The following is a 56861-nucleotide window of genomic DNA, read 5'->3' as shown; positions in this document are numbered from 1 at the left end:
AGCGTATGAGCGGTCCGGCCGAACTCTTTCCCGAGCCCAAGCAGTGGCCTGCTATCAGCAAGCATGGGAGCAGGAACTCGCGGCCGGCCTGGCGAAGCAGAGCGACACGAGCCGGTGGATGACCGGTGGCTTCAAGTCCGGTGCAAAGGACCTGGCAGACCGGCGCGAGCTCGGTGAGCACCAGGTGCTCGACTACATCGACTACACCGAGCAGTCGGGAGAATCTATCTGGATCACCCCTGACGGGAAGCAGGCGATCGAGCTTGAATTCAACATCAAACTTGGCAATGTGCCAGTCCGGGGGTTCATCGACCAAGTTGTGACGACGCCCTATGGGCTGACAGTCCGCGACATCAAAACCGGCACCAAGATGCAGTCGTCAGCGCTCCAACTCGCACTTTACCGGCGAGCCGTCTGGGAGACCTACGCGGTTGACATCACCTGGGGCGACTTCTTCTCATGCGCACGAAAGGGGCGCTCGCCCAAACCAGGAGGGCCGACCGAACCCCACGATTTGACTCGAATCGATCAGCACTGGCTCGAAGCCCAATACGCCGCAATGGACGCTGCGGAGCGCAACAGTGTCTACCTCGCCAACCCCGGAGACCACTGCGTCACCTGTGGAGTCAGTCGCTTCTGCAAGGCGAAAGGAAACTAGGTGAACCATCCCGCCTTCACATGTACTTTCCGGCCGGCCCCCAATGTAGAGGTCGCCTTTCACGGCGAGACACCCATGACAGTCGGGCCGAACGTCGAAGCTTTTTCCATCGCGGCACCCCGATACGCCGACCTTCTCAACCAAGCCCAAGCCGCCTTCAACCTGGGTGAGCTTGGAGCCACCGTGATAGCGACCAGCAACCCCCGACAGTAAGGATTACTTTGCACGACGACACCAACGACTTTGCGCCGTCCGCACCGGTCGGCAAGACCTTCAAGTTCACCAACGTAGGCGACAACGTGAACGGCTACGTAGAAAACGTCTCCCAGCGGATCCCGCTCAACAAGTTCGGCACCGAACAGCAGGACACCGACCACAACGGCAATCCTCGGTGGCAGCGAATCATCACCCTGGCCACTCCCGAAGGCGGGGACACTGACGACGGCCTCCGCACGGTCTGGATGCCCGTAGGTTCTCAGATGGCTACCGCAATCGGGGACGCCATGAAGCGCGCAGGTGCGGCCACGGGTACCCCCGCCAGCGGTGCCTTTCTGAAACTCACCTTCGCGCGGACGCGCCCCTCGAAGTTCGGCAACCCAGCAAAGATCTACGTTGCCGAGTACACCCAGCCCACGAACGCGCAGAACAAGCCGCTGTCAGAGACCACGGCGAGCTCCTGGCCGACCAACGCCAATACGTGGGTGCCTCCGCAGGGCAACGCTCCAGCCGCTTGGCAGCAGTAGGGCCCTTCATTTTTCCCTAGTTTCTTAAGTGTGTACACGTGGGTGGGTGGCCAGTGCTGCATCTACGGCACTGGCCACCTGCCACGGGGAGGCCGCTCATACTCACGCTCTCGCAAGCACTCCATAAGCGGGGCTCGGCAGGCGAGCCCATCCCAACCACGCTCAAGGCCCTGCACGATCTAGGTGTCCACATCCGTCGCGGACAGCTCCACCTGATCGCAGCAGGTCCCGGCACCGGCAAGTCTGCCCTCGCTCTCAACGTCGCCATCAAGTCGGCAGTGCCAACGATGTACTTCAGTGCCGACAGCGATGCCTTCACGCAGTACGTCCGCAGTGCCGCGAACATCAGCGGCTGGACTACAGAGCAGGTCGAATCTGCCATTGAACAGGGGCGTACCGAGTCCTTCGATGCCGCCTTGGCCGGCCTCGATATTCGATGGTCTTTTGATGCCTCGCCCGACCTCGACGAGATCGAACAAAGCCTCATCGCCTACGCCATGATCTACGGCTGGCCCGCCCTCGTCATCATCGACAATGTCACCAACGTGGCCGCTCCTGAGATGGGAGAGGGGCACGCTGCACTAGATGAACTCTGCGCCTTCTTCCACGACTTGGCCCGCCGCATGGAGAGCGCGATCGTCCTCCTCCACCACGTCACCGGCCCCTACAACGACGGCGTCAACCCGATCCCGCTCAGCGGCATCAAGGGCCAGGTCGGCCGCGTGCCCGAAGTCATCCTCACCCTTCATCGGGGCGGCACGGAGTTCGAGGGCTACGACCTGCGGGTGTCCAACGTCAAGAACCGAGGCGGCAAGGCCGATGCCTCAGGCTTCACCTTCGCGCGCCTCCAGTGGCAGCCGGAAAGGATGCAAATCATTGGCTAACCCCAAACCCCGCAAGCTTACCCAGCCCAACGGGGCCGCAGTAAAAGCCAGAGGACGCAACTGGGAGAACGACCTCGTAAAAGTCTTCCGAAACCTCGGATATGAAGAGGCAAAGCGGAACGGAGCCATCTATGGATCTCACGACCGCGGCGACATTGGGAACGTTCCACTCACCGTACAGGCCAAGGCTGTCGACCGCGTCCAGCTCTGGAAGCACCTTGACGACTCACTCATGCAAGCGCAGAACAACGGCACGGGTGATGAAGCCTGCCTGATCTACAAGCGACACCTAGCCCCCGCCGAAGGAGCAGCGTGGGTATTCCCCGGAAGCTTCGCAACGCGACTCCTCAATGCCTACTACGCCGAGTGAAAAGCCCCCCATCGTCGCCGTATTGACGCACTACTTCCCCGACTGGGAGACGCCCCGACGGGACAACGGGACGTGGCAACCCTGCAAGTGCCCAACACCTGACCATGACGATTCCACCGCCAGCGCCTCAATCAACATCGACGAAAACGTCATCTACTGCCACGGCTGCGACTTCAGCCACGACAGTTGGAGCGTCATCATGGAAGAGGAAAGGCTTGACTTTTTCGCCGCCGTCGAAGCAGCGAATCGCCTATTTGGATCAGGCGGCAGCTACCTATCAAAACCAACTGGACGGCTCGCCCGCCGCCGAGTATTTGAAGAAGCGGGGCCTATCCCCGGACAGCGCTCGATCCTTTCGGCTCGGATACGTCGCAAACCCACTCTCGGGGCATGAACGCTACGCAGGCCTGCTAGCCATCCCCTACCTGAACCGGCAGGGCACTGTGGCCATCCGGTACAGGTGCATAGCTGATCACGACTGCAAGACCATCGAGAAGCACACCAAATACACCCGTGAACCCGGAGACGACGCCAAAGTCTTCAACATCCTCACCCTCACGCTCCCAGTGAACCGAATCGCCGTCTGTGAAGGGGAGATCGACACCATGACCGCATGGCAGGCCGGAATCCCGGCCATCGGCGTAGCGGGGGCACAGAACTGGAAACCCATCTTCAACCGGCTGATCCGTGGATACAGCGAGGTCGTTACTCTCGCAGACGGAGACGAAGCAGGCCTCAAGCTCGCTGACACAATCCGAGAGAAGAATGAGCACGCAACCACTCGACAAATGCCCACTGGGGCAGACGTGAATGACTACTACCGCGAAAGCGGTGCATCCGCACTACTTGAAATGGCGGGCTTCTGATCTTTGCACCAAGCAAGCGCTCGAAGCGAATCGTTCTCATATCGGACCTTCAGATGCCCCTTGAGAACAAGCGAGCCAACCGCAACCTCATCCGCTTCGTTCACGACTCGCAGCCGGACGAAGTCATCAACATCGGGGACATCAACGACTACACGGCGCCTGGCAGGTGGTCGGCCGGCCAGCGTGCTGAGTACGGCATGACCGTGCAGCAGGAAGCTGCATACACCCGCAGGCATCACATTGAGCCCCTGCGAGCCGGATACGACGGTCCGTACACCTTGCTCGGCTCTAACCACGGAGAACGCCCACAGAAGTACCTCGTCGACCGCGCACCCGCCCTGTACGACGAAGAGTCGTTCCGTGAGGACAAGCTCCTCCGCCTGGACGACTACGGCATGCGCTTCGAGCCCACGCGATACGACTTCGCACCCGGCTGGTCCGCCATCCACGGCCACGCGCGCGGCATCTCCCTTGCCCGCTACGCAGGCGGCACCGCCATCAACGCCGCTCGGAAGTACGGCCGTTCCATCGTCATGGGCCACACACACCGCGCAGGCATCATCTCCGAAACCACCGGCCCCGCAGGCACCAAGACCATTACCGGGGTCGAGCTCGGCCACCTCATGGACATCACCCAGGCCGCCTACCTCGGCCCCGAGCGACTCGCTAACTGGCAGAGCGCATTCGGCCTGTTCCACATCGACGGCACCACCGTCACACCCCACCTCATCCCCGTCAGCCGCACCGGCTCATTCCTCGTGGAGGGCGAACGCTACAAGTGACCCAGATCAACCCAGAGATCATCAACACCGCACGCAAGGCAGCTACACGCCTTGCCCGAGAAAACTCGTACTGCGAAGCCGACGACATCGAGCAGTACATCCTTCTCAAGTACTGGGAGAGCCGCAAGCGCTTCGAGGCATATGAGCCCCGGGCCCTCTACACCGTGTTCCAGAGCATCGGCGTCGAGCATTGCAAGGCCGAGCGCCTCCACTACACGTACAACACCGCTGAGTGGATCTACACCCCCAAGGAAGTCCGCAACGTCCTTCAGCACGCGTACTACTGCGAGGAGGCCCGCGAACTCATCCCCAACCGCAAGGAGGATCTCCTCCGAGTGCTCCACGACCCCAGCAGCATCGCCCTGAGCATCTGGGACATCGACGAAGCCATGAGCCGTCTGTCCGACGTGCACCAGGCGGCCATAGAACGGGCCTTCCTGCACGAAGAGAAGCCTCTGCACGGCAGCGCAGAGCAGAAGCAGCTCCAGCGGGCGATTGACCGCCTCACCGAGCGACTGAACAGCAAGACAGATCAGCGAGGCCGGGAAAGGGCCGCACACGGTTCGACCGGGCGGATGGGATCTGCCGCGGCGAGCGCAGCCGCGGACGCCACCTATCACGGTGCGGCCGGCGCCTCCATGGCCTATGTCATCAGCGAACGAATCGGAGCCTAACCACCATGTTCAACGTCATCCTCGCTACCTCCTGTGGAGCCGCGTTCGCGCTCACCGCTTGGACGTGCGGCTACATCACCCGCGTGCTCACTCACACCATCAGGAAGGACGACTGTGACTGCTGACTCTCTCGGGCCCATGCCCGACCCTGACGAGTTCGCCGCCTACCTGTTCGGCCTCGACGCCACGGGCCTTGCTGACACCCTCAAGGAAGAGGCGTTCAAGCGCGCAGCCGAGGGAGCTGAGACCGTCATCCGCTACGCCGAGATCGTGCGCCGGAGCGCCATTGACGCAGGGTTCACCATCCCTACCGCAGAGCGTATGGCTCTGGACTTCTGGGACGTAGCAAGCGGCCTCGGCGAAGAAGGGGCGTGAGCATGACTGAACAAACACTCGTGCCTGTTCCGGCCCACTACTGTCCCGGATGCATGACTTGGGGCAGCGAGGCTGAGGCAGTAGACACTACAACGCCAAATGGCAAGACAAGCATCTGTCGGCCCTGCCGCGAAGTTCTCGACAACCTCGGTTTTTCCGACTGACATTACTGATCTAATTCAAACCTACGTCTGGCCCGGGGTAACTAACGGTTGACTAAGGAAGAGTGGCTAGAACGCGAGCTAGCAAAGGCGCCTGAACGCGATGACACATGGCGCGCTCGGGTTATGAAGGTCTGGGGACTGAAGAAGACCTAACGCAAAGAGGCCCCCTCCCGATCGGGAGGGGGCCTCTTTGCGTGTTATTCAGCCCAGACAATCTCGATGAGATCCGGATCGAATCGCTTGCCGCGCCCTGCGGGATGAATGACGACAGCCCGGATGCTTTCCCTCAATCTCGTTCGCTTTTCTGACATAGTCAACTCGTCCCAGTCTGCAAGGGCATCTGTTGTCAGGAGATTCTGCCGCCTCTTACTTAGAGCTAGTTTGCTGCGGTGGGCAGTGAGGAGGCTTCTCTCCTTCTCCAGCTCCTCAATAGCATCGAGTGAGGCCGACATGCTAAGGCGACCTGCCTTGCGGCGCGCTGTAACTTCCGCAATCTCTTCGGCGATGCTCGTGAGTCGCGCATCGTGTACGGATTCGTCAACCTCATTATCCCTAGCCACGTCCTGGCCAAGGGACATCCGTGTTTCCTGAAGAAATGCTGTCTCCACGAGATCGTCGACCGGGGGGCCTACTCGCGAGACACCTCCGCAACCGCCGTGGTTCGACTGACATTGATAGCGGAACCCCCATTTTTCGTAGGCTCCGGTTCCCTTCGTATAGGGGTTACTCCACATCGGGGCCATGCACTTGCCGCACCGGGCGATGCCGGAGCACAGGTATTTGACGCTCGTGTCATGATCTATGCCGAGTTCATCGTGCTGGGCTTGTTTGCGGCGTCGTATCTCATCTACGGCGGGACGCCACTCGTCGGGACTGGCGACAGCTTGCCAGTCCCCTTTTACGGGGAGGCCGTCGACAATAACGAGAAAGTCGGGAAGCCACAGCCGTTTCTTTTGAAGGCGGCGCTCCGCCTCGGGCACGTAGAAGCGCAGCCCTGCAACTCTTGGGCTGATGAGCATGGCTTCAGCCGTGCTGTGTTCAACTTTCCGCGTGCCCTCACGGGATCGCTTGGTCTTGCGAGGCTCGTAACCGTATTCGCAGAGATCACGGCGGAAGTCCGCGACCCTGTACCCGCCGGGGATGGCGAGAAGCGCCTTGCGGATGAGTTGGGACTCTTCCGGATGGAGTGTGCGTCGATCCTCGTTCCAGCCGAAAGGACGGGGCCCACCATGCATTACGCCCTTCTGCGCAATCACTCGGTTCGTTCGCGTCACTCGGCGCTTGGTGTTGCCGATCTCAGCCGTTCCCATGGTCGCCTGCATAGCAAACATGGTGCGGCCCTCGACAGTGCTGAGGTCCACACCGCCCTCCACGCTGCGGCCTACGTAGTTGGGGTGCATCTCGAAGACGCGGTTGATGCGGGCGGCGTCATAGAGGAGGCGTGCGAGTCGGTCACTGTGCAGGAACAGCACGCCGTGGATGATCCCCGCTTCCATGTCGGACAGCAGAGCCTCGAAATCGTCGCGGACGACGAACGGATCGGATGCGACCGTGTTGTTGTCGCAGTAGTCGCGGACGATCTGGACGTTGCCCATCTCGGCCTCCATAACGCGTATGGCCCTGGCCTGCTCCTTGACTTGTTCCTCGACCTCGCGCCACGCCGACGGCCCCCTCTTGAGGGTCTTGTCTTCAGAGACTCGGCGGTACATGCCGACTGGAATCACGTGGTCCCCCTCTCAGCCTGCTCGTGCGGCCGTGCGGGCAGCATCGTTGCAGGTCACAGCCCTTCGACTGCCTTCAGGAGAGTCTACCGTGCACACTTAAGTAAGTCCCAAAAAAAGGGTTGCCAGGTGGTCTTCGGCCACGCGAAGACGATCTTCCACTTGCCCTCGTAGGTCTTGTGGTTGATCTGCTCGAACTCCTTGCCGCTCTCCAGCGACACGCAGGCGGTCAGGTCGAACTCGGGGAACTTGTCACCGACAGTGAGCACGCGCTCTCCTTGCGTTCGGGAAGGATCCCTTTTGGGGGCTTCCCTGGGGGTTGGACGGATTAGCGATGGTGTCACAGGAGGCATTGATCAGGGAAATAGCTAGACTCGGTCATCGTGATCGGAGGTGCTTATCAGTGGCTGGTAATAGGGGAGTGGCCGGAGAGGTCGGCAGTGGCGGAGCGGGTGGCAGTGGTGGAGCGGGGGGCCCGGTGAAGGCCGTGAGGCCGGTCGTGAAGCCCGTACGGCCCGTGAAGCAGCCGAGCCTGGCGCAGCTGCGGGCGTTCGCGGCCGTGGCTGAGCATCTGCACTTCCGGGACGCGGCGGCGGCGATCGGAATGAGCCAGCCCGCGCTGTCCGGGGCGGTCTCCGCGCTGGAGGAGGCGCTCGGGGTGCAGCTCCTGGAGCGCACCACGCGCCGGGTGCTCCTGTCGCCCGCCGGGGAACGGCTCGCGGTGCGGGCGAAGGCGGTGCTGGACGCGGTGGGGGCGCTGATCGAGGAGGCGGAGGCGGTACGGGCGCCGTTCACCGGGGTGCTGCGGCTCGGGGTGATTCCCACGGTGGCGCCGTATCTGCTGCCGACGGTGCTGCGCCTGGTGCACGAGCGGTATCCGGAGCTGGACCTCCAGGTCCACGAGGAGCAGACGTCCTCGCTCCTCGACGGCCTCGCGGCCGGGCGGCTCGACGTGCTGCTCCTCGCCGTCCCGCTGGGCGTCCCCGGCGTCCTCGAACTCCCGCTCTTCGACGAGGACTTCGTGCTCGTGATGCCGCGCGACCACTGGCTGGGCGGGCGGGAGGACGTGCCGCGCGAGGCCCTGCGCGAGCTGGACCTGCTGCTGCTCGACGAGGGCCACTGCCTGCGGGACCAGGCGCTGGACATCTGCCGGGAGGCGGGGCGGGAGGAGGGGGCGGCCGTGACCACGACTGCGGCGGGGCTGGCCACGCTGGTGCAGTTGGTGGCGGGTGGGTTGGGGGTGACGTTGCTGCCGCGAACGGCTGTACGGGTGGAGACGTCGCGCAACGACCGGCTGGTCACGGGGTACTTCGCGGAGCCCGCGCCTTCTCGGCGGGTGGCGTTGGTGGTGCGGGCGGGGGCTGCGCGGCAGGGGGAGTTCGAGGAGTTCGCGGGGGCGTTGCGGGGGGCGATGTCGGTGTTGCCCGTACGGGTGTGCCCCTCCCCGCCCCTTCCCTAAACCCTCCGGGGGCCCGGCCCGGGCGGGGCTGCGCTTTCGTCTGCGAGCCGGTGGCGGGCTGATCGCGCAGTTCCCCGCGCCCCTAAAAGCTCCGGGGCTGAGCTGCGTTCTCTGGCTGCCAGGGACTACCTAAGGGGCGCGGGGAACTGCGCGAGCAACCCACCACTCACCCGCAGACAAAGGCCGGGCACCTACTCCGTCCGCAGTCCGTCCGGCCGCATCAGCCTCCACAGCGGTGGCAAGGACAGGGCCGTCACCAGGACCACCACGCCCGCCCCGATCCCCACCATCGCCAGCACCGACGGCCAGTCGACGAGGATCGGATGGCCGACCATGCGGAGCAGGACCGCTCCGAGGCCGAGGCCGACCCCCGTGGCCAGGGTGAGGCCCAGGGTGACCGGGACCGCCGTCTGCCACAGGACCGACCAGCTCAGGGTCGTGCGGCGGGTGCCGAAGGCGACCAGGGACGACAGAAGGCGTTTGCGTTCGCGGAGTTGCTCCAGCATGGAGACCAGCAGGCTCGTGCCGATCAGCATCAGGACCGCCGCCGCGCCGATGTACAGCCCCCGCCGCACCCCCGCGAACCTCGACGCGGTCTTCTGGTCGTTGAGCACCCGCGCCCGCGTGAACGGGTCGTCCGCCCACGCCGTGTTGAGCACCCGGTCGGCCACCAGCGCGTCGCCCGGCCGCGTCGTCACGTACGTCGTGTAGGAGACACGGGCCTTGCCGAACGCGCGGATCGCGCCCGGCGTGGCCAGCAGGCCACCCCGCTTCGTGCCGAGCGGATCCACCCGCGCCGGCACCGTGCGCGCCGAAAGCGGCACCGTGTACGGCGTCTGGGCGCGGCGGTCGGAGCTGCCGGGCGTCTCGAAGAACAGCTTCGCGCCGGGCACCGCGCCGTCCCCGCCGTAGTCGCCCCCGGTGGTGACGAACACGTCGCCGTCCTTGCAGGAGGGCAGTTCGCCCACCTCGCGCAGCGCCCGGCAGTCGCCGACCGCCATCTCGACGTACTTCTCGTCGTCCGGGTTCCGCGCGTCGGTGCGCAGCCCGACGTTGCCGAGCGTCGTCGTGCCCGTCACCCCCGGCACCGCCTTCACGTTCTCCTCGCGGCGCCGCTGTTCGGCCTGGGACAGGTTCGTGGGCATCGGGACCACCATCTGGGCCCGGCCCGTGTCCTCGCCGCTGGCGGTCACATAGTCGCCCTCGATGCCGCTGAAGAGCATCTGGAGCGCGATCGCCCCGGCCACCGCCACCGCGATGCCGTTCACCAGCCGGGCCGCCGCGCCCGAGTTCACCTGGAGGCGGCGGACCGCCAGCTGCCAGCCCACCCCGCCCCCGCCGAGCCGCCGCACCACCGTCTCGATCAGCCACGGCAGCAGCGCCGTCACGCCGATGAGGAGCAGGACCGTACCGCCGATCACCTGGCCCTGGTTGTAGAAGCCCTGGTCGCGGCCCTTGTCGAACATCGGGACGAGCAGGCCGAGACCGACCACCGGCAGCAGCAGCCGCCACCACAGTCGCCTCGGGCGCGGCACCGACGTCCGTACGACACCCAGCGGTTCGATCACCACACCGCGCAGCGCGAACAGCGTCACCCCGACCGCCGCCGCCGGCACCGCCACGCCCACCAGCAGGGCCAGGCCCGGGCTGGGGTCGAGGTCGGCGGGGAAGACGTTGAGGCGGGCGATGGTGACCTCGCCGATGTACTGGCGGGCGATCAGGAAGAACACCGTGCCCAGTACGAGTCCCAGGACCGAGCCCGCCAGCGCCTCGCCCGCCGCGATCCAGCGGGTCATCCGGCTGTCCGCGCCCACCAGGCGCAGCGCCGCGAGCCGTTTGTCGCGCCGGTCGCCGCCGAACCGTACGGCCGCCGCGATGAAGACCGCGACCGGCAGCAGCAGCACCACGAAGATGATCACGATGAGCAGGGCGAGGATCGGGTCGATCGGCTCGGAGGGCTTCTTCTGAGGGAAGGACTTGAGCCGCTCGATGTCGACGCGCTCCGCGTTGAGCGCCTGCCGGCCCTTGAGCTGGTCGCTGCCCGCGTAGTAGACGAGCTCGTGCGGGCCCAGCAGACCGGCGTCGGCGACGGTACCGGTGATCTTGTACGGGACGCGCTCGCGCAGCAGTTTGCCCTTGGGCGAGTTCAGCAGGTCGCGCAGGTCGGGCGAGACCACCATCGTGCCGGGCGCGGGCGGGCCGGAGAGCCCCGGCGGCACCGGCGCTCGGTCGCCCTCCGGCTGGAGCAGCCGGCCGCGGATGTCCTCGCCGTCGAAGACCGTGTCGGTACGGGCGATCAGCAGGGTGTCGGCGGCCGCGGGTATCTGGTCCCCGGCGCCGTAGTCGTTGCGGGCGTTGTCGCGTGCGTCCCGCGCCGAGAGCGCGCCCGGCAGCGCGGTGGTGGCGAGCAGCAGGGCCACACCGAGGCCGACGCCGACCGCCGTCATCAGCGTGCGCGTCCACCCCTCACGGCCTCCGGTGAGCGCGAACCTGGCGCCCAGGGCGAGATCCCGCAGGCGGTTCATACGGAGTGCTCCAGCATCATGTCGCGGGACTTGCCGTCGCGTACGACGATCTCCCGGTCGGAGTAGGCGGCGACCCGGGCCTCGTGGGTGACCAGGACGACGGCCGCGTTGGCGGACCGGGCGGCCTCGGTGAGCAGCTGCATCACGCGCTCGCCGTTGAGCGAGTCGAGCGCGCCGGTCGGCTCGTCCGCGAAGACCACCCGCGGCGAGGTCACCAGCGAGCGGGCGACCGCCACGCGCTGGCCCTGGCCGCCGGAGACCTCGCCGGGCCGCTTGCCGCCCAGGTCGTCGACCTCCAGGCGCTCCATCCAGCTCAGCGCGGTGCGCTCGGCCTCCTTGCGCCGCACCCCGGTCAGCCGCAGCGGCAGCGCCACGTTCTCCACGCAGGTCAGCTCGGGCACCAGCTGGCCGAACTGGAAGACGAAGCCGAACTCGCTGCGGCGCAGCGCGCTGCGCTCCGCGTCCTTCATCGACGACAGCTCGCGGCCGTCGTAGACGATGGAGCCGGAGTCGGGCGTGACGATCCCGGCCAGGCAGTGCAGCAGCGTCGACTTGCCCGAGCCGGAGGGGCCCATGACGGCGACGACCTCGCCGGGGTGGATGGAGAACTCGGCGCCGTCGAGCGCGGGCGTGGGCCCGTACGACTTGCGCAGGTCCTTGGCGAACAGCAGGGAGCCGGCGGGCGTCATGCGCGTACCTCCGTGGCGAGCTGGTCGAGGCGGGCGGCGGTCAGCTCCAGCCAGCGCAGGTCCGCCTCCAGATGGAACAGGGCGTGGTCGCAGATCAGCTGGTCGGAGAGGTCGCCGCGGCGCTTGCGGTCGGTGAGGATGCGCATCAGCCGCAGATGCTCGGCGCGCTGGGTGTCGAGCAGGTCCCCGGCGCTGCGGCCGGTGAGCAGGGCGAGGACGACCTTGGTGTAGAGCGTCGACTGGAGGTACGGCTCGGGCTTCTCCGGCTGCTTGAGCCAGGCCTCGACATCGGTGATGCCGGCCTCGGTGATCGCGTACCGCTTGCGCTCGGGGCCGCCGCCGGCCTCCACGCCGTCGACCTCCACGAGGCCGTTCTTCAGCAGGCGCGACATGGTCGAGTAGACCTGCCCGTAGTGCAGCGGGCGGTCGTGCCCGAACTTCTCGTCGAAGGCGCGCTTGAGGTCGTACCCATGGCGCGGGCCCGACTCGAGGAGTCCGAGGAGAGTGTGGCCGATGGACATGCTCAGATGCCTTTCTGCGGTTACGTCGGCGGACGGGTGGATCACTCGGTACGGAGTCCGTCGGGGCGCATCAGGCGCCACAGCGGGGGCAGGCTGAGCAGCGTCACCACCAGGACGGCGACGGTACCGGTGCCCGCCAGCGGCAGGAAAAGCCACCAGTCGGTGACCCGCTTGCCGACCATGTCGAGCAGGGCCACGCCCAGCGCGGTGCCGCCCGCGACCGCGAGCACCACCCCGAGGACGACGGGCACGGCGGTCTGCCACAGCACGGACAGGGCCAGCGAGGAGCGCCGGGTGCCGAAGGCCACCAGGACCGACAGGAGCCGGCGGCGCTCGCGCAGCTGCTCGATCTGCGAGACGAGCAGGCTCAGCGCGATCAGCAGCATGGTGGCGATCGCCCCGGTCCGCAGCCCGCTCTGGACGCTGGCGTACTGCCTGTCTCGGTCGATGTTGTCGATGGTGCGCACGGTCATCGCCGGGTCGATGGCGGCGGCCGTGTTGCGTACGTACTCGGCGGCGTCCGGCACCTCGCGGTCCACCCGGACCATGGCCCTGGTCTCGGCCGAGGGCAGCCGGGCGACGTCGACGGCGCCCGGGGTGGCGAAGATGCCGTGCCGGTGCTCGCCCATCGGGTCGGGCCGCGAGACGGCCGGGCGGGCCGACTTCGGCAGCGTCCACAGATACGGCTTCACCGAGGGGTCGTAGTCGGAGGTGGTGTCGAGGTTGACCGCCTCGCCGGGCCGCGCTGTCCTGTCCACCCATCCGCTCAGCCGCTTGTCGCCCTCGGGGTGGACGACGAAGGTGTCCCCGTCGCGGCAGGAGGGGATACGGGCGAGCTCGCTGAGGGTGGCGCAGTCGCCCACGGTCAGCACGGTGGTGGGCCGGATCTCGCCCTCGGGGTAGTGGCCGGGCCGGGTGGCGTAGGTCTCGACCGTGCCGATGACCGCCTCGACGCCCTTCGTGGCGCGGAAGTCGTGGATCATCCGCTGGGCGCGCTCGCCGCTCGGGAAGTTCGCCACCACGTCGATCTGGGCGCGGCTGGGGTCCTGTTCGGTGGTGCGGACGAAGTCGGCGTGGATGCCGGTGGTCATCATCTGGAGGGAGATCGCGCCCGCCACCGCCACGGTGATGCCCGCGACGGCCCGCCCGGCGGTGCCGCCGCTGAGCTGGAGCCTGCGGACGGCCAGCTGCCAGGCGACCGGGCCGCCGCGCAGCCTGGCGACCGCCGCCTCCACCAGCCACGGCAGCAGCGTGGCCAGTCCGGTCAGGGTGAGGATCGCGCCGAGGGCCACCAGGTTGGGGTCGGTCACGCCTTGGTCCACGCCGGCCCTGGGGGACAGCGCGAGGACGCCGATCCCGGCGGCGGGCAGCAGCAGCCGCCACCACAGCCTGCGCCTGCGGGGCTTGACCGCCCGTACGACACCCAGCGGCTCCACGGCCACCGAGCGCATCGTGAACAGGGTCACCACCACGGCCGCCAGCGGCACGGCGAGCAGGACGAGCACGGCGAGCAGCGGGTCCGGGGTGAAGTCGGCCGGGAAGGCCGCGAAGCTCCAGAACCGTACGCCGCCGATGAGTTCACGGCCGAGGAGGAAGAACACCGCCCCCAGCAGCAGGCCGAGCGCCGAGCCCGCGAGCGCCTCCCCGGCCGCGATCCACCGGGTCATCGCGGTGTCCGCGCCGACCAGCCGCAGCGCCGCGAGCCGCCGGTCGCGGCGCTCGCCGCCGAACCGTACGGCGGTGGCGATGAAGATGACCACCGGCATCAGCAGGACGACGCAGGAGACGACCGTGAGCGCCACCAGCACCGGGTTGAGCGGCAGTTTCACCACCTCGCCGCCGAAGGCGTCGGTCCGGGTGGCGCCGGTGGCCGTGCTCAGCCTGTCGCTGCCCGCGTAGAAGAAGAGCTCGCGGGGGTCGAGGAGCCCGGCGTCGCCGATGCTCGCGGTCACCTTGAACGGCAGCCGCCGGCGCAGCAGTTCGCCCTTGGGGGAGTCGAGCAGCTCGCGCAGGGCGGGCGAGGCGGCCATCTCGCCGGGCCGGGGCACCGCGCGCAGGCCCGGCGGTACGGCGGGGTGCGCGCCCTCGGGGCGCAGCAGCAGGCCGCCGATGGACTCGCCGTGGTACTCGGTGCCCACCATGTCGAAGAGCAGCGAGGAGTCGGAGCGCTCGAACGCCTTCTTGCTGCCGGAGGCGGCCGGCACCCGGGCGTCCCCGCGGGCGCTGCTCGCCTGGTTGACGTGCGGGATGGAGGCGGCCGCGAAGAGCAGCGCGACCCCGAGCCCGACGCCGAGTGCGGTGAGCAGCGTACGGATCCAGCCCTCGCGGCCACCGGTGACGGCGAACTTGGCGCCCAGCGCCAGCTCGCGCGGACGGCGGGTCACCGGGCACCGGCCGGGGCGAGGGTGAGGTCGCGGGAGCGGCCGTCGCGGACGGTGATCTCGCGGTCCGAGTAGGCGGCGACCCGGGCCTCGTGGGTGACCAGGACCACGGCCGCGCCGGTCTCCCGGGCGGCCTCGGTGAGCAGCCGCATCACGAGCTCGCCGCTGAGCGAGTCGAGTGCGCCGGTCGGCTCGTCGGCGAAGACCACGCGGGGCGCGGTGACCAGGGCGCGGGCGACGGCGACGCGCTGGCCCTGGCCGCCGGATATCTGGTCGGGGCGGCGCCCGGCCACCGAGGCGACCTCCAGGCGCTCCAGCCACTCCCGGGCCGCGCGGTCGGCGTCCTTGCGGCGCACCCCGTCGAGGCGCAGCGGCAGCGCCACGTTCTCCAGGCAGGTGAGCTCCGGCACCAGCCGGCCGAACTGGAAGACGAACCCGAAGTCGCGGCGGCGCAGCGCCGAGCGTCCGGCGTCGTCCAGCGCGGTCAGCTCACGGCCTTCGTAGGTGATCGTCCCCGCGTCGGGCCGGACGATCCCGGCGAGGCAGTGCAGCAGCGTCGACTTCCCGGACCCGGACGGGCCCATGACGGCGACGACCTCGCCGGGGCACAGGGCGAAGTCCGCGCCGTCGAGGGCGGGCGTGGCGCCGAAGGCCTTGCGCAGCCCGCTCGCACGGAGCAGGGGCGCGGACGACGGGGAGGACGGGCCGAGTGACATGGGGAGGACTATACGCACTAGGTATACGCGGTGTGTATACGCCTGGTGCATAGCCCCTTGAGGAACATGACATTCCTAGGCAAAAAAGGGCAGGATCCTGCGCTCTGGCAACCCTCGGGGCCGTTTGTCAGTCGGTTCCCATGGGCTGGGTGCTGATTGTCACGTACGGAAAAGACGTGATGGGCTCCTCTTTGTCCACAGGTGCGGTGTTAGTTTTCTTAGCTGATCTGGCGAGTCAAGAAGGCGAGCGACTGAGGTTATGGGCCGAGCGGAAGAGCGGCGGGCCCGGCAGCGCGGTGCGCGCCGGACCAAGCAGACGAAGGGCGGCCGAATACGCAGGCTCTTCACCTGGAAGAAGATGCTCGGCACCTTCTTCGGGCTCGTCCTGCTCGGTATGGGCGGCTTCTACATCATCTATCTGATGACGCCGATCCCGGAGGCGAACGCCCAGGCGCAGATGGAGAGCAACGTCTACAAGCTCTCCAACGGAAAGATCATCGCCCGGACCGGTCAGCTCAACCGCGAGGTCGTCGGACTCGACAAGATCCCCGAGAAGGTCCAGCTGGACTTCGTCGCCGCCGAGAACATGTCCTTCTACAAGGACTCCGGCGTCGACTTCAAGGGCACCACCCGAGGCCTGGTCAACACCCTCTCCGGCAAGGGCAAGCAGGGTGGCTCGACCATCACCCAGCAGTACGTCAAGAACTTCTACCTGAGCCAGGACCAGACGGTCACCCGCAAGCTCAAGGAGCTGGTGATCTCCCTCAAGGTCGACCAGAAGTACTCCAAGAAGGAGATCCTGGCCGGCTACATCAACACCAGCTTCTACGGCCGCAACGCCTACGGCATCCAGGCCGCGGCACAGGCGTACTACGGAGTGGACTCCGCCAAGCTGACCGTCGAGCAGGGCGCCTATCTGGCGGCGCTGCTCCAGGCGCCCAGCCAGTACGACTGGGCGGTGGCCTCGGCGACGGGCAAGCGGCTGGTCACCAACCGCTGGAACTACGTCCTCGACAACATGGTCAAGATGAAGGAGCTGGACGCGGCCCAGCGGGCGGCGATGAAGTTCCCGGTGCCGATCGAGCCCAAGCCCGACCCGGGCATGGAGGGCCAGACCGGCTATCTGGTCCGGGCGGCCAAGGCCGAGATGGTGCACAACGGCATCAGCGAGGCGGACCTGGCCAAGGGCGGCTGGACCATCACCCTCAACATCGACCCCAGGAAGCAGCAGCTCCTGGAGGACTCGGTGAAGCAGGAGCTGACCAGCAAGCTGGACAAGAAGAAGCGCAAGGTCGACCAGGACATCCAGGCGGGCGCCGTCTCGGTGGACCCCAAGACCGGTTCGGTCGTCGCGCTGTACGGCGGCCAGGACTATATGAAGCACCAGATCAGCAACGCCACCACGGCCACCTACCAGCCCGCCTCGACCTTCAAGCCGCTGATCCTCGCCGCCGCGCTCAACGAGAAGTCCGAGACGCAGGACGGCAAGGAGATCCGGGCCAACACCATCTACAACGGTGACAACAAGCGCCCGGTGAAGGGCGAGGGCGGCAAGGGCTACGCGCCGCCCAACGAGGACGACGTGAGCTACGGCCCCATCACCGTCCAGACGGCCATGAACAAGTCCGTCAACAGCGTCTTCGCGCAGATGGGCGTGGACGTGGGGCTGTCGAAGCTGCGGGACACCGCCGTCGCGCTCGGCCTCAACCACATGAAGGGCGTCGGCGCCGAGCCCGCCATGACGCTGGGTTCCTACGGCGCCAGCCCGATGGAGATGGCCGGCGCGTACGCCACGCTGGACAACCACGGCAAGAAGGTCACGCCGTCCATCGTCAAGTCCGCCCAGCACAAGGCCGCCAAGTACAACAAGCCGGACCCGATCGGCGACCAGGTGATCAGCCGTGACGCGGCGGACGCCGTCACCTCGGTGCTCACCGGTGTGGTCGACGACGGTACGGCCAAGAAGTCGGTCCGGGACGCGGACAACCGCGACGGCCAGCCGGTGGCGGGCAAGACCGGTACCTCCGACGACAACAAGTCGGCCTGGTTCACCGGGTACACGCCGTCGCTGGTGACCTCCGTCGGCCTGTGGGGCGAGGCCGCCGAGCCGCGCCAGGTGGACGGCCACACGGTGCCCAAGGGCGGCCAGGTGAGCATCGCGGGCGCCACCGGCAACGAGGGCCCCGCCCACGGCCGTATCAACGGTGGCGCCATCCCGGCGAAGATCTGGGCCGCGTACACCTTCGACGCGGTCGGCAGCGACGACTCCGAGTTCGACCTGGACACCGACCAGGGCGCGGCCAAGCAGCCGGACGAGACGCCGTCCAGCACGCCGTCGGGGACCCCGTCCAACACGCCTTCGCACACGCCGTCGAAGACGCCGTCCAAGACGCCCTCGCACACGCCGACGAAGACGCCGCCGAAGCCGCCGACGACCGGGGGCCAGACGACCGGCGGTCAGACCACCGGGGGCCAGACGACGGGCGGCCAGACGACCGGCGGGCAGACCACCGGTGGCCAGACGACCGGCGGTCAGACCACGGGCGGTCAGACGACCGGCGGCCAGACGACCGGCGGGCAGACCACGGGTGGCCAGACGAGCGGGGGCACCATCACCGGCACGACCGACGGCGGCGCCACCCAGGGCGGCGGCGACACGCCGTAGCCCCGCCTTCGGACACGCGTCGGCCCCCCACCCGTCCGGGTGGGGGGCCGACGCCTCCGGGGGGTGGCCCGGCTCAGGGACGGGTCGCCAGCTCGAACCAGACCACCTTGCCGCCGGAGAGCCGGGTGGCGCCCCACCGCCTGGCCAATCGGTTCACCAGGAAGAGCCCGCGCCCGCCCTCGTCGGTGTCCCGCGCCCGCCGCTGGCGGGGCAGCTGCGGCGAGTCGTCGCCGACCTCGCAGCGCAGGACGTCCGTCTTGAGCAGCCGCAGGGTCACCGGGCGCTCCGCGTACCGCACGGCGTTCGTGACCACCTCGCTGACCAGCAGCTCCACCGAGTCCGTGAGCTCCTGAAGACCCCAGCGGTCCAGGGCGCGCCTCGCCAGCCGCCGGGCCCGGCCGGGGGCCGAGTCCTCCGGGTCCAGGAACCAGTACGCCACGTCGCTCGGCGCGATCCCGTCGAAGCGGGCCGCGAGCAGCGCGATGTCGTCGTCCCGGTCGCCGGGGCCCAGCATGTCCAGGACGTCGTCGCAGAGCGCCTCCAGCGGCGGCGGGTGGTCCGGGCCGGTCAGCTGGGCGGTGGCGGCGAGGCGCTCGCGCAGCTGCTCGATGCCGGTCCACACGTCGCGCAGCCGGGACTCCACCAGCCCGTCCGTGTACAGCAGCAGGGTGGCGCCCGCCGGGGCGTCCAGCTCGACCGCCTCGAAGTCCACCCCGCCCACGCCGATCGGCGCGCCCGGCGGCACCCGCAGCACCTCGGCGCGCCCGCCCAGGTGCAGCAGGACCGGCGGCGGATGGCCCGCGTTGGCGATGGTGATCCGGTGCGCGACCGGGTCGTACACCGCGTAGAGGCAGGTCGCCATCCGGTCGGTACCGAGGCGCTGGGCCTGCTCGTCGAGGTGGTGCAGCACTTCCTGGGGCGGCAGGTCGAGCCCGGCCAGGGTCTGCGCGGTGGTGCGCAGCTGGCCCATGATCGCGGCCGAGGTCATCGAGTGGCCCATGACGTCGCCGACGACCAGGGCGACCCGGCTGCCGGGCAGCGGGATCGCGTCGTACCAGTCGCCGCCGACCCGGGCGGTCTCGGCGGCCGGGAGATAGCGCGAGGCGAGCCGCACCCCGGTGGGCTGCGGAAGCGAGTCCGGCAGCATGGTCCGCTGGAGCTCGTCGGCGATGTACGCCTCGCGCCCGTACAGCACGGCCTTGTCGATGCCGAGCGCGGTGTGGGTGGCCAACTGGGCCGCCACCAGCAGGTCGTTCGCCTCGAAGGCGGGCCGCTCCAGGCCCCGTACGAAGACGGCGGCGCCGATCACGCGGCGCCGGCCCCGGAGCGGGGCGAGTATCGTGCGGTGGCCGCCGGGGACCGGGCGGTCCGGGCCGAGCAGCTCGGCCAGGGCGAGCCGGGCGGGCACGGAGTCGCCGAAGACCGGCCGCACCCCGCGCAGCACCTCGGCGAGGGCGCCGCCGGTGCGCACCTCGCAGAGCTCGGCGGCCGGGGTCAGGTCGGTCTGGGCGTTCAGCAGGGACAGGGCGTCGAGCGCCTCCGGCTCCTGGAGCGACTCGTCGACTAAACGCAAACGGTCGGTTCGGCGCAGCCGCAGCACAAAGGGGCTGGCGGGCCGCTCGTCCCCGACCGGCAGCGGGTCGCGCAGATGCACGAGTATCGCGTCCGAGAAGGTCGGCACGGTGGCCCTGCACAGCCCCAGGACGATCTCGTCGAGGTCTATGCCCCGGGCGATCCGGCGGGTCGCGGCGCCCACGAAGCGCAGCCGGTCGCCCTCGCGGCGGGCCACCGCCGCGCCGTCCCCGACGGGCACCTCGCCGCCGCCACCGCCGGCCCCGGCGGCCGGGGCGCCGGGCGGCGCCTCGGCGGAGGACTCCGAGGGACCCCGTCCGGGCGGCACCCCCATCGCGCTCGCGGTCGCCGCCGCACCCAGGTCGCGGGCGAGCTCGCGCGAGCCCGGCTCGGGCTGGCCGGGCACGGACGCGGTGGCCGCCCGGGCCTGGCCCCGCCGGGCGGCCGGAGCGGCGACCTGGGGAGCGGGCACGGCGGAGTGCGCGGCGGAGCCCGCACCCGGCTGGTCCGGGCGCGGACGCGCCGGCTCAGGAGGCCGGGCCAGCTGCTCCTGGTGCCGGCTCTCGTGCGAAGTGGGCTGGTGCTCCGTCACGCGTCGGGTTCCGTCCGTCCGGAGTGAGACATCCACCGTCCTGGAGGCAGGGCAAGGATGCGCGAAGCAGTCGCTTCGTGCGGTATACCCGCTCCACGGGCGGCCGCGACACCCCTCACGTCCCGACCCCCCTTGAGGTGACATACGGTCAATTTGCGCCCTGGGTTCCCTCGTTGTCGATGCGCAGCCTTGCGGAGGACGATCCTACGTTTGAACCCCGGGGGCGCATCAAGGGTCTCACGACGGCATATGCGCCGGGGTGCGATCCCAGTCCGCCGGGAGCGCCGGAACCGGCCACCGCGGATCGGGGCGCCACTCCTCCCACCCGTCCGAGAAAGGCCTGCCCCACGCGCGGATCACCTCGACCGCCGCCGCCCCGGCCGCCCGGACCCGCCGGGCCTGGGCCGCGTCCATCAGTCCCACCCGCTGGGCCTGCGCGAACTCGTCCTCGTCCCGCCACTGCCAGGTGCGGTCCGGGTAGACGGAGATGTCGAGGAAGTGGTCCTCGGAGTCGATCCCGCCCGACCACCGCGTGCGCGGCTCCTCCAGGTTCACGTACCAGCTCCGGAAGCGCCAGCCCCGCTCCCAGAACAGCCAGACCGACCAGGGCTCCCCGGGGCGCGCGAGCTTGAGCACCCCGGTGCCGAACCAGCGCGCGCGCTCCGTGGTGCGCGGGGCGGTGTAGCGGGTGGCCAGCGGCTCCTCGTGCACGGGGGTGCCGTCGGCGAGCACCGGCTTGACGCACTCGGTGCCCGGCGCCATCCACACCGCCAGCAGCTCGTCGGTGTCCTGGACGACGGTCACCGGGCGGCAGATGTGGACGCTGCTCCTCAGGGCGGGGGCATTGCCGCGGTAGCGCCAGAGGATCTGGTCCCCCGGCGCCCAGTGGTGCATGCCTCCGGTACCTGTCATGCGCAGATCCTAGGAGCACGGTCAAGACCGCGCTGCGACCCGCGTCACGGCCGCGGTCACCGCCCGGTCATCGCCCCAGGCCCCGCGGCTCAGGGCCGGGTCATCCGCAGGACGTCGAGGGCCTCGTCCAGCTGCGCCTCGGTGAGGTCGCCGCGCTCGACATAACCGCCCTCCAGGACCACCTCGCGGATGGTCTTCCGCTCGGCCAGCGACTTCTTGGCGACCTTCGCGGCCTCCTCGTACCCGATGTACTTGTTGAGCGGGGTGACCACCGAGGGCGAGGACTCCGCGTACTCCCGCGCCCGCTCCCGGTTGGCGGTGATGCCGTCGACGGTGCGGTCGGCCAGCAGCCGGGAGGCGTTGGCGAGCAGCCGCACCGACTCCAGCAGGTTCTTGGCGATCACCGGGAGCATCACGTTCAGCTCGAAGTTGCCGGCCGCGCCCGCCGCCGCCACCGTGGCGTCGTTGCCGGTCACCTGCGCGGCGACCATCAGCACGGCCTCCGGGATCACCGGGTTGACCTTGCCGGGCATGATCGAGGAGCCCGGCTGGAGGTCGGGCAGGTTGATCTCGGCGAGCCCGGTGCGCGGCCCGGACGCCATCCAGCGCAGATCGTTGGAGATCTTGGTGAGCGAGACGGCGATCGTGCGGAGCTGGCCGGACGTCTCCACCAGGCCGTCCCGGGCCCCCTGCGCCTCGAAGTGGTCGCGCGCCTCGGTGAGCGGCAGCCCGGTCGTGCGCGCCACCTCCGCGATGACGGCCGCCGAGAACCCGGGCGGGGTGTTGATGCCGGTGCCCACCGCGGTGCCGCCGAGCGGCAGCTCCGCGAGCCGGGGCAGCGAGGCCCGCAGCCGCTCCACGCCGTAGCGCACGGCCGCCGCGTAGCCGCCGAACTCCTGGCCGAGGGTGACGGGGGTGGCGTCCATCAGATGCGTACGACCGGACTTGACCACGTCCGCGAACTCGGCCGCCTTGCGCTCCAGCGCCTCGGCGAGGTGGTCCAGGGCCGGGATCAGATCGCCGGTGACGGCGGCCGTGGCGGCGATGTGGATGGAGGAGGGGAAGACGTCGTTGGACGACTGCGAGGCGTTGACGTGGTCGTTGGGGTGCACGTCCCGGCCCAGCCGCTCACCGGCCAGGGTCGCCACGACCTCGTTGGTGTTCATGTTGGACGAGGTGCCCGAACCGGTCTGGAAGACGTCGACCGGGAAGTGCTCGTCCCAGCGCCCCTCGGCGACCTCCGCGGCCGCCTCCGCGATCGCCTTCGCGATGTCCCCGTCCAGCACGCCGAGTTCGGCGTTGACCTTCGCCGCGGCCGCCTTGATCCTGGCCAGCGCCTCGATGTGGGCGCGCTCCAGCCGCTGTCCGGAGATCGGGAAGTTCTCCACCGCCCGCTGGGTCTGGGCCCGCCACTTGGCGTGCGCGGGGACCCGCACCTCGCCCATCGAGTCGTGCTCGACGCGGTACTCACTGTCGTTCATGTCCCTGAACCTCCTTGGAAAGTTGAGCACTTGTCTTGTTCTAGCTATTCCCCATCGGCCCTACTGGCCGGTAAATACCGGTGGTAACTCATCACCGGGGAGGCGCAATGAGGCGCACCAGGCACAGACTCCGCTGTACGTTCGCGGCCGCTGTGGCCGCGGCGGCCGCGTTCGGCGGCATGACGGCGACGGCCGCGGCCGCACCAGCGGCGACGGTACAGTCCACCCCCCTTCCGCCCGAGCTGGAGAAGATCCGCGCCGCCGAGGCGCTCAAGCTGTACGGGGATTCCGCCGAGCGGCCCATGGACCAGCGCAGGACCGGGCTGATCTCGCTCGGCGACAGCGAGATCTCCGGCGAGGGCGTCGGCAGCTACGAGGCCGGCACCAACGGCCCCGACAACTGGTGCCACCGGGCGCCCGACTCCGCGATCCACCGGACGGGCATCCCCGCCGACGAGACGTACAACGTGGCCTGTTCCGGCGCGTACACCGGCAACATCCGGATAGGCGGCTCGAAGCAGTACGCCGACGAGCTCGTCCAGAGCGACAGCCTGGCCATCAAGGCCCGCAACACCCGCATCAAGATGGTGCTGCTGGTGGCGGGGGCCAACGACGACCTCCAGTTCGGGCCGGTGATGACCGACTGCGTGGAGCGGTATCTGCTGCTCCAGGGCCCGTGCGAGTCGAAGTACGCACCGGGCTGGCAGGCGCGGGTCGACGGCCTGGTGCCGAAGGTCGAGGCGACCGTCGAGGACCTGAAGACCGTGATGCGCGACGCCGGGTACGCCGACGGCGACTACAAGCTGGTCGTGATGGGCTACCCGAGCCCGATCGGCCCCGACTTCCACGACAACCCGGGCTTCCCCGGCAAGCTGGTCTGCGGGGGCCTGGGCTACGACTCCGACACCGTCTGGGGCCGCAACACCGCCGTGCCCGCCTTCGAGCGCGGGATGCGCAAGGCCGCCGCCGCCACCGGTGCGGTCTACCTCGACAACTCGCGCCTGTTCAACGGCCACGAGGTGTGCATGGAGGACACCTGGGCGCGCGGCCTCTACATCGACCTCTCCAAGCCCGGCCTGCCGGACTCCAACTCGGTCCGCCAGTCCTTCCACCCCAACTACCGCGGCCACGGCGCCTTCGCGTCCTGCCTCACCCAGGTGTACGCCTCGGACCTGCGCGAGGCGAGCTGCGCGGACCCCGCCTCCACCGGCGCCCCGGTGCTCTACCCGCTCGCCTGGGACGACGCCTACCAGCCGCTCAAGAGCGCCTCGACGGGCAGCTGTCTGGACGTGAGCGGCGCTTCCAGCGCCAATGACACGGCCGTGATCGGCTGGGACTGCCACGGCGGCCGCAACCAGGGCTGGTGGTACGACGGCGCCCGCAGGTCGCTGCACACCCAGCTCACCCAGGACCGCTGTCTGGACGTGCCCGGCGCGAAGTACTCGGCCGGGGCCAGGCTGATCATCTGGAACTGCCACGGCGGCGCCAACCAGGAGTTCGTCCGGGACGGCTCCACCCTGCGCCCGGCGGCGGCCACCGGGCTCTGCGCCACGCTGGCGGCGGCGAAGGACCCGCTGACGCTGCGCCCGTGCGACGGCTCCCCGTCGCAGCGCTTCGCGTAGGAGCCTGTTTCCGAACCCCCGCCTCCGCATGACCGTCCCCTCCCTTAAGGTTAGGCTGTCCTAACTTACAGGGAGGGGATCGGGCGTGAGCGCCGAGGTCTATCGCGACAGCTGTGGCATCCCGCACCTGCGGGCGGCCGACGCCCGGGAGCTGGCGTACGCACAGGGCCGGGCCACCGCCGTGGACCGGGCCTGGCAGCTGGAGGTCGAACGGCACCGGGTGCAGGGCAGTACGGCCGCCTTCCTCGGCCCCGACGCGGTCGGCTGGGACGTCTTCGCCCGCCGCGCCCGCCTCGCCGACACAGCCCGCCGGTGCTTCGAGGCGCTGGACGCGGAGACGGCCCGGTGGGTCACGGCGTATGTGGCGGGCGTCAACGACGGGCTCGCCGAGGGGGCGGCCGCACACCCCGGCTTCGCCGGGACCGGCCTGGCCCCCGGCCGCTGGGAGCCCTGGACGCCGCTCGGCGTCTGGCTCTCCACCCACATCCTCTTCGCGGGCTTCCCCACCAAGCTCTGGCGCGAGCGGGCGGTCGCCGTGCTCGGCCCGGAGGCGGTGGAGCTGTTCGCCACCGACGGCCCCGGCACCGCCGGCTCCAACGGCTGGCTGGTCACCGGCGAGCACACCGCGAGCGGCGCCGCGATCATCGCGGGCGACCCGCACCGCTTCATCGAGGACCCCGGCGTCTACCAGCAGATCCGCCTCGCCTGCCCGGAGTTCGACGTCATCGGCCTCGCCGTCCCCGGCGTCCCCGGTATCGCCCACTTCGGCCACACCGGCTCGGTCGCCTGGGCCATCACCAACGCCATGGCCGACTACCAGGACCTCTACCGCGAACGCCTGCGCCGCGACGGTACGGAGGTCCGCGCGCTCGGCCCCGACGGCTGGGCCCCGGCCGCCGTCCACACGGAGACCGTGGAGGTGGCGGGGGCGGCCCCGGTGACGGTCGAGGTGATCGAGACGGACCGGGGCCCGGTGATCATCGGCGGCCCCGACGCGCCCGACGCCATCAGCCTGCGCCACCCGCCCCGCGTCACCGCCGCCCTCGGCTTCGCCGCGCTCCCGGGGCTGCTGCGCGCCCGTACCGCCGACGACGTCGACCGCGCCTTCGACACCTGGGTCGAACCGGTCAACGTGGTCCAGGCCGCCGACACCCGGGGCGGCACACTGCACCGGGTGGCCGGCCGCGTACCGCTGCGCCACGAGACCAACCGGGTACGGGTCGTCCCGGCGTGGGAGGCGGCCCACGCCTGGACCGGCTGGGCCCCGATGCCGCGCGCGGAGGTGGACGGGACGGCGGTGATGGCCAACCAGCGGGGTCTGGCGGCGCCGCTGGGAGTGGAGTTCGCGCCCCCGTACCGGGCGGACCGCATCGCGGCCCTGCTCTCGGCGTCGCACAACTGGACACCTCCGCAGATGTCCGCCATCCACATGGACACGGAACTGGCGTCGGCGCGCCCGCTGCTGGCGCTCCTGGCGTCGCTGGACGGCCTCTCCCCCCGGGCGGCGGGGCTTCGCGACCGCCTCACGCGCTGGAACCGGCGCATGGACGCGGACTCCGAGGACGCGACGGCGTACGCGACGGTACGGGAGCGGGTGGTACGGGCGCTGGCCGCCCACCCGTCCTTCGCGGACCTCGCCGAACTCCCGCCGCTGCCCGACCTGTTCCTGCCCTGGCTGGCGCTGACGCCGAGGATCGCGTTCGCGCTGGAGACGGTCCTGACGACGTCGCTGCTGCCGCAGGCCGACCGGGTGGAGCCGGTGCGGGCGGCGCTGGAGGAAGTGGCGTCCGAGGAGCGGGAGTTCGGCCCCTGGGGCGAGGCCCACCGGCTCGCCCCGTGGCAGGCGCTCCCGGCCGGGGAGGAGTGGCCGGGCCTGGCGGGCGACCACGACTGCGTCCTGTCGACGAGCAGCGTCCCCGGCCTCACCCACCGCAGCGCGCGTGGCCCGGCCGCGCGGTACGTCTGGGATCTGGCCGCCCGCGAGAACAGCCTCTGGGTGGTCCCGTTCGGCGCGTCGGGCGCCCCCGGGAGCCCGCACCACCGCGACCAGCTGGAGCGGTGGGTGGCGGGGGAGCTGGTGGGCGTGGAGACGGCGTGGGAGGACCTGAGCAGGGAGACGATGTACGAGTACGAGCAGTCCGGTGAGGTCTACGTCTACGTCTACGAGGAGAAGGTCCCGGACTTCGGAACGGTCCGCCTGCGCCGGCTGGACCCGGCCGGTGACGCGGACCTGGTCCATTCCTGGGTGACCCAGGACAGGGCGCGCTTCTGGGGGATGCGGGACGCGGACCGCGCGCATGTGGAGGAGACCTACGCGTACGTGGACTCCCTCCCCACGCACCACGCGTTCCTGCTCCTGCTGGACGACGAGCCGGTGGGGCTGTTCCAGACGTACGAGCCCGGGGCGGATCCGCTGGGGGAGTGCTACGAGGTGCGCCCGGGCGACGTCGGCATCCACATCCTGGTGGCCCCCGCGCCGGGCCCCGCGCGCCCCGGCTTCACGGGGGCCCTGATGAGGTCCCTGATCCGCTACGTCCTCTCGGACCCGGCGGTCCGGCGGATCGTGGTGGAGCCGGATGTGCGGAACGTGAAGTCCATCGAGCGGATGGTGCGGTCGGGGTTCGTGCTGGGGGAGGAGGTGGCGAAGCCGGAGAAGCGCGCGCGCCTGGCGTTCTTGGAGAGGCCCCCCACCCCGCCCCTTCCCTGAAGGCCTCGGGCGGACAGCCGGATACTTCGCCTGCGGACCGTGCCGGGCTGGTCGCGCAGTTCCCCGCGCCCCTGAAAGCCTGTGGCTGAGCTGGTTCCTCCGGCTGCGGCCTACTACCTCAGGGGCGCGGGGAACTGCGCGAGAAGCGGCCACGACCCGCAGACGAACGAGCCTTTAGGGGCGCGGGGAACTGCGCGAGCAACCGGCCACGGTCCGCACATAGCCGCAAAGCGGGGCGCAGGGGCCGCAGGCCCCGCAATAAGGGGCCCGGGGCCCGCGCCCCCACCTACCCCCGGAGGGTTGAGGGAAGGGGCGGGGTGGGGGCCCAAACCGGCTACGGCTGCGCCGCACCCCGCACCGGAATGTTCAAGAACGTCGGCGGCTCAGCCGGCGCCTGGAAGAAGTCGTTCCCCTTGTCGTCGACGACGACGAACGCCGGGAAGTCCTCCACCTCGATCCGCCACACCGCCTCCATCCCGAGCTCCTCGTACTCGACGACCTCGACCTTCTTGATGCAGTCCTGCGCGAGCCGCGCGGCGGGACCGCCGATGGAGCCGAGGTAGAACCCGCCGTGCGCGCCGCACGCGTCCGTGACCTGCTTGCTGCGGTTGCCCTTGGCCAGCATCACCTTCGACCCGCCCGCCGCCTGGAACTGCTCCACGTAGGAGTCCATCCGCCCGGCCGTCGTCGGCCCGAAGGACCCGGACGCGTACCCCTCGGGAGTCTTCGCCGGGCCCGCGTAGTACACCGGGTGGTCCTTGAGGTACTGCGGCATCTCCTCGCCCGCGTCCAGCCGCTCCTTGATCTTGGCGTGCGCGATGTCGCGCGCCACGACCAGCGGGCCGGTCAGCGAGAGGCGGGTCTTGACCGGGTGCTTGGTGAGCTCCGCGAGGATGTCGTCCATCGGCTGGTTCAGATCGATCCGCACCACGTCGGAGGACTCGTCGAGGTGCTCGTCCGTCGTCTCCGGCAGGAACCGCGCCGGGTCCTTCTCCAGCTCCTCCAGGAACACGCCCTCGGCCGTGATCTTCGCGACCGCCTGGCGGTCGGCGGAGCAGGACACCGCGATCGCGACCGGCAGCGAGGCGCCGTGCCGGGGCAGCCGCACCACGCGCACGTCGTGGCAGAAGTACTTGCCGCCGAACTGCGCCCCGATGCCGATCTTCTGCGTGAGCTCGAAGACCTTCTTCTCCAGCTCCTCGTCCCGGAAGCCGTGCCCGAGCTCGGAGCCCTCGGAGGGCAGCTCGTCGAGGTAGTGCGCCGAGGCGTACTTCGCGGTCTTCAGCGCGAACTCCGCGCTCGTGCCGCCGACCACGATCGCCAGGTGGTAGGGCGGGCAGGCCGCCGTACCGAGCGAACGGATCTTCTCCTCCAGGAACTTCATCATGGAGGCCTCGTTGAGGACCGCCTTCGTCTCCTGGTAGAGGAACGACTTGTTGGCCGAGCCGCCGCCCTTGGCCATGAAGAGGAACTTGTACGCGCCGCCGTCCGTCGCGTACAGCTCGATCTGCGCGGGCAGGTTCGAGCCGGTGTTCTTCTCCTCCCACATGGTGAGCGGGGCCATCTGCGAGTAACGCAGGTTGAGCTGGGTGTACGCGTCGTAGATGCCGCGCGAGAGGGCCGCCTCGTCGCCGCCCTCGGTCAGCACGTTCTGCCCGCGCTTGCCCATCACGATGGCCGTGCCGGTGTCCTGGCACATCGGCAGGACGCCCGCCGCCGCGATGTTCGCGTTCTTGAGCAGGTCCAGCGCCACGAACTTGTCGTTGCCGGACGCCTCGGGGTCGTCGATGATCCGGCGCAGCTGGGCCAGGTGGGCCGGGCGCAGATAGTGCTGGATGTCGTGGATCGCCTCGGCGGCCAGCTTGCGCAGCGCCTCCGGCTCGACCTTGAGGAACGTACGGCCGTCGGCCTCGAAGGTGGAGACACCCTCGGCGGTCACCAGGCGATACGGCGTGGTGTCCTCTCCCAGCGGGAGCAGATCGGAGTACGCAAACTCTGGCATTTCGGCCATTCCTCACTCGGCAGACAGCGGCTGACCTCCATTGGCACAGCACCCTCAAGCGTATGCGGCCCTCCCGGCGCCGTTCTTGTGAGGTAGGGCTCAGTTGCGCAAGGGGGCGCGAGGCGCGGTCCGAGCGCTGCCGCGCCGACTGTCGCGAACCCCTAGTCGCGATCTATCGCGTTTGGGTACGCTGACCCCGTGGACGAATCCGTGGACCTCGAAAAGCACGCCGGGCCGCAGCCCCTGGAGCCCGCCCCGCTGCGCGCCTCCGACGCCGACCGCGACCGGGTCGCCGACATCCTGCGCGAGGCGCTCGCGGAGGGCCGGCTGGACGCGGAGGAGCACGCCGAGCGCATCGACGGCGTCTACCGCGCCAAGACGGTGGGCGAGGTGGAGCCGCTCGTACGGGATCTGCCCGCGGCGGCCGACGGCGCACACCGTTTCGGCGCGCCCTCCACCACGTCGCCCACGCCCGCGTATGCGACCGCACACGCCGAGGACGAGGCCGCCGGGCCGGTCGCGGCCGAGAACCTGGTCGCCGTCTTCTCCAGCTCCACCCGCAAGGGCCGCTGGCGCATCGGCCGCCGCACCAACGCCTTCGCCCTCTTCGGCAGCGTCGAGATCGACCTCACCGAGGCCTATTTCGAACAGCGGCTTTCCGTCATCAACGCCACCTCCGTCTTCGGCAACATCGAGGTCCGCGTCCCCGAGAACCTCACCCTGCGGGGCAGCGGGACCGGCGTCTTCGGCAACTTCGAAGTGGACACCCTGGAGGCCGAGCACCCCGAGGCACCCGTGGTCGTCGTCAATGGATACTCGGTATTCGGCAACATCGAGGCCAAGCCCAAGCGCGGCAAGCGGATCGCCGACCTCCACGACCGCCTGCGCAAACGCCTCGACTCCTGACGCGTCGCGTCCGCACACTTTTGGTCAACGGCGCACGATCGCGATTTCGGACAACGGAACTCAGTGCATAGGCACGCGCACAGCGGGTAGGGACTGTCGCATCGTCGCTCGCTCGCGAAGCCGTCGTCAGCCGTCGTCAGGAGTTGGCCGTGCTGCATCCGCCGCATCAGTCCCTGCAGGTCGCCGTCGCAGTCCCGCCGCAGCGCGGCCCAGCTCGGGAGGACCAGGCGGGCCCGTGGCACACGGAGGCGGTCTGCCGCCGGGACGAGGCGGGGCTGTTCTTCGCGCCCTCCAAGGAGCCGACGGCCGCGCGCCTGTCGCGCGAGGAGGCCGCCAAGCGGGTCTGCGCCCGCTGCCCGGTCATGGTCGAGTGCCGCGAGCACGCCCTGCTGATGCCCGAGCCGTACGGGGTGTGGGGCGGTCTGACGGCGGCGGAGCGGCGTGTGGTGCTGGCCCGCCGGCGCCGGCGCGAGGTCGAGCTGAAGAAGGCCGCGTCCGCCGCCTGACGCGCGCGTACGTACGCGAAGGGGCGCCCCCGTCCGCACAACGGGGGCGCCCCTTCACGTACGTACCCGAGGGTGGGCGCTACTTCGCCCGGTCGAAGTCGATCTGGCTGTAGGCGCGCAGCTTCGACAGCCGGTGGGTGGAGTCGATCTGGCGGATCGTGCCCGACTTGGAGCGCATGACCAGCGACTGCGTGGTGGCGGTCTCGGCCCGGTAGCGCACCCCGCGCAGCAGCTCGCCGTCGGTGATGCCGGTGGCGACGAAGAAGACGTTGTCGCCCGAGACGAGGTCGTTGGTGGACAGCACCCGGTCGAGGTCGTGCCCGGCGTCCAGCGCGCGCTGGCGCTCGGCGTCGTCCTTGGGCCAGAGCTTGCCCTGGATGGTGCCGCCGAGGCACTTGATGGCGCAGGCGGAGATGATGCCCTCCGGCGTGCCGCCGATGCCCATCAGCAGGTCCACGCCGGTGCCCTCGCGCACGGCCATGATCGAACCGGCGACGTCGCCGTCGGAGATGAACTTGATGCGCGCCCCGGTCTCCCGGATCTCCTTGACGATGCCCTCGTGGCGGGGGCGGTCGAGGATGACGACGGTGACGTCCTCGGGCGAGGAGTTCTTGGCCTTGGCGACGCGCCGGATGTTCACCGACACGGGCGCGTTGATGTCGACGAAGTCGGCGGCCTCGGGCCCGGTGACGAGCTTGTCCATGTAGAAGACGGCCGACGGGTCGAACATGGTGCCCCGGTCGGCGGCGGCCAGCACCGCGATCGCGTTGGGCATGCCCTTGGCGTTGAGCGTCGTGCCGTCGATCGGGTCGACGGCGATGTCGACCTCGGGGCCGGTGCCGTCGCCGATGCGCTCCCCGTTGTAGAGCATCGGGGCCTCGTCCTTCTCGCCCTCTCCGATGACGACGACGCCGTTCATGGAGACGGTGGAGACGAGGGTGCGCATGGCGTTGACCGCGGCGCCGTCGGCGCCGATCTTGTCACCGCGCCCGACCCAGCGGCCCGCTGCCATGGCGGCGGCCTCGGTGACCCGCACCAGTTCCAGGGCGAGGTTGCGATCCGGAGCCTCGGGCGAGACCTCGAGTTGGGGCGGCAGGTTGTGCTCGGTCATCGGAGCGCACCTTTCTGTACGGCGACGGCCGGGAAAAGAGGGTGCTTGGACTCTATCGTTACGTCGACAAAATGAGCAGTGGGGGCCACGTATGAGCAGCGACATGACCTGAGACCATGGGTGTGTGGCAGGAACACGTGGCAAGCAGAGTGTGCGGAACATGCTGCAGTCGTTGGCGGTGATCGGTATCGCCGTGGCTGTGATCTACATGTTCGTCCCGCACGACGGCAAGAAGGACCCGGTCAAGGCGGTCGACTACCGTGTCGAGCTCCTGACGGTCCGGCGTGCCGCGCCGTACCCGGTGGCGGCGCCGGTCGGGCTCCCCGACCAGGACAAGTGGAAGGCGACCTCCGTCACGTACGACGGCCAGGCCGACAACGCCTGGCACCTGGGCTTCCTGGACCCGGACAAGGAGTACGTGGCGATCGAGCAGTCCTCGGCGCCCGACCGGGACAAGTTCATCAGGTCGGTGGCCAAGAAGGCGACGAAGACCGAGCACACCCAGCAGATCGCGGGCGCGACCTGGCGCCGCTGGGAGGGCCCCAAGTACGACGCGCTGGTCCGCGAGGACAAGGGCTCCACGACCGTGGTCACCGGCACGGCGGGCTTCGCCCAGCTGGAGCGGATGGCGGCGGCACTGGAGCTGAAGAAGGCCTGACGCCTGACGCCTGTGGGGCGTACGGGTCGGTTGCGGTTGCGGTACGGCGAAAGGCCGCCGCACCCCCGGGGCGGGGTGCGGCGGCCTTTCGCGTCTTCCGGCCGTGTCGGGTGACCCGGGGCTCAGACGGTGGTGACGACGTCCTCGTACGACAGGCGCGGGCTGCGCGGGTACGAGGCGTCCTCGCCCGGCTTGCCGATGTTGACGACCATCAGCGGGGTGTGGTCGCCGTCCAGGAACTCCTTCTGGATCCCGGCGGCGTCGAAGCCGGTCATCGGGCCCGCGGCGAGCCCGGCGGCGCGCACGCCCACGATGAAGTACGCGGCCTGGAGCGCGGCGTTCAGACCGGCGGCGTTCTCACGGGCCGGGCGCTCGCTGAAGAACACGTCCTTGGCCTGCGGGAAGGCCGGGAAGAGCGTCGGCAGCTCCTCGTGGAACTCGTTGTCGGCGGCGAGGATGGCGACCAGCGGGGCGGTGGCGGTCTTGGCCCGGTTGCCCTCGGCCATGTGCGCCACGAGCCGCTCGCGCGCCTCGGCCGAACGCACCAGCACGATCCGCAGCGGCGTCTGGTTGAACGCGGTCGGCCCGTACTTGACCAGGTCGTAGATCGCCTGCACCTGCTCCTCGCTCACCGGCTCGTCGGTGAACGTGTTGGCGGTACGGGCCTCACGGAAGAGGAGGTCCTGGGCGGCGGGGTCAAGGACGAGAGACATAACGAACCTTCCGGACTTACGGGGATTCCGCTTGCGGGGGATTCAAGCGGCGATCGCCACCGTACGCCGGAGTTAGGTTAAGTTTCAACTAACCGGGGGGTGTGGTGATCGGCCTCACAGGGGGGACGATTTCCAGCCATGTGGGAGCGCCCGGCCTTTGTCTGCGGGTGTGTGGTGGGTCGCTCGCGCAGTTCCCCGCGCCCCTGGGGAGGACGGCCCGCTCGGGCGGTTCTGCGCGCCGCTGAAACCCTCGTTCGTCTGCGGACCGTGGCCGGTTGCTCGCGCAGTTCCCCGCGCCCCTAAAAGCGTGTGGCTGAGCTGGGTTCTCCGGCAGCCCGCGCGTACCCCAAAGCCGGTGGCTGAGCTGAGCTTCCCGGCCAGGCGGACTACCTAAGGGGCGCGGGGAACTGCGCGAGCAACCGTCCACTCAGCCGCAGACGAGGACCGGGCCAAAAAGGGGCGCGGGGAACTGCGCGACCAGCCCACCACTCACCCGCAGACGAGGACCGGGCGCAAGAAGGGGCCCGGGGGTCCGGAGGGGAGACTCACCCCTCGGCTGAAAGCGCCGCGTCGAGCCGAGCCCGAGCCCCCTCCAACCACCGCCGGCACACCTTCGCCAGCACCTCCCCCCGCTCCCACAGTGCCAACGACTCCTCCAGCGTCGTCCCCCCGGCCTCCAGCCGCCGTACGACGTCGATCAGCTCGTCCCGAGCCTGCTCGTACCCGAGCGACTCGGACGACGCCGACGCCCCGGCGGGGGCCGCGCCGGCTCCCGCCGACGGCACGTCACCCTCACCCGTCACGCCCTCGTCGTCCCCGCCCGACTCCACCTTCACACCCATACCCGTCACCCTACGCATCCGTCCCGACGACAACCGTGAACTCCCCCTCGGCCACCCTGGCCCGCAACGACTCGCCCCCCGCGACCTCCCCCGGCGCCCGCACCACCGCCCCCGACTCCCGCTGAAGCACCGCGTACCCCCGCTCCAGCGTCGCCGCCGGGGACAGCGCGACCACGCGCGCGCGGGTGTGCGCGAGCTCGGAGTCGGCGCGGTCCAGCAGATGGCCGAGCACCCGGCGCGAGCGGTGCACCAGCGCGTCCACCTCGTCCGCCCGGTCCTCCACCATCCGGTGCGGCCGGTCCATCCAGGGGCGGCCCAGCACCCCGGCCAGCCCCCGCTCCTCCCCGTCGACGAGCCCGACGACATGGCGCCGCGCCCGGTCCCGCAGCATCCTGACCCGGTCCAGCTCCTCCCCGACGTCGGGGACGACCTTCTTCGCCGCGTCCGTCGGCGTGGACGCCCGCAGGTCCGCGACCAGGTCGAGCAGCGGCGCGTCCGGCTCGTGCCCGATCGCCGACACGACCGGCGTACGGCACTCGGCCACCGCCCGTACCAACTGCTCGTCGGAGAACGGCAGCAGGTCCTCCACACTGCCGCCACCGCGCGCGACGATGATCACGTCGACGTCCGGCAGCGCGTCCAGCTCCCGCACCGCCGCCACGACCTGCGGCACCGCGTGCACCCCCTGCACCGCCACGTTGCGCACCTCGAAGCGCACCGCGGGCCAGCGCCGCCGCGCGTTCTCCAGCACATCGCGCTCGGCCGCCGAGGCGCGGCCCACCACCAGCCCCACCAGCTGCGGCAGGAACGGCAGCGGCCGCTTGCGGTCGAGCGCGAACAGCCCCTCGGCCGCGAGCGACTTCTTCAACTGCTCGAGGCGCGCGAGCAGTTCCCCGATGCCCACCGGCCGTATCTCCGCGGCCCGCAGCGAGAGCTGACCGCGCGGCGCGTACCACTCCGGCTTCGCGTGCACCACGACCCGGGCGCCCTCGGCGACCACGTCCGCCACCGCGTCGAACACCTGCCGGTAGCAGGTCACCGACACCGAGATGTCGTGCGAGGGGTCGCGCAGGGTCAGGAACACCACCCCCGCGCCCGGGCGCCGCGAGAGCTGGGTGATCTGCCCCTCGACCCACACCGCCCCCAGCCGGTCGATCCAGCCGCCGATGAGCCGCGACACCTCACCGACCGGCAGCGGCGCCTGAGCACTCGTATTCAGACCCATGTACGCAGGCTAACGGCCCCCACTGACACCGCCGCCGAACGCGCCGCCACCGGCTGGCTACCCGACACGGCCGAACCGGTCCGCCCCCTGCACCATCAGCACCCCGGCCCCCAGCACCAGCCAGACCAGCCCGACCACCTGAGCCGTCCGGGTGGCCTCCCACATCACCGCCACGATCACCGCCGCCCCGAGCAGCGGAAGCACCACATGCGCCAGCCAATTGGGCGCGCCCGCGCGGCGCCGTACCGCGTACCAGCCGATCACCGAGGCGTGCAGCAGCAGGAACGCCGTCAGCGCGCCCATGTCGACCACCGAGACCAGGTGGTCCATGCCGTCGTCGCGCCGGGCCGCCCAGACCGCCGCGACCATCGTCACCACGGCCGCCACGAGCAGCGCCGCGCGCGGTACGCCCGAGTCGGTGCGCGCCAGCACCCTCGGCAGCCGCCGCTCGCGCGCCATCGCGAAGACCAGGCGCCCGGCCGCGGCCTGCCCGGCCAGCGCCGCGAACGCCGCCCCGATCGCCTTGCTCACCGCCACCAGGTCGTGCAGCCAGGTGCCCACGGCCGCCTCCACGGTGTCGTAGAAGGCCGAGCCCTGGCGCCCGGGGTCGGCCGCCAGTTCGGCCGACGGCGTCGGCTCCAGGAGCGCCGCCAGATACGTCTGCGCCACGAACAGCACACCCGCGAGCGCCAGACAGAACAGCACCGCGCGCGCCACCTTCCCCGACCCGCCGGTCACCTCCTCCGCGAAGGAGGCGATCGCGTCGAAGCCCAGATACGAGAGCACCGCCACCGAGACCGCGCTGAGCACCGCCGCGGTCGAGAACCCGGCGTCCCCGGCCAGCGGCGACAGCCAGTCGCGCCGCGCCCCGTCCCGTACGAGCACCACGGCCGCCGCGACCACGAACACCAGCAGGACGGCGATCTCCATCGCGAGCACCGCGAACCCGACCCGCGCCGCCGCCCGTACGCCCCAGAGGTTGAGCGCGGTCGTGATCACCACCGCCAGCGCCGTCCACACCCACCGGGACACCTCCGGCACCAGCGAGTGCATCGCGATCCCCGAGAACAGGTACGCGACGGCGGGGATCAGCAGATAGTCGAGCATCGCCATCCAGCCCGCGACGAATCCGGCCCCCTCGCCGAGCCCCGCGCGCGCGTAGGCGAAGACCGAGCCCGCCTGCGGGGCGACGCGCACCATCTGGGCGTAGCTGAATGCGGTGAACGCCATGGCGACGGTGGACACCACGTAGACCAGCGCCACCGCCCCGTGCGACTTCGCGTCGAGCGTCCCGAAGATGCCGACGGGCGCCATCGGGGCGATGAACAGCAGCCCGTACACCACGAGGTCACGGAACCCGAGGCTGCGCCGCAGCCCGCCGCCCCGGCGCCCCGGCGGGCCTTCCTCGCTCTCTTTGTCGTGCGCACTCATGCGGCCAGTCTCGTCGGCCGGGCGGTCCTCGGCCCGCCGGGCAGGGCAGGGGTGTCGGACCCCGGCCGTACCATGGAGCGCATGACTGCAACGCCTGCCCGCCGTGTCCTGCTCGCAGCACCCCGTGGCTACTGCGCGGGTGTGGACCGCGCCGTGATCGCCGTCGAGAAGGCCCTGGAGCAGTACGGGTCGCCGATCTACGTGCGCCACGAGATCGTCCACAACAAGTACGTCGTGCGGACCCTGGAGAAGAAGGGCGCGATCTTCGTCGACGAGACGGCGGAGGTCCCCGAGGGCTCGATCGTCATGTTCTCGGCGCACGGCGTGGCGCCGACCGTGCACGCGGAGGCGGCCGAGCGCAAGCTCGCCACCATCGACGCGACCTGCCCCCTGGTCACCAAGGTGCACAAGGAGGCCGTCCGCTTCGCCAAGGAGGACTACGACATCCTCCTGATCGGCCACGAGGGCCACGAGGAGGTCATCGGCACCTCCGGCGAGGCCCCCGACCACATCACGCTGGTCGACGGCCCGGGGGACGTGGCGAACGTCGAGGTCCGCGACGAGTCGAAGGTCGTCTGGCTCTCCCAGACGACGCTCTCGGTCGACGAGACCATGGAGACGGTGGACGCGCTCAAGCAGAAGTTCCCCCTGCTCCTCTCCCCGCCGAGCGACGACATCTGCTACGCGACGCAGAACCGCCAGATCGCGGTGAAGCAGATGGGCGAGGACGCGGACCTGGTCATCGTGGTCGGCTCCAAGAACTCCTCGAACTCGGTCCGCCTGGTCGAGGTCGCCCTCGGCGCGGGCGCGCGCGACGCCCACCTGGTGGACGGCGCCGACGAGATCGACGAGGCGTGGCTGGAGGGCGTGCGCACGGTCGGCCTCACCTCCGGCGCGTCCGTCCCCGAGATCCTGGTCGAGGGCGTACTGGAGTGGCTCGCCCAGCGCGGCTTCGAGGACGTCGAGATCGTCAAGGCGGCCGAGGAGTCGATCACGTTCTCGCTGCCGAAGGAGCTGCGCCGCGACCTGCGCGCCGAGGCGGCGGAGCTGTCCGGGAAGTAGCCCCTGGTCAGGGCGGTGGTGTGGGTGACTGTCAGTGCCCGCCCGTAACGTGGTGTCCATGAACGTGTTCGGAGTGGACATCGGCGGGTCCGGGATCAAGGGTGCTCCCGTGGACCTGGAGCGCGGCGACCTGACCCAGGAGCGGTTCAAGGTCCTCACACCGCACCCAGCGACGCCGGAGGCGGTGGCGGACGGCGTCGCGGAGGTGGTCGGCCAGTTCGGCTGGTCGGGCCCGGTCGGCATCACCTTCCCGGGTGTCGTCACGGGCAACACGATCCGCACCGCGGCCAACGTCGACGACGCCTGGATAGGCGTGGACGGGTCGCGCCTGCTCACCGACCGCCTCGGCGGCCTGCCGGTGACGGTGATGAACGACGCGGACGCGGCGGGCGTGGCCGAGATGAGCTTCGGCGCGGGCCGCGGCCGCAAGGGCACGGTAATCCTGCTGACGTTCGGCACGGGCATCGGCAGCGCCCTCTTCCTCGACGGCCGCCTGGTCCCCAACACCGAGCTGGGCCACCTGGAGCTGCACGGCCACGACGCGGAGAAGCGCGCCTCGACCAAGGCCAAGGAGGACGAGGACCTGAGCTGGTCCCACTGGGCCCACCGCGTCCAGAAGTACCTGGCCCACGTGGAGATGCTCTTCTCGCCGGAACTGTTCATCATCGGCGGCGGAGTGAGCCGCAAGGCGGACAAGTTCCTGCCCCTGATCGAGGGCATCCGAGCGGAGATGGTCCCGGCGGAGCTGCAGAACAACGCGGGGATCGTGGGGGCGGCGATGACGGCGGGGCGGGGGTAGGGCGGGGGACCCGGGCCGGTCCGGGGTGGCCGGAGGGGCGCGTCCGGGGCGGGCGGGTCCCGACGGCCATCGGTGGCCAGCGACGGCCGCCGACGGGCAGCGACGGGGACCTCGGCGGTCCCGGGGCCCAGCCGTGGCGAAAGGCCAGCCGTAGCGGAGGTCGCGGCCGTGGCAAAAGCCGCAGCCGTGGCGAAAGCCTGGCCCTCGCGAAAAAGCGCGGCCCTCCCGAAGAATGCCCTCCGAAGCCCGGCTCTCCGACGCCCGGCCTACCGCCTGGGGCTGCTCCCGGGGCCAGGCGGCGGGGGTCCGGCCGGGCGGGGCCCGCGTCGTCGCCCCATCAGCCGTACCTTCCGTACGCTCGCGATCACCCCGGCCACCAGCGTCCCGCCGTACAGCCAGCCGGCGTGCAGGGCGAGGGCGGTGACCACGGCCATGGCCTGGCCGCCGATGCCGCCGGAGCCGCCCGCGATGGGCACGATGCCGAAGGCGAAGGCGATCGGGACGCTGATGGGTGCGCTGACCAGGTCGGCGGGGCGTACCCAGAGCGCGGTGACAGCGCTCACCGGCAGGAACAGCACTCCGTAGACGGCCGGTGAGCCGTCGAAGAGCAGCCAGTCCAGGCAGCCGAGCAGGAACATCACAGCGGCGGCGAAGAGTCCGCCGCCGAGGCTGGTGAGGCGCGGCTGGGGGAGCCGGCGCAGGGCGAGGACGAACGGAGGGGCGGGCCGGGCCGCGACCCGGTACACGGCGGCCGCCTCCCCGGCGGGGACCGGGGGCCCGAGCGGCGCCCGCCCGGAGGTACGGCCGGGCGCGCGTCCGGCCGGTGCGTCGGCCGTACGTGCTCGCTGTCCGGGCTGCGGGGTGCGCGTCCTGTATTGCTCCACCGCACCAACGTAGGTCGCGAGAGGGGAGGAACCACCCATGGGACACGCCCTTTGGGTGAGCTTGGCGTTGCGTTCGACGCGAAACCGACCCCGGGGCCGGTAGGGACGGGCCGGGGCGCCGAGCCGGTGAGGGCCGTCGCCGACGCCACGGCACGCCCGTAAACTGGTGAGTCGGCCCCCATCCGCGGGGGCGTCGGCCCCCGGCCCGGGGGCGGACGGACCATCACCCTCGTACCGGGAAGTCGCCACGTGTCGCTCACGATCGGAATCGTCGGTCTGCCGAATGTCGGCAAGTCGACCCTGTTCAACGCCCTGACCAAGAACGACGTGCTGGCGGCCAACTACCCGTTCGCCACCATCGAGCCGAACGTCGGCGTCGTGGGCGTCCCGGACCCCCGCCTCGACAAGCTCGCCGAGGTCTTCTCCTCGCAGCGTGTGCTCCCCGCCACGGTCGACTTCGTCGACATCGCCGGCATCGTGCGCGGCGCCAGCGAGGGCGAGGGCCTGGGCAACAAGTTCCTGGCGAACATCCGCGAGTCGGACGCGATCTGCCAGGTCATCCGCGCCTTCAAGGACGAGAACGTCGTCCACGTCGACGGCAAGGTGTCTCCGAAGGACGACATCGAGACGATCAACACCGAGCTGATCCTGGCCGACCTCCAGACGATCGAGAAGGTCCTGCCGCGCCTCCAGAAGGAGTCCCGGATCAAGAAGGACGTCGCTCCGAAGGTGGCGGCGGTCGAGGCGGCGAAGGAGATCCTGGAGAAGGGCGACACGCTCTTCTCGGCCGGGATCCTCCAGGGCTCGGAGAAGGCGGAGCTCCTCCACGACCTCCACCTCCTCACCACGAAGCCGTTCCTCTACGTCTTCAACGTCGACGAGGACGAGCTCACCGACGACGCCTTCAAGGCCGAGCAGCGCGCGCTGGTGGCCCCGGCCGAGGCGATCTTCCTCAACGCCAAGCTGGAGCAGGACCTGGCCGAGCTCGACGAGGCGGACGCCCTGGAGCTCCTCCAGTCGGTCGGCGCCGAGGAGCCGGGCCTCGCCACCCTCGCCCGTGTCGGCTTCGACACCCTCGGCCTCCAGACGTACCTGACGGCCGGCCCCAAGGAAGCCCGCGCCTGGACCATCAAGAAGGGCGCCACGGCCCCCGAGGCGGCCGGTGTCATCCACACCGACTTCCAGAAGGGCTTCATCAAGGCGGAGGTCATCTCCTTCCACGACCTCATCGAAACCGGCTCGGTCGCCGAGGCCCGCGCGAAGGGGAAGGCGCGGATGGAGGGCAAGGAGTATGTGATGCAGGACGGGGACGTGGTGGAGTTCCGCTTCAACGTCTGAGCGGATGAAATAACACCACGTCGCTGACGTGGCAAGCAGGCAGGTCAGAAGGGGCCGGGCTCTTGAGAGCCCGGCCCCTTCGTCGACCCGTGCTGGATCGGTGCTGGATATTCTGACCTGGCGTCAGGAACGTTCAGGTGTCGTAGACGGTGGAGCGATGTCCGACGTGGACCACCCACACCACCAGCTCGCCGTTGTCGATCGTGTAGATCACGCGATAGTCGCCGACCCGTAGGCGCCGACGGTCGGGCTGGGAGACCAGGGCGGTGGTGTTGAACCCCAGCGGGTCGGTCTCCAGCTCGGTCAGCTTGGCCAGAATACGCAGAGCCATGTCTCGCGGGACCTTGCGGAGCTCGGCCTGAGCCTCGGGTCGAAAGACGGTGCGGTACTCACTCACTGCGCGCCAGCGTCTCCCTCATGATGTCCTCGATCGGGATGCCGGGTGCCGGGTTGGCCATGCGCTCGTCGATGATCCGGTTGATCTCGCGCTCTTCCCACTCCTGGTACTTGCGCAGGACTTCGATGGAGACGACGGCGGCGACCTGCTTGCCGCGGCGCGTGATCACCGTGGGTACGTCGTCGCGGTCCGCGCGCTCCACGACCTCCGCCAGATGGGCGCGCACATCGCGGATGGACTCTATGGGCAGGGGCTGAGTCATGCGCTCAAGCGTACCGAGTGTTCCATGTGTACACAATGTCGGCAGTCGGGCGGCCCACCCCAGCCCCGGCGCGGTGGTGTCAGTCTGTCGAGGTCCAGGGTGATCTCGAAGGGCACCGGGCGCTTGAGGGTGCCTCGGAAGATGTCGGCGGGGGCGTAGACGCTGGTCGGTTCGTCGAGTTCGTAGATGTGGACGACGGGTGTGCCGTCCTCGTCCTCGATGCACCAGTAGTGCGGGATGCCGGCCTCTGCGTACTTGCGGAGTTTGACCGTGCGGTCGCGGTGGGCGGACTCGGGGGAGACGACTTCCACGACGAGCTTCACGTCCTGCGGTGCGTACCAGGTGCGGTCGGGGTCGTACGGGAGGTTCGTCAGCAGGAGGTCCGGCTCGGGGCGGTTGCGGGCGTCGAGGCGGATCGTCATCTCGCGCTCGACTTCGAAGCCTGTCGGGGCTTGCGCCATGAGCGCCGTGGTCAGTCCGGTGACGAGGCGGCCGTGCCAGGACCGCCGGGGCGACACCATGAGGACGAGTGCTCCGTCGATGAGCTCGGTGTGCCGGGGCGCCTCGGGGAGGCTGTCCAGGTCCTCCGCGAACCAGCCTTCCGGGCGAGGCGGGCGCATCCAGACGGGCAACCCGGTCATGGCTTTACGGTAGCGGCCCACAGCTCAAGCGGGAGATCCAACGACGCATTTTGGCTTCTCGGGCCCCTGAACGATGGGAGAGCGCTCGGCGGAGCCTCATGGCTCCACCGAGGCGATCACATACGCTCGGCCTGCCTTTCCGCCTTCCTGGTCATCCAGGACTGGCAGGCCCATCGGGTGAGCCCGCCTGCGGCAAGGGACACGAGAACGGCTCCCCAGTCAATGACGTGAGGCAGCCCGGGGAGCAACGCGAACAAGGCGAGTGCGGCGGCGAGGCCTGCGAGGAACGCGGCGATCCCGGCTCGGCGCCGCAGCGTCTCCCACGCTGGACCCTGACGCTGTCCCTGTCCCTGCTCGGTCATGGAGCTCTCACTTCGTGATGTGGTGGCACTGGCTCACGCGCCGTACTCCGTTGACATGGAGGTGGGCGCACGCCTTGCCATAACGAGGCAGCGTCTGGGGAGAGTTGTTCCGCATCGGGTCGATTTTGCATTCGCTGTGTGTCCGGCCGCGTGAGGTGCGGTAGGTCCGGTTGTTGGTGTCGGCGTAGGTGAAATCGATGCGCCAGTTGCAGAACCCGCTGCTGAGCGCCCCGACGAAGGCGCAGTCCACGCCCGCGTTCTGGTAGGTGATCTTCCTGCCGCCGCCTCGGATGATGTGCGTGAACATGCAGCCCGTCGGGATCTTCATGGTCACACCGCCCACGCTGTAATCGAAGGTGCGCACGGGAGTCGACCCGATCGCTGTCGCGTGTGCGGCTGAAGGCACAGTGAGGATGAGGGCTCCCGCAGTGGCCAGTGCGGTGGTCAGGCGCGCGATATGAGCACGTAACAAGGTGATCCCTTTCTGGTATCTCCTGATAAGTACCTGGGACAACCGCGCCCCGTGGTGATCAGTTGCTGGATTCCGGTCGATTCACCGCCTTGAGTGATCAACAGGCGAGCTGGTTGACCAGCAGAAACGTTCAAAAGGGGCCGGAAGTGCACCGAAGGATGAGCGGAGTGGGGGCTGGCCTACTCGGCGGGCAGCTCCAGCATCGGCTTCGAACGAGGCGGCGTCCTCCTCGTCGGGGGCGTACGGGAGGAAGCCTTCGGGGACCGTGCGGGCTGGGGTGGTCAGGAGGCGGGTCAGGGCCTTCTGCTCGGTGGCCGGGGGGAGTCGGAGGGTGGTGAGGAGGCGGTCGCGGACCGTCGGGTGGTTCGGATGGTCGGCGCGGTAGTCCGCGTTGAGTGTCGGAGGGCGGAAGCCCGCCAGGGCGTCGTGCCACGACGGGAGGACGATCGCCAGCGTCAGCGCCTCGGCGGGGGACTCGGCGATCAGGGAAGCCCGGCCCTCGGAGTCGGTGTAGAGGACGGTACGGGGGCCGCCGGGCACGGCCGGGCCGCAGAAGTAGTAGGTGCCACTCGCGTTGCAGCCGGCGATGGGCTCCACCAGGAGGTCGTTGGGCGGGGCGATCAGTTCAGTTGGGTCGGTGCGTGCGAGGTCGAAATCCCGGCGTCGCCCGCCAGGTAGGAGGCGGCCTCGGGGTGTGCGGCCGGGTTGAGGGCCGTGGCGATCGCAGAAGTCAGGGGGTGCCCGGTGAGGACGTGGTGGATGGCGTCGAGGGGGAGGGGGCGTTCGTAGTAGTCCTCGAAGTGGGCCTGGGCTGCCTCGGGGGAGCGGTCGGCGAGGAGAGCGAAGAGGAGCCCGGAGCCATCCGGGTCGTCGCCGGAGGGGAACGCGATGGCGGAGCCCGTACGCCACGCCGTGTCGTCGGTCTCCCGCCACAGGCAGACGGTGACACGAAGGACGTCGATGCCCTCGTCACGGAAGGCAGGTTCCTCGAGGACCGGGCGCAGCGCGGCGGGTACTTCGTCGATGACACCGGGCCAGGCCTGCTCGTCGTCGGTCCCGTAAGGACTCATCTCCGACTCGTGGGCGAAGCCGCGTATGAGCACGCCGGCCGGGGTGAAGACGACGGAGAAGTCGTCCCCCGAGCCGTTCTCCATCAAGGCCGCCTCCTCGCCGGGGCCCCAGTCGGCGTCGAAGGTGTAGCGGTGGAACCGAGGCTCGTCCCCGATCGCGGCCTCCAGGACGGCGAGCCCGCGCAGGTGGACGCGGAGCTCTGCGGGGTCGGGGAGGCGGGCGGCGATCTCGTACACGGTGCTCATGACGCCATGGAAGCAGCCGCCACTGACAAACTGACAATCGGCCTGATCGGGCCATCGCAATCCTTCGCCGACGGGGGCGGGTCCGCAGCCGCACCCTGCCGTGATCGAATTCCGCCATGCCCCCCTTCGCCCTCCCCACCCACCCCCTCCGCATAGCCACAGCGCAAGCCCCCGTCGCCCCCGGAGACATCCCCGCCAACGCCGCCGCCGTCGCGCGGCTCGTCCGGGTCGCCGGGGGCGGTGGGGCTCGGGTTGTCGTGTTTGCTGAGAAGTTCCTCAGTGGGTACGAGCCTGAGCTCATTCGGGGTGAGCCCGAGCGGTGTGCCGTCGGCTGGCCACGGGACTCGCGGCTCGACGTGGTCGTGGATGCCTGCCGGGAGAGCGGCGTCGTCGCCGTCGTCGGGGCCGCCGTTCACGACGGTGGGGAGCTGTTCGTGTCCGCCCTCGTCGTCGACGGCGGCGGGGTGCGCGCCCGGTACGACAAGCAGACCCTCTTCCAGGCCGAGCGGGATCTCTATCGGCCCGGGGACGCGGGGCTCACCCTCGAAGTGGACTCCTGGCGGCTCGGGCTCGGGGTCTGTTACGACTCCGGTTTTCCCGAGCACGCGCGGGCCGCGGCGCTGGACGGGTGCCACGCGTACGTGGTGGGCGCGCTGTTCGGCGTGGGCAACGGGTATCACGAGTCGCGGATCTGGTTTCCCGCGCGCGCTCTCGACAACACGGTGTACGCCGTGCTCGCCAACCACGTCGGACGTACGGGGGCGTGGGACACCTGCGGGAGCAGCGCCGTATGGGGGCCCGACGGGCGCCTCGTCGCCGAGGCCGGGCCCCGTGGCGAGGAGATCGTCTGGGCCGATCTGGACCCGGCGGTCCTGAGCGCGGCCCGCGAGGCCGAGCCGATGCTCAGGGACTTGGGGGAGGGGGAGGGGGAGGAGGACGGGGTGGCCCGGCGTGTGGTGCGGGCGGGCGGCTGATCCCCGGCCCCGGCCCCGGCCCAGCCTCGCCGCCTCCCCCGCCGGCAACGGGAGGCCGAAGCCCAACCCCGCCCCCCCGGCCCCAACCCCCGGCCCCGCCCCCCTAACCCAACCCCGTCTTAACCCCCGCCCCACACAACGGCACCACCGCGTCCCCACCCCCCAGCACCTCCGGTGACGCGCTCGCCGCCGCCCAGCACGCCACGCCCGTCGACTCCACGTACAGGCCGCGGGCGGCCAGGTCGTGCTGGGCCGTGCGGAGTTGGTTTTCCGTCACCGTCAGGAACGTGCCGCCCGACTCGCGTACCGCGCGCAGGATCTGGCGGCCCCGGGGCGGGTTCGGGATCGCGATGCCCTCGGCCAGGGTGTCGGCGGCCGCCGCGTCCGCCGGGGCGTCGGCTCCCGCGTGGAACGCCCTCGCCAGCGGTGACACCGCCTCCGCCTGGACCGCGACCAGGGCCGGGCGCTCGGGGATGAGGCCGTGGGCGTACAGCTCGGCCGTGGCCAGGGCGGCGCCCAGCAGCAGCGTGCCGTTGCCGACCGGCACCACGATCGATCCGGGCAGCCGGCCGCCGAGGTCCTCCCACAGCTCGTACACGTACGTCTTGGTGCCGTGCAGGAAGTACGGGTTGAAGACGTGCGAGGCGTAGAACGTGCCGGGGGTGCCGGCCGCCGCCCGGGCGGCCCGGGCGGTGGCCTCGCGGTCGCCGGGGACGCGCTCGACCCGGGCCCCGTGCGCGCCGATCTGCTCGACCTTCTTCGGCGAGGTGGACTCCGGTACGTACACCGTGGTCGGCAGCCCGGCCCTGGCCATGTACGCGGCGACCGAGGTGCCCGCGTTGCCGCTGCTGTCGGCGATCACGCGCTCGGGCCCCAGGCGCCGGGCCAGCTCGGCGAGGACGACCGCGCCCCGGTCCTTGAACGACAGCGTCGGCATCAGGAAGTCCAGCTTCGCCGAGACCGTGTCGGTGAGCGGCACCAGCGGCGTACGCCCCTCGCCCAGCGTGATCGGCGGTGGGCCCTCAAGCGGCAGCGCCTCCGCGTAACGCCACAGCGAACCCGCCCGCCCCGCCAGGGACTTCGCTTCCACGGCCCCGGCGGCGAAGTCCAGGTCCCAGGGGCCTTGGCAGACCGGGCAGCACCAGGGCGCGGCGGCCTCGACGGGGGCCCGGGTGCCGTCCTCGGGGCAGCGGTACGCCCTGGGGGCGCTGCCGGACGGGTCGGGGTGCGGCGTGATCGTCTGTGTCATACCGCGACCCTAGAGCGTCGTCCGTGACGGCCAGTCAGGTGTGGGTCGCCAGCCCGCCCGCCCGCCAGCCCGCCCGCCAGCCCGCCCACCCTCCCGGCGAGCGGCGGAAGGATTCGGTCCGCTTGGCCGCCGGCCCCTTCCGGCCCCCGCGTACGATTCGCGCAGCAGTTCGTCTGACCCCGACGAGGAGCCCCACCCGTGGACATACCGCCGCCGCCCGTGCCCGAGCCGCCCGCGCAGCCGGGCCAGGGCCACGGCCCCGGCTGGCCGCCGCCCCACCCCGGACAGCCCCACCCCGGACAGCCCCACCCCGGGCCGCAGCAGCCCTGGTACCCGTATCCGCAGCCGTTCCCGGAGCCGGTCAGTACCAGCGGTCTGGCCGTCGCCTCGCTGGTCACCGGCATCGTCTGCTGTGTGCCGCCGCTCGGTCTGGTCCTCGGTGTGCTCGCCCTGCGGCGGATCAGGCGGCGGGGGCAGCGCGGCAAGGGCATGGCCGTCGCCGGTGTGGTGCTCTCCTCGATCGCCACCCTGCTGGCCGTCGTGTTCGTGGTGAGCGGTGGGGTGGGCGCGCTCTGGGACGGGTTCCGCGAGGGCATCGACGACGCCAGGGGCACGCGCAGCACCATGGACCTGCGCAAGGGCGACTGCTTCAACGTCCCCGGCGGCGAGCTGGAGCGCGAGGTCGTCGACGTGAGCGTCGTGCCCTGCACCAAGCCGCACGACGGCGAGGTCTCCGGCTCCTTCAAGCTGGAGGGCTCCTCCTTCCCCGGCGACAAGGCGATCACCGAGATCGCCGACCGCAGGTGCTGGGCCGTCGAGCAGGAGTACGCGATGGACAGCTGGGCGCTGCCGGTGGAGGCGGAGTCGTACTACTACACGCCCAGCAGCCGCAGCTGGCGACTCGGCGACCACGCCGTGACCTGCTCCTTCGCCACCACCAGCGGCAAGCTCAAGGGCTCGGTGCGCAATGACGCCCGCCGCCTCGACGCCGACCAGGTGACCTATCTGCGCTCCTCCAACGCCTATGACCGGGCGCTGGCGGCCGGGCCCGACAAGGACCGGGTCGAGGACGATCTGCCGGGCTTCAAGAAGTGGGCCGGGCAGGTCTCGCAGGTGCTGGGGCAGGAGAGCGTCCGGCTGCGCGGGCGCCAGTGGCCCGCCGCCGCGCAGGCGCAGGTGAGCGCCCGTGCCAAGGAGGCCGAACTGGCGGGCGGGGAGTGGGCGAAGGCGGCCGCGGCGGCCGACGTCGAGACCTTCTACACCCACTCGGCCGCCGCGGACCGCGCCCTGCGGCAGGCCACGGAGATCGCGGCCCGCCGCGCCCTCCGGCTGGCCACCACTCCGCCCAACACCGACTCCGGCGGCAGCACCGCCGGTACGGGCGGCGCCGACGGCGGTACGGACAGCGGGGGCACCGACAGCGGAGGCACCGGAGACGAGTCGGGCTCCGGTGGCGGGACGGGAATCGGTGGCGGGACGGGAATCGGTGGCGGGACGGGAACCGGAAGCAGCGGTTCCAAGGCGGTCTGAGAGGGGTATCGGTACTCGCGGTATCCGCTGGGCACGGGCCAGGTCATCACTTCGAGTGAAACCCTGGCCACGGCTTGCCGCGCGCAACCCACGGTTGCCACGCTGTTGCAGTCTGTCAACCTGATGGGAGTGGCCAGTGACTTTCGGTGAGCAGCCGGCTTATCTGCGTGTAGCCAGCGATCTCCGGCAGAAGATCGTCAGTGGTTCACTGCCACCGCATACCCGCCTGCCCTCACAGGCCCGCATCCGCGAGGAGTACGGCGTCTCCGACACGGTCGCCCTGGAGGCCCGCAAGGTCCTGATGGCCGAGGGTCTGGTCGAGGGCCGCTCCGGGTCCGGTACGTATGTGAGGGAGCGCCCGGTGCCGCGCCGCGTGGCCCGCTCCGGCTTCCGTCCGGCCAAGGGGGCCAGCCCGTTCCGCCAGGAGCAGGCCGAGGAGAACACCCGGGGCACCTGGGAGTCGAGCAGCGAGCAGGAGGAGGCGTCCGCCGAGATCGCCGAGCGGCTCGGCATCCGCCCCGGCGACCGGGTCATGCGCACCCGGTACGTGTACCGGGACGCGGGTGAGCAGATGATGCTCTCCACCTCCTGGGAGCCGCTCGCGGTGACCGGGCGCACCCCGGTGATGCTCCCCGAGGAGGGGCCGCTCGGCGGGTGCGGCGTCGTCGAGCGGATGGCCGCGATCGACGTGGTCGTGGACAACGTGGTCGAGGAGGTCGGCGCGCGCCCGGGGCTGGCGGAGGAGCTCATGGCGCTCGGCGGGGTCCCGGGCCATGTGGTGCTCGTCATCGAGCGGACGTACTACGCGTCGGGGCTCGCCGTGGAGACCGCCGACGTCGTGGTCCCCGCCGACCGCTACCGGATCGCGTACCACCTGCCGGTGAAGTAGCCGCCCGCCGGTCACTGCTCCGCCGCGTACCGCCTGGCGCGTACACCGCCTACCGCCTGCCGGTGAAGCGGGGGTGTCGGCGACGGGCTGACTCGGTGTCAACTTCCTTGACGGGGGCGCACTCCAAGGGGTGCGCCCCCGCTGTCTTGCCCTTGTGTGGCCGGATCCGTATCTCTTTGTGTAAACGCGGATCCGCTGAGTGAAGGTCAGGCGTAGGCTCGGGCATATGCGGAATGCGGTTTCCTGGGGATCTTCACCGACCTGCACGCCGACAGCGGGAGGGGCGCGATGAGCGACGGTGGCGTGGTGCTTTCCTGGCAGGTCATACGCCAGGACGACAACGGCAACCGCTACCGCGTCGGCAGGTACGCCACCCGGGCCGAGGCCCAGAAGATCATCGACAGCCTCGACGAGCTGGGACCCCACCGCCTCTACTGGGTCGAGCGGATCGCCCAGCCGGCGCAGTAGCCAGGCGTGCGGCGGTGCGGACGGGGAGGCGGGGCGGGGAGGGGAGGCGGCCCGCCGGACCGGACCTCGCCGGACGCGGGTTACGCTCCGGCGCATGGACGTGCGTGTGGTGGTGGCCGGAGCCGTGTTCGACCGGGGGAGGCTGCTCGCCGCGCGCCGCAGCGCCCCGCCCGAGCTGGCCGGGCGCTGGGAGCTGCCCGGCGGCAAGGTGGAGCCGGGCGAGCGCCCCGAGGACGCCCTGGTGCGCGAGCTGCGCGAGGAACTGGGCGTGGAGGCCGAGCCGCTGGAGCGGATCCCGGGGGAGTGGCCGCTGAAGCCCGGGCTCGTGCTGCGGGTGTGGACCGCCCGGCTGGCCTCGGGCGAGCCCCGGCCCCTGGAGGACCACGACGAGCTGCGCTGGCTCGGCCCCGACGAGACGGACACGGTGGACTGGCTGCCGCAGGACCGGCCCGCGGTGGCGCAGGCGGCGCGGCTGCTCGCGGCGGACATCCGGGCGGCGCGGGAGGGCGCGCCGGGCCGCTGAACGGCCCTTCCCTCCCGTACGCCCCTACGCCGTTCGTGCCACCATGCGCCCCACCAGGGGATAGCTGACGCCAAATATCGGGTATGTGGCTATTAATCCTTCTAAACCCCCCGAAGAGTCGGATGCGGGTGAGCGGCGTGATCGACACATCCGGCGGCTGCGCCGAATGGACCTTCCCGGCGGAGGCCAACGCCGTGCGCACCGCGCGCCACGCCGTCCGGGACACGCTGCGGGGCTGGGAGCTGGACGGCGGCGTGAGCGATGTGGCGGTGCTGCTGGTCAGCGAACTCGTGACCAATTCCCTGCGGTACGCGTCGGGCCCCATCGGCGTCCGGATGGTCCGGCACGACCCCGGCGCCCTGCTGGTGGAGGTCTCCGACCCACTGCCGGAGGAGCCCGTCGAACGGGACGCCGGACCGGACGACGAGGGGGGCCGGGGCCTTCAGTTGGTGGCTTGTTCTGCACGGCGCTGGGGGACGAGGCGCGGCAGGACGGGCAAGACCGTGTGGTTCGAGCTGGCTCTGCCGGGTTAGAAGGAGGGAGGGACGGACGATCACGACCCGTTCGGACGGCCAGGTCGGAAGACGGCCGGAAAAGAACGAGACCGGGATGTGATCGTGAACGCCGTGTCGGTGGGGGCCGTAGTACTGAATACTGCGGTCAAGGCCGGTCCGGTGCGGTGAGCTGGAGGGGACGGTCGCGTGAGCGAGATACCTGAGACGGCTGGCGGCGTCATGTGGCAGAGCAGCCCGCCTGGCTCGATCTATGACTACATCAGGGTCGCCTCGTTCTCGATCGGGCCCGACGGGCTGGTCGAGCAGTGGAGCCTGCGGGCCGAGGAGCAGTTCGGGCTGTCCGCCCGCGAGGTCGTGGGGACCGACCCGGTCGACGCCTTCATGCCGCCTGAGCTGCGCTCCCAGGGCCACCGCCGGGTCGCCGAGATCCTGGACGGCCGCGAGTGGACCGGGCTCGTCCCGTTCCGCACACCGGAGCGGGAGGGGCGGCACGGGCTCGCCGAGCTGTATGTGATGCCCAGTGAGACGGCGGCCGGGGAGCGCGGCGCGCTCTGTATCGTCGTCGACGTCCGGGCGCTGCGCGGCATAGAGACCGACCTCGCCGCCTCGCAGGCCATTTTCGGCCAATCTCCCTTCGGCTTCCTGCTGTTCGGTACGGACCTCACCGTCCTGCGCGCCAACCGGTGCTTCGCCACCGTCTTCGGCGGCGAGCCCGACGAGCACCGCGGCCGCACCGTCCACGACTATCTGAGCCGCCCCGAGGCCGACCGGATGGCCGCCGCCCTGCGGCGCGTCCTCGACACCGGCGAGGCCGTCACCGACCTCCAGCTCGTCGGCACCGCGCCCGGCGACCCGGCCCGCCGCCACTGGTCGATCAACCTCTACCGGGTGCACAGCGGGACCGGCCGGCCCATCGGCGTCGCCAGCCTCGGCATCGACGTGACCCGCCGCCACAACGCCGCCCGCGAGGCCGCCGACGCCCGCCGCAACCTGGCCCTGCTCAACGAGGCGGGCAACCGCATAGGCAACTCCCTGGACCTGGAGACCACCGCCCGCGAACTCCTCGACGTCGCCGTCCCCGGCTTCTGCGACCTCGCCTCCGTCGACCTCTACCAGGCGCTGCTCGCCGGGGACGACGCCATCCAGAACCGCGCCGACGGCAGCGCCGAACTGCGCCGGGTCGCCTTCGCCAGCGCCGTCTCGGACGCGCCGCCCACCCTCACCGGCGGCCCCGCCCCGACCGCGTCCGTCTCCGTGGGGGACGTCCACCGCTACTCCTTCCACTCGCCCTGCGCCGACGCCCTGCGCACCGGCCGGCTGCACGCCGTACCGGGCGACGAGGGGAGCCTGGTGCACACCACGCTCGCCGTCCCGATGGTCGCCCACGACACCGTCGTCGGCCTGGTCCAGTTCTCCCGCGCCAAGGGCAGCGAGCCCTTCGGCGAACGCGACCGCGCCCTCGCCACCGAACTCGCCTCCCGCGCCGCCGTCTGCATCGACAACGCCCGCCTCTACCGGAGGGAGCACGAACGCGCGCTGATACTCCAGCGCTCCCTCCTCCCACCCGGCGACCCCGAGGCCGCCGGCCTGGACATCGCCTGCCGCTATCTGCCCGGCAACGCCGCCACCGAGGTGGGCGGCGACTGGTTCGACGTCATCGAACTCCCCGGCCACCGCACCGCCCTGGTCGTCGGCGACGTGATGGGCCGCGGGCTGCGGGCCGCCGTCGCCATGGGCGAACTGCGCACCGCCGTACGGACCCTGGCCCTGCTCGACCTGGAGCCCGCCGAGGTGCTCTCGCACCTGGACGAGATCGCCCGCGGTCTGGGCGACCCCGGCGGCCCCGAGCGCGCGGCCGCCGGGAACCGGCGCGGCCGCCCCGGCGCGCGCACCGCGCACAAGTCCCGCGAGGCCGACCTCTCCGAGGTCTATCTGGCGACCTGTGTGTACGCGGTGTACGACCCGGTCACGCGGCGCTGCTCCATCGCCAACGCGGGCCATCTGCCACCGGTCCTGGTCGAGCCCGGTGAGCCCGCGCTCTTCCTGGACATGCCGCCGGGGCTGCCCCTGGGCGTGGGCGGGGAGCCGTTCGAGGAGATCGAGGTCGACCTGCCGGAGGGCGCTCTGCTCGCGCTCTACACCGACGGTCTGGTGGAGTCCCGCGACCACCCCCTGGAGGAGGGCCTGCGGGCCTTCCGCAAGGCCATCAGCGACCCGGTCGCGGGCCTGGAGGACGTCTGCGACCAGGTCCTCAACACCCTCGACACCCGCCATGGAGAGGACGACATCGCCCTGCTCATGGCCCGTATCCAGGGCCTGCCCACGGACGCCGTCGGCGACTGGCGGCTGCCGCGCTCACCGCGCTCGGTCGGCCGCGCCCGCGAACTCGCCCGCACCCAGCTGCTCGCCTGGGACCTGGACGACCTCGTCGACACCACCGAACTGCTGGTCAGCGAGCTCGTCACCAACGCCCTGCGGTACGGGGAGGGCGAGGTGCGGCTGCGGCTGCTGCGGGACCGCACGCTGGTCTGCGAGGTGTGGGACGCGGGTCTGGTCCAGCCGAGACGGCGGCGGGCGCGGGACACCGACGAGGGGGGCCGGGGCCTCCAGCTCGTCGGCCTGCTGAGCGCGGCGTGGGGCTCGCGCCGCACCCCGCGCGGCAAGACGGTCTGGTTCGAACTCGGCCTCCCGGACGGGGAGTCCGGGCCCGCCGTCGAGCTGACGGAGGAGCAGCTGCTCAGCATGTTCTGAGGCGGGGGAAGGCGCGGCCTGCGGAGGGCCGGACCCATCGGACCGGACCCATCGGACAGGCCCTAGGTCGTCGCCTTCAGGGCCGCCAGCCGTGCCTCCACCTCCGCCGTCTCGCCCGGGGCGTCCAGCTGCTCGAACTGGACGTCCAGCGGCGAGGCGGCCGGCTGTCCGGTGCCGCGTACCCGGGCCTCCTCGCGGCGCAGCTTGTCCTCGAAGCGGCGTATCTCGCCGGCCGGGTCGAGCAGGTCGACGCTCGCCGGCCCGTCCGGTGTCCCGTCGGCCTCCCGTGTCGCGGCGGCCCCGCCCCCGCCCGCCAACTCGCCCTGTTCCGCCCGCACCACGTCCAGCTGGGACTTCATCCTCGCCAGCCCGGACTTCAGCTTCTCCACCACCTCCGCGTACGCGGCGATCGTCGGCTCCGCCGCCCGGGCCTCGTTCTCCGAGCGCACCTGTCTGCCCAGCGCCACCTTGGCGAGGTGGTCGAACCGGTCGGCCTCCTTCGCCGAGCCGTCCGCGCGCAGTCCGTCGGCCCTGCGGCTGGCCGCGACCGCCTGGTCGCCCCACTCCTTGGCGGTGGCCAGGTCCTCGCGCCGGTCGTCGTCCATCAGGCGCAGCTCGCGCACGGTCGCGGCGAGGGTCCGCTCCGCCTCCGCGATGTTGTCCGTGTACTCCCGCAACAGCTGGTCCAGCATCTTCCGCGGGTCCCCGGCCTGGTCCAGGAGCGCGTTGACGTTGGCCTTCGCCAGCCGGCCGACCCGGCCCAGTACGGACTGCCTGTCGCTCATGGCTTCTCTCCTTGCCCCGGGAGGTCCCCGTCGTTGCGTACGTCCGCTTCCGCGAGGGCGAGCGCCTGCTGTGCCAGGGTGTCCGCCCGCCGTACCTCGGCGAGGGCGCCCGCCGGATCAGGTCCGGCCGCCTCCGCGGCGGCCTGGGCCAGATGGCGGCGGGCCTCCCAGAGCCGGGTGCGGGCCGGGCAGCCGACGGCGTCCCCTCGGGTGGCGATGAGGTCCTCCGCGGCCGCGGCGGTGGCGCGGGCGGTGAGGGTGACCCGCTCCAGGAGGGCGCGGAGGTGCTCCGGGCCCCCTTCGCGCGCGGGTGCGCCCAGCTCGGCCAAGGCTGCCTCGGCCTGCGCGACCCGGCGCAGGGCGTCGATCGGATCGTACGGTCCGCTCGCCCGGGCCCGGCCGACTCCGACCAGCACGGTCTCGGCCCGGGTCAGCGTTTCGTGCCCCGCGTCCGGGGAGGACTCCCGAGCCGGCGCCACGGCCGCCTGCGCGTCCGCCAGGGCGCCCGGCAACAGCTCCTCGGCCCGGGCGAGTTCGGCCGCCCGGCGGTCGACGGCGTTCAAGAACGCGGTGGCCCCGGCGAGGGTGGCCTCGGTGGTGCGCACATGTGTCGCTGCCTCGGCCGGGTCCTCGGCGTCCAGGGCCTGGTGGGCGGCGTTGAGCGAGGCCGTGGCCGCCACCAGGTGTTCCTTGGCGTCCTCGACGTGGTGCGCGACGGGTGCGAGCGCGGATTCCGCGTAGCGCTGGCGCAGGGCGGTCAGGGTGGAGTCCGCCGCCGCCGTGCGCCCGGTGAGCGTGCGAAAGGCCGTCTCGACGGTTTCCAGCGCGCGCGGGGTGTCGCGCTCCGGGGCGCGCGGCGCGTCGAACGCCTCCGCCTCGGCGTCGAGGCGCCGGCCGGCCGAGGCGCAGCGCGACAGGATCTCCCGCAGCATCCGCCGCCGCGCCGCCCCGCCCTCCTCGGGCAGCTCCGGCTCGTCGGGCGGGGCGGGGCCCTGCGGCAGGGCGAGCCCCTGCGGCGGCGGGTCGTCGTCGAGCTGCTGACGCAGTCTGAAGGCGGTGGCCAGTTCGGACCTGGCGTAGGCCAGGGCCCGTGCGAAGGGGCGGGTCGCCGCTTCCCCGAACCGCTCGACGGCGAAACCCAGTTCCTCGTCACTCGTTCGAATGGCGTCGTCGGTGGCGACCAGCGTCCGGTCCGCCTCGGCCTCCAGCGCGGCCGGCTCCCGCGGAACGCCCGCGTCCCGCTCCCAGCCCGCCGCCCCCGCGCCGGGCGCGCTCGCCGGTGTCGTCCTGGTGGCGGCCCGCCGCTTCCTTCGCGCGTACGCGTACAGCGCGACCGCGCCCGCGCCCACGAGCACCGCGACGGGCAGGACGTAGTCGCTCGCCGAGACGGATCCGTCGCGCCGGGCGGGTCCGGCCAGCGCGGTGTCGAGGTCCCGCGCCGCGCCGACGGCGGCCCCGGCCCAGTCGGCGCGCCGCAGCGCGGGCTCGACCGACTCGCGGGCCACCTCGCCCAGCACCTGGTCGCTGAGCCGGAAGCCCTGGTCGACCGAGAGCGCGTACAGCCGGGGCCCGGTGGCCACGGCCAGCAGGAGGTCGTCGCGGCCCAGCCCGTTCTGCTGCGCGGTGGTGTCGGCCCAGTCCTGGGCGGTACGGCCGGAGAAGTCGTCCACGTACACCGCGAAGAGCTGGACCGAGCGGTCCTCGTGGAGGCGGCCGAGCGCGGCGGCCACCTCGGGCGCGCGCCCGTCCAGCGCGTGCGCGCGGTCGGTGACCCACCCGCTCGCGGCGAGCGGCACCGGGTCCTGCGCCCGCGCGGGGGACGCGCCGGGCAGTGCGGTCCAGCACGTGGCGAGCAGCACGGCCACGAGGGCCCGGACGGCCCGGACGGCCGTGCGGGGCCCGGTGCGACTCACACGCGGCGTCACATTTGTGAGCGTATGGCGGTATCTGCCGCTCCGCGACCGGGCGGGAGCACCCGAAGCCGTCGCTCCGTGCCGCGCTCGTTGGGAAGCAGGCCACCGGGAGGTCATACTTCCACGGCACACTGACAGTCAGGGGTACTCGTGCGGACAGCAATATCGGCCGGAGTCGACGGCCTGCGCCGGTGGCTCCGGCGCCCGGCGCGGACGTGGGTGCGGCGTGCCGCGCTGGCGGCCGTGCTCCTGGTGATGGCGCCCATGGTGGTCGGCGCGGTGGCGCTGCGCAGCAGCTACGCGGGCGACCCCGGCGACGGCACCAGGACCCGCGGCCGGGACGCCATCTGGCTCGGCCACGCCTGGGTCGACGGCCGCAAGGGCGAGAGCGACCTGGACGCCTTCGCCGCGCGCGTACGGGAGACGGGGATACACGACCTGTACGTCCACGCCGGACCCCTGGAGCACGACGGGACGCTGCCCGCGGCCCGCTATCCCAAGGCGCGCTGGCTGGTCGACGGCGTGCACCGCAGGCTGCCGCGCGTGCGCGTGCAGGCGTGGCTGGGCGACAAGCTCGCCACCGAGGGCCCCAGGGGCCTGCGCCTGGAGCGCCCGGCCACCCGCTCCGCGATGGTGGAGTCGGCGCGCGGGGTGCTGGCCCGCGGCGGGTTCGACGGCGTGCACTTCGACCTGGAGCCGATGCCCTCGGGCAACCGCCACTTCCTCGAACTGCTCGACGCGGTACGGCCCGTCACACGCGCGCGTGGCGCGACGCTTTCGGTCGCCGCGCACCAGATCGACCCGGTGCCGAGGCTGCACTCCGCCGCCGGGAAGATCGCCGGGCACCCCAAGTGGTGGTCGCAGGCGTACTTCGGGCAGGTGGCCAAGCGCGTCGACCAGATCGCCGTCATGTCGTACGACACCTCGATGCCGCTGGAGAGCCTGTACGGCGGCTACGTCGCTCAGCAGGCCTCGCTGGCGCTGGAGGTGACGCCCAAGGACACCGACCTGCTGATGGGGCTGCCGTTCTTCCAGACGGAGAGCATGGGGCACCACGGCTCGGCCGAGACGGTCAAGGCGGCCGTGCGCGGTGTGCGCCTGGGCCTCGGCCGCACCGACCGGCACCGCGAGCACTTCGGGGTCGCGCTCTACGTCGACTTCACCGCGCGCGACCGTGACTGGGCCGCGTACGACAAGGACTGGAACTGAGGGACGGCGGTACGGCGGCGGGGCCCGGCATCCACGGATGCCGGGCCCC

At 70.8% G+C, this 56861-nt stretch carries 51 protein-coding genes and 2 pseudogenes (1 of these 53 running past the window's edge); 27 read left to right on the top strand and 26 right to left on the bottom strand.

The features are described from left to right. The 9 genes and pseudogenes from ABD236_RS02265 to ABD236_RS02230 all read left to right on the top strand — a co-directional run. On the top strand, positions 1-658 hold the 3' portion of the coding sequence (locus ABD236_RS02265) for a RecB family exonuclease (protein ID WP_344069310.1). 173 nt of this gene lie to the left of the window's left edge; only the last 658 of its 831 coding nucleotides appear in the window; its start codon lies off the left edge, out of view; it ends in the stop codon at positions 656-658. Between the two features lie 221 nt (positions 659-879). Then, positions 880-1401: a hypothetical protein gene (locus ABD236_RS02260; RefSeq protein WP_344069307.1), complete on the top strand. Its 522-nt coding sequence runs from the start codon at positions 880-882 to the stop codon at positions 1399-1401. Between the two features lie 53 nt (positions 1402-1454). After that, positions 1455-2285, top strand: coding sequence for an AAA family ATPase (locus tag ABD236_RS02255; RefSeq protein WP_344069304.1), 831 nt, complete (start codon positions 1455-1457; stop codon positions 2283-2285). Continuing rightward, the gene (locus ABD236_RS02250) at positions 2278-2655 is read left to right on the top strand and encodes a hypothetical protein (protein ID WP_344069301.1); all 378 of its coding nucleotides are present in this window, start codon (positions 2278-2280) and stop codon (positions 2653-2655) included. Before ABD236_RS02255 ends, ABD236_RS02250 begins: the two co-directional genes overlap by 8 nt. Continuing rightward, positions 2636-2845 (top strand): annotated as a pseudogene (locus ABD236_RS34975) (hypothetical protein); the annotation flags it as partial. The gene ABD236_RS02250 and the pseudogene ABD236_RS34975, both read left to right, overlap by 20 nt. Positions 2846-2870: 25 nt before the next feature. Beyond that, positions 2871-3521, top strand: coding sequence for a toprim domain-containing protein (locus ABD236_RS02245; RefSeq protein ID WP_344069298.1), 651 nt, complete (start codon positions 2871-2873; stop codon positions 3519-3521). Between the two features lie 53 nt (positions 3522-3574). Next, entirely contained in the window at positions 3575-4303 is a 729-nt protein-coding gene (locus ABD236_RS02240; protein ID WP_344069295.1) for a hypothetical protein, read from the top strand. Next, positions 4300-4977: a hypothetical protein gene (locus ABD236_RS02235; protein ID WP_344069292.1), complete on the top strand. Its 678-nt coding sequence runs from the start codon at positions 4300-4302 to the stop codon at positions 4975-4977. The genes ABD236_RS02240 and ABD236_RS02235 overlap by 4 nt, the downstream gene beginning before the upstream one ends. A 138-nt stretch (positions 4978-5115) precedes the next feature. Next, on the top strand, positions 5116-5352 hold the full coding sequence (locus ABD236_RS02230) for a hypothetical protein (RefSeq protein ID WP_344069289.1): 237 nt from the start codon (positions 5116-5118) through the stop codon (positions 5350-5352). Between the two features lie 361 nt (positions 5353-5713). Here the strand turns inward: ABD236_RS02230 and ABD236_RS02225 are convergent, their stop codons facing one another. Both ABD236_RS02225 and ABD236_RS02220 read right to left on the bottom strand, forming a co-directional pair. After that, positions 5714-7240, bottom strand: a complete 1527-nt coding sequence (locus tag ABD236_RS02225) for a recombinase family protein (RefSeq protein WP_344069286.1) — start codon at positions 7238-7240, stop codon at positions 5714-5716. A 131-nt stretch (positions 7241-7371) separates the two neighbouring features. Continuing rightward, positions 7372-7506 (bottom strand): annotated as a pseudogene (locus tag ABD236_RS02220) (peroxiredoxin); the annotation flags it as partial. A 209-nt stretch (positions 7507-7715) separates the two neighbouring features. Between ABD236_RS02220 and ABD236_RS02215 the strand changes: the two are divergent. Next, positions 7716-8696 carry a hydrogen peroxide-inducible genes activator gene (locus ABD236_RS02215; RefSeq protein WP_344069283.1) on the top strand — a complete coding sequence of 327 codons (981 nt, stop codon included), beginning with the start codon at positions 7716-7718 and terminating at the stop codon, positions 8694-8696. Between the two features lie 191 nt (positions 8697-8887). Here the strand turns inward: ABD236_RS02215 and ABD236_RS02210 are convergent, their stop codons facing one another. Genes ABD236_RS02210 through ABD236_RS02190 form a run of 5 tightly spaced genes read right to left on the bottom strand, consistent with a single transcriptional unit; the run spans position 8888 to position 15528 of the window. After that, entirely contained in the window at positions 8888-11221 is a 2334-nt protein-coding gene (locus tag ABD236_RS02210) for an ABC transporter permease (RefSeq protein WP_344069280.1), read from the bottom strand. Further along, positions 11218-11910, bottom strand: a complete 693-nt coding sequence (locus tag ABD236_RS02205; RefSeq protein WP_344069277.1) for an ABC transporter ATP-binding protein — start codon at positions 11908-11910, stop codon at positions 11218-11220. Before ABD236_RS02205 ends, ABD236_RS02210 begins: the two co-directional genes overlap by 4 nt. After that, on the bottom strand, positions 11907-12431 hold the full coding sequence (locus tag ABD236_RS02200) for a PadR family transcriptional regulator (protein ID WP_190089936.1): 525 nt from the start codon (positions 12429-12431) through the stop codon (positions 11907-11909). The genes ABD236_RS02205 and ABD236_RS02200 overlap by 4 nt, the downstream gene beginning before the upstream one ends. 41 nt (positions 12432-12472) lie before the next feature. Beyond that, positions 12473-14815, bottom strand: coding sequence for an FtsX-like permease family protein (locus ABD236_RS02195; protein ID WP_344069268.1), 2343 nt, complete (start codon positions 14813-14815; stop codon positions 12473-12475). Next, a complete protein-coding gene (locus ABD236_RS02190) occupies positions 14812-15528 on the bottom strand; it encodes an ABC transporter ATP-binding protein (RefSeq protein ID WP_344069265.1) in 717 nt (238 codons plus the stop codon). Before ABD236_RS02190 ends, ABD236_RS02195 begins: the two co-directional genes overlap by 4 nt. Before the next feature lie 259 nt (positions 15529-15787). Here ABD236_RS02190 and ABD236_RS02185 point away from each other — a divergent pair, with 259 nt between their 5' ends. After that, positions 15788-18193, top strand: coding sequence for a transglycosylase domain-containing protein (locus ABD236_RS02185; protein WP_344069262.1), 2406 nt, complete (start codon positions 15788-15790; stop codon positions 18191-18193). A gap of 73 nt (positions 18194-18266) precedes the next feature. Here the strand turns inward: ABD236_RS02185 and ABD236_RS02180 are convergent, their stop codons facing one another. The 3 genes from ABD236_RS02180 to ABD236_RS02170 all read right to left on the bottom strand — a co-directional run bounded on the left by ABD236_RS02180 (position 18267) and on the right by ABD236_RS02170 (position 22750). After that, on the bottom strand, positions 18267-20357 hold the full coding sequence (locus ABD236_RS02180; protein WP_344069259.1) for a SpoIIE family protein phosphatase: 2091 nt from the start codon (positions 20355-20357) through the stop codon (positions 18267-18269). Between the two features lie 237 nt (positions 20358-20594). Further along, on the bottom strand, positions 20595-21269 hold the full coding sequence (gene fomD / locus ABD236_RS02175; protein WP_344069256.1) for a cytidylyl-2-hydroxypropylphosphonate hydrolase: 675 nt from the start codon (positions 21267-21269) through the stop codon (positions 20595-20597). 89 nt (positions 21270-21358) lie between these two features. Then, the gene (locus ABD236_RS02170; protein ID WP_344069253.1) at positions 21359-22750 is read right to left on the bottom strand and encodes a class II fumarate hydratase; all 1392 of its coding nucleotides are present in this window, start codon (positions 22748-22750) and stop codon (positions 21359-21361) included. Between the two features lie 107 nt (positions 22751-22857). Between ABD236_RS02170 and ABD236_RS02165 the strand changes: the two genes are divergently transcribed. Together ABD236_RS02165 and ABD236_RS02160 are read left to right on the top strand one after the other, a co-directional pair. Further along, positions 22858-24372 (top strand): ricin-type beta-trefoil lectin domain protein, encoded by a 1515-nt coding sequence (locus tag ABD236_RS02165; RefSeq protein ID WP_344069250.1) that lies wholly within the window; start codon positions 22858-22860, stop codon positions 24370-24372. 85 nt (positions 24373-24457) lie between these two features. Beyond that, positions 24458-27079, top strand: a complete 2622-nt coding sequence (locus ABD236_RS02160; protein WP_344069247.1) for a GNAT family N-acetyltransferase — start codon at positions 24458-24460, stop codon at positions 27077-27079. Between the two features lie 334 nt (positions 27080-27413). On the opposite strand, the gene ABD236_RS02155 is transcribed toward ABD236_RS02160, so the two are convergent. Continuing rightward, the gene (locus ABD236_RS02155; protein WP_344069244.1) at positions 27414-29090 is read right to left on the bottom strand and encodes a fumarate hydratase; all 1677 of its coding nucleotides are present in this window, start codon (positions 29088-29090) and stop codon (positions 27414-27416) included. Positions 29091-29291: 201 nt separating this feature from the next. On the opposite strand from ABD236_RS02155, the gene ABD236_RS02150 reads away from it, so the two are divergent. Continuing rightward, complete coding sequence (locus ABD236_RS02150; protein WP_344069724.1) at positions 29292-29987, top strand: DUF1707 SHOCT-like domain-containing protein; 696 nt, start codon at positions 29292-29294, stop codon at positions 29985-29987. 149 nt (positions 29988-30136) lie between these two features. Beyond that, the gene (locus tag ABD236_RS02145; protein WP_067163559.1) at positions 30137-30493 is read left to right on the top strand and encodes a WhiB family transcriptional regulator; all 357 of its coding nucleotides are present in this window, start codon (positions 30137-30139) and stop codon (positions 30491-30493) included. 79 nt (positions 30494-30572) lie between these two features. Here the strand turns inward: ABD236_RS02145 and glpX are convergent, their stop codons facing one another. Further along, positions 30573-31604, bottom strand: coding sequence for a class II fructose-bisphosphatase (gene glpX, locus ABD236_RS02140; protein ID WP_067163561.1), 1032 nt, complete (start codon positions 31602-31604; stop codon positions 30573-30575). Between the two features lie 124 nt (positions 31605-31728). Here glpX and ABD236_RS02135 point away from each other — a divergent pair, with 124 nt between their 5' ends. Beyond that, positions 31729-32262, top strand: a complete 534-nt coding sequence (locus ABD236_RS02135; RefSeq protein ID WP_344069237.1) for a DUF4245 domain-containing protein — start codon at positions 31729-31731, stop codon at positions 32260-32262. Between the two features lie 122 nt (positions 32263-32384). Here the strand turns inward: ABD236_RS02135 and ABD236_RS02130 are convergent, their stop codons facing one another. From ABD236_RS02130 to ABD236_RS02115, 4 genes are all read right to left on the bottom strand, one after another. Continuing rightward, complete coding sequence (locus ABD236_RS02130) at positions 32385-32975, bottom strand: malonic semialdehyde reductase (RefSeq protein WP_344069234.1); 591 nt, start codon at positions 32973-32975, stop codon at positions 32385-32387. A gap of 545 nt (positions 32976-33520) precedes the next feature. Further along, positions 33521-33817, bottom strand: a complete 297-nt coding sequence (locus ABD236_RS02125; protein WP_425543802.1) for an exodeoxyribonuclease VII small subunit — start codon at positions 33815-33817, stop codon at positions 33521-33523. A 10-nt stretch (positions 33818-33827) separates the two neighbouring features. Then, positions 33828-35042 carry an exodeoxyribonuclease VII large subunit gene (xseA, locus tag ABD236_RS02120; protein ID WP_344069231.1) on the bottom strand — a complete coding sequence of 405 codons (1215 nt, stop codon included), beginning with the start codon at positions 35040-35042 and terminating at the stop codon, positions 33828-33830. Between the two features lie 57 nt (positions 35043-35099). Next, positions 35100-36473, bottom strand: a complete 1374-nt coding sequence (locus tag ABD236_RS02115) for an APC family permease (RefSeq protein ID WP_344069228.1) — start codon at positions 36471-36473, stop codon at positions 35100-35102. A gap of 72 nt (positions 36474-36545) precedes the next feature. Here ABD236_RS02115 and ABD236_RS02110 point away from each other — a divergent pair, with 72 nt between their 5' ends. Then, positions 36546-37535 (top strand): 4-hydroxy-3-methylbut-2-enyl diphosphate reductase, encoded by a 990-nt coding sequence (locus tag ABD236_RS02110; RefSeq protein ID WP_344069225.1) that lies wholly within the window; start codon positions 36546-36548, stop codon positions 37533-37535. Positions 37536-37593: 58 nt separating this feature from the next. Next, complete coding sequence (gene ppgK, locus ABD236_RS02105; protein WP_344069222.1) at positions 37594-38334, top strand: polyphosphate--glucose phosphotransferase; 741 nt, start codon at positions 37594-37596, stop codon at positions 38332-38334. Positions 38335-38600: 266 nt separating this feature from the next. On the opposite strand, the gene ABD236_RS02100 is transcribed toward ppgK, so the two are convergent. Then, positions 38601-39218, bottom strand: coding sequence for a DUF6542 domain-containing protein (locus ABD236_RS02100; RefSeq protein WP_344069219.1), 618 nt, complete (start codon positions 39216-39218; stop codon positions 38601-38603). Positions 39219-39467: 249 nt separating this feature from the next. Here ABD236_RS02100 and ychF point away from each other — a divergent pair, with 249 nt between their 5' ends. Continuing rightward, complete coding sequence (ychF, locus tag ABD236_RS02095) at positions 39468-40556, top strand: redox-regulated ATPase YchF (protein WP_344069216.1); 1089 nt, start codon at positions 39468-39470, stop codon at positions 40554-40556. Positions 40557-40689: 133 nt separating this feature from the next. On the opposite strand, the gene ABD236_RS02090 is transcribed toward ychF, so the two are convergent. The 6 genes from ABD236_RS02090 to ABD236_RS02065 all read right to left on the bottom strand — a co-directional run bounded on the left by ABD236_RS02090 (position 40690) and on the right by ABD236_RS02065 (position 44006). Further along, entirely contained in the window at positions 40690-40953 is a 264-nt protein-coding gene (locus tag ABD236_RS02090; RefSeq protein ID WP_344069213.1) for a type II toxin-antitoxin system RelE family toxin, read from the bottom strand. Beyond that, positions 40946-41215, bottom strand: a complete 270-nt coding sequence (locus ABD236_RS02085; RefSeq protein WP_100828042.1) for a type II toxin-antitoxin system Phd/YefM family antitoxin — start codon at positions 41213-41215, stop codon at positions 40946-40948. The genes ABD236_RS02090 and ABD236_RS02085 overlap by 8 nt, the downstream gene beginning before the upstream one ends. After that, a complete protein-coding gene (locus ABD236_RS02080; protein ID WP_344069205.1) occupies positions 41212-41856 on the bottom strand; it encodes a Uma2 family endonuclease in 645 nt (214 codons plus the stop codon). Before ABD236_RS02080 ends, ABD236_RS02085 begins: the two co-directional genes overlap by 4 nt. Before the next feature lie 369 nt (positions 41857-42225). Further along, on the bottom strand, positions 42226-42546 hold the full coding sequence (locus ABD236_RS02075) for a hypothetical protein (protein ID WP_344069718.1): 321 nt from the start codon (positions 42544-42546) through the stop codon (positions 42226-42228). Positions 42547-42771: 225 nt separating this feature from the next. Continuing rightward, complete coding sequence (locus ABD236_RS02070) at positions 42772-43287, bottom strand: hypothetical protein (protein ID WP_344069202.1); 516 nt, start codon at positions 43285-43287, stop codon at positions 42772-42774. Positions 43288-43310: 23 nt separating this feature from the next. Further along, positions 43311-44006 carry a hypothetical protein gene (locus ABD236_RS02065; RefSeq protein WP_344069199.1) on the bottom strand — a complete coding sequence of 232 codons (696 nt, stop codon included), beginning with the start codon at positions 44004-44006 and terminating at the stop codon, positions 43311-43313. 116 nt (positions 44007-44122) lie between these two features. Here ABD236_RS02065 and ABD236_RS02060 point away from each other — a divergent pair, with 116 nt between their 5' ends. Continuing rightward, entirely contained in the window at positions 44123-44980 is an 858-nt protein-coding gene (locus ABD236_RS02060) for a carbon-nitrogen hydrolase family protein (RefSeq protein ID WP_344069196.1), read from the top strand. Between the two features lie 103 nt (positions 44981-45083). On the opposite strand, the gene ABD236_RS02055 is transcribed toward ABD236_RS02060, so the two are convergent. Then, positions 45084-46229 carry a pyridoxal-phosphate dependent enzyme gene (locus ABD236_RS02055; protein ID WP_344069193.1) on the bottom strand — a complete coding sequence of 382 codons (1146 nt, stop codon included), beginning with the start codon at positions 46227-46229 and terminating at the stop codon, positions 45084-45086. Between the two features lie 198 nt (positions 46230-46427). Here ABD236_RS02055 and ABD236_RS02050 point away from each other — a divergent pair, with 198 nt between their 5' ends. The 6 genes from ABD236_RS02050 to ABD236_RS02025 all read left to right on the top strand — a co-directional run bounded on the left by ABD236_RS02050 (position 46428) and on the right by ABD236_RS02025 (position 52905). Next, positions 46428-47759 (top strand): DUF4190 domain-containing protein, encoded by a 1332-nt coding sequence (locus ABD236_RS02050; RefSeq protein ID WP_344069190.1) that lies wholly within the window; start codon positions 46428-46430, stop codon positions 47757-47759. Between the two features lie 136 nt (positions 47760-47895). Next, entirely contained in the window at positions 47896-48648 is a 753-nt protein-coding gene (locus tag ABD236_RS02045; RefSeq protein ID WP_344069187.1) for a GntR family transcriptional regulator, read from the top strand. A gap of 288 nt (positions 48649-48936) precedes the next feature. Next, complete coding sequence (locus ABD236_RS02040; RefSeq protein ID WP_344069184.1) at positions 48937-49116, top strand: SPOR domain-containing protein; 180 nt, start codon at positions 48937-48939, stop codon at positions 49114-49116. Between the two features lie 94 nt (positions 49117-49210). Beyond that, positions 49211-49639 carry a (deoxy)nucleoside triphosphate pyrophosphohydrolase gene (locus ABD236_RS02035; protein ID WP_344069181.1) on the top strand — a complete coding sequence of 143 codons (429 nt, stop codon included), beginning with the start codon at positions 49211-49213 and terminating at the stop codon, positions 49637-49639. Between the two features lie 128 nt (positions 49640-49767). Continuing rightward, positions 49768-50172 (top strand): ATP-binding protein, encoded by a 405-nt coding sequence (locus ABD236_RS02030; protein ID WP_344069178.1) that lies wholly within the window; start codon positions 49768-49770, stop codon positions 50170-50172. Between the two features lie 201 nt (positions 50173-50373). Next, complete coding sequence (locus ABD236_RS02025) at positions 50374-52905, top strand: SpoIIE family protein phosphatase (RefSeq protein WP_344069715.1); 2532 nt, start codon at positions 50374-50376, stop codon at positions 52903-52905. A gap of 62 nt (positions 52906-52967) precedes the next feature. Here ABD236_RS02025 and ABD236_RS02020 read toward each other — a convergent pair whose 3' ends face one another. After that, positions 52968-53690 carry a PspA/IM30 family protein gene (locus ABD236_RS02020; RefSeq protein WP_344069175.1) on the bottom strand — a complete coding sequence of 241 codons (723 nt, stop codon included), beginning with the start codon at positions 53688-53690 and terminating at the stop codon, positions 52968-52970. Then, positions 53687-55615 (bottom strand): TPM domain-containing protein, encoded by a 1929-nt coding sequence (locus tag ABD236_RS02015; protein ID WP_344069172.1) that lies wholly within the window; start codon positions 55613-55615, stop codon positions 53687-53689. Before ABD236_RS02015 ends, ABD236_RS02020 begins: the two co-directional genes overlap by 4 nt. Before the next feature lie 243 nt (positions 55616-55858). On the opposite strand from ABD236_RS02015, the gene ABD236_RS02010 reads away from it, so the two are divergent. Continuing rightward, positions 55859-56812 carry a glycosyl hydrolase family 18 protein gene (locus ABD236_RS02010; RefSeq protein WP_344069712.1) on the top strand — a complete coding sequence of 318 codons (954 nt, stop codon included), beginning with the start codon at positions 55859-55861 and terminating at the stop codon, positions 56810-56812. Positions 56813-56861 lie beyond the last annotated feature (49 nt).

The sequence above is a fragment of the Streptomyces crystallinus genome, assembly GCF_039521265.1.
Lineage (GTDB): Bacteria > Actinomycetota > Actinomycetes > Streptomycetales > Streptomycetaceae > Streptomyces > Streptomyces crystallinus.
The sequence above is the reverse complement of the archived record's forward strand: the minus strand, read 5'-3'. Positions and strand labels throughout refer to the sequence as shown.

Excerpts from the sequence above, each read along its gene's own strand:
- ABD236_RS02240 (WP_344069295.1), top strand. The coding sequence starts at position 3,575 with ATGCCCCTTGAGAACAAGCGAGCCAACCGCAACCTCATCCGCTTCGTT.
- ABD236_RS02230 (WP_344069289.1), top strand. The coding sequence starts at position 5,116 with ATGCCCGACCCTGACGAGTTCGCCGCCTACCTGTTCGGCCTCGACGCC.
- ABD236_RS02210 (WP_344069280.1), bottom strand. The coding sequence starts at position 11,221 with ATGAACCGCCTGCGGGATCTCGCCCTGGGCGCCAGGTTCGCGCTCACC.
- ABD236_RS02205 (WP_344069277.1), bottom strand. The coding sequence starts at position 11,910 with ATGACGCCCGCCGGCTCCCTGCTGTTCGCCAAGGACCTGCGCAAGTCG.
- ABD236_RS02200 (WP_190089936.1), bottom strand. The coding sequence starts at position 12,431 with ATGTCCATCGGCCACACTCTCCTCGGACTCCTCGAGTCGGGCCCGCGC.
- ABD236_RS02190 (WP_344069265.1), bottom strand. The coding sequence starts at position 15,528 with ATGTCACTCGGCCCGTCCTCCCCGTCGTCCGCGCCCCTGCTCCGTGCG.
- ABD236_RS02185 (WP_344069262.1), top strand. The coding sequence starts at position 15,788 with ATGGGCCGAGCGGAAGAGCGGCGGGCCCGGCAGCGCGGTGCGCGCCGG.
- fomD (WP_344069256.1), bottom strand. The coding sequence starts at position 21,269 with ATGACAGGTACCGGAGGCATGCACCACTGGGCGCCGGGGGACCAGATC.
- ABD236_RS02170 (WP_344069253.1), bottom strand. The coding sequence starts at position 22,750 with ATGAACGACAGTGAGTACCGCGTCGAGCACGACTCGATGGGCGAGGTG.
- ABD236_RS02165 (WP_344069250.1), top strand. The coding sequence starts at position 22,858 with ATGAGGCGCACCAGGCACAGACTCCGCTGTACGTTCGCGGCCGCTGTG.
- ABD236_RS02155 (WP_344069244.1), bottom strand. The coding sequence starts at position 29,090 with ATGGCCGAAATGCCAGAGTTTGCGTACTCCGATCTGCTCCCGCTGGGA.
- glpX (WP_067163561.1), bottom strand. The coding sequence starts at position 31,604 with ATGACCGAGCACAACCTGCCGCCCCAACTCGAGGTCTCGCCCGAGGCT.
- ABD236_RS02130 (WP_344069234.1), bottom strand. The coding sequence starts at position 32,975 with ATGTCTCTCGTCCTTGACCCCGCCGCCCAGGACCTCCTCTTCCGTGAG.
- ABD236_RS02125 (WP_425543802.1), bottom strand. The coding sequence starts at position 33,817 with ATGGGTGTGAAGGTGGAGTCGGGCGGGGACGACGAGGGCGTGACGGGT.
- xseA (WP_344069231.1), bottom strand. The coding sequence starts at position 35,042 with ATGGGTCTGAATACGAGTGCTCAGGCGCCGCTGCCGGTCGGTGAGGTG.
- ABD236_RS02115 (WP_344069228.1), bottom strand. The coding sequence starts at position 36,473 with ATGAGTGCGCACGACAAAGAGAGCGAGGAAGGCCCGCCGGGGCGCCGG.
- ABD236_RS02110 (WP_344069225.1), top strand. The coding sequence starts at position 36,546 with ATGGAGCGCATGACTGCAACGCCTGCCCGCCGTGTCCTGCTCGCAGCA.
- ppgK (WP_344069222.1), top strand. The coding sequence starts at position 37,594 with ATGAACGTGTTCGGAGTGGACATCGGCGGGTCCGGGATCAAGGGTGCT.
- ABD236_RS02085 (WP_100828042.1), bottom strand. The coding sequence starts at position 41,215 with ATGACTCAGCCCCTGCCCATAGAGTCCATCCGCGATGTGCGCGCCCAT.
- ABD236_RS02080 (WP_344069205.1), bottom strand. The coding sequence starts at position 41,856 with ATGACCGGGTTGCCCGTCTGGATGCGCCCGCCTCGCCCGGAAGGCTGG.
- ABD236_RS02075 (WP_344069718.1), bottom strand. The coding sequence starts at position 42,546 with ATGAAGATCCCGACGGGCTGCATGTTCACGCACATCATCCGAGGCGGC.
- ABD236_RS02065 (WP_344069199.1), bottom strand. The coding sequence starts at position 44,006 with ATGAGCACCGTGTACGAGATCGCCGCCCGCCTCCCCGACCCCGCAGAG.
- ABD236_RS02060 (WP_344069196.1), top strand. The coding sequence starts at position 44,123 with ATGCCCCCCTTCGCCCTCCCCACCCACCCCCTCCGCATAGCCACAGCG.
- ABD236_RS02055 (WP_344069193.1), bottom strand. The coding sequence starts at position 46,229 with ATGACACAGACGATCACGCCGCACCCCGACCCGTCCGGCAGCGCCCCC.
- ABD236_RS02040 (WP_344069184.1), top strand. The coding sequence starts at position 48,937 with ATGAGCGACGGTGGCGTGGTGCTTTCCTGGCAGGTCATACGCCAGGAC.
- ABD236_RS02035 (WP_344069181.1), top strand. The coding sequence starts at position 49,211 with ATGGACGTGCGTGTGGTGGTGGCCGGAGCCGTGTTCGACCGGGGGAGG.
- ABD236_RS02025 (WP_344069715.1), top strand. The coding sequence starts at position 50,374 with ATGTGGCAGAGCAGCCCGCCTGGCTCGATCTATGACTACATCAGGGTC.
- ABD236_RS02020 (WP_344069175.1), bottom strand. The coding sequence starts at position 53,690 with ATGAGCGACAGGCAGTCCGTACTGGGCCGGGTCGGCCGGCTGGCGAAG.
- ABD236_RS02010 (WP_344069712.1), top strand. The coding sequence starts at position 55,859 with ATGGCGCCCATGGTGGTCGGCGCGGTGGCGCTGCGCAGCAGCTACGCG.